60 protein-coding genes, 1 tRNA gene and 1 CRISPR repeat array are annotated in these 54815 nt (G+C 58.4%); of the genes, 29 read left to right on the forward strand and 32 right to left on the reverse strand.

The features are described from left to right. Window positions 1-23: 23 nt before the first annotated feature. A tRNA-Tyr gene (locus EIK79_RS09865) sits at window positions 24-97 on the reverse strand. A 132-nt stretch (window positions 98-229) separates the two neighbouring features. Between EIK79_RS09865 and EIK79_RS09870 the strand changes: the two genes are divergently transcribed. The 3 genes from EIK79_RS09870 (at window position 230) to ftsZ (ending at window position 2393) form a co-directional block, all read left to right on the forward strand. Next, entirely contained in the window at window positions 230-781 is a 552-nt protein-coding gene (locus tag EIK79_RS09870) for a double zinc ribbon domain-containing protein (protein ID WP_124954957.1), read from the forward strand. 266 nt (window positions 782-1047) lie between these two features. Continuing rightward, the gene (locus tag EIK79_RS09875) at window positions 1048-1227 is read left to right on the forward strand and encodes a ribbon-helix-helix domain-containing protein (protein WP_124954958.1); all 180 of its coding nucleotides are present in this window, start codon (window positions 1048-1050) and stop codon (window positions 1225-1227) included. Window positions 1228-1229: 2 nt separating this feature from the next. Next, window positions 1230-2393 (forward strand): cell division protein FtsZ, encoded by a 1164-nt coding sequence (gene ftsZ / locus EIK79_RS09880; RefSeq protein ID WP_124954959.1) that lies wholly within the window; start codon window positions 1230-1232, stop codon window positions 2391-2393. A 115-nt stretch (window positions 2394-2508) separates the two neighbouring features. Here the strand turns inward: ftsZ and ncsA are convergent, their stop codons facing one another. Both ncsA and EIK79_RS09890 read right to left on the reverse strand, forming a co-directional pair. Then, entirely contained in the window at window positions 2509-3498 is a 990-nt protein-coding gene (ncsA, locus tag EIK79_RS09885) for a tRNA 2-thiolation protein NcsA (protein ID WP_124954960.1), read from the reverse strand. 60 nt (window positions 3499-3558) lie between these two features. Then, window positions 3559-4518, reverse strand: coding sequence for a sugar kinase (locus tag EIK79_RS09890; protein WP_124954961.1), 960 nt, complete (start codon window positions 4516-4518; stop codon window positions 3559-3561). A 223-nt stretch (window positions 4519-4741) separates the two neighbouring features. Between EIK79_RS09890 and trmB the strand changes: the two genes are divergently transcribed. After that, window positions 4742-5791: an HTH-type sugar sensing transcriptional regulator TrmB gene (gene trmB / locus EIK79_RS09895; protein ID WP_124954962.1), complete on the forward strand. Its 1050-nt coding sequence runs from the start codon at window positions 4742-4744 to the stop codon at window positions 5789-5791. Window positions 5792-5851: 60 nt separating this feature from the next. Further along, a complete protein-coding gene (locus EIK79_RS09900; RefSeq protein ID WP_124954963.1) occupies window positions 5852-7075 on the forward strand; it encodes an HAD family hydrolase in 1224 nt (407 codons plus the stop codon). On the opposite strand, the gene EIK79_RS09905 is transcribed toward EIK79_RS09900, so the two are convergent. The 3 genes from EIK79_RS09905 to EIK79_RS09915 form a co-directional block, all read right to left on the reverse strand. Continuing rightward, a complete protein-coding gene (locus EIK79_RS09905; RefSeq protein WP_124954964.1) occupies window positions 7072-7824 on the reverse strand; it encodes a VOC family protein in 753 nt (250 codons plus the stop codon). The genes EIK79_RS09900 and EIK79_RS09905 overlap by 4 nt on opposite strands. 95 nt (window positions 7825-7919) lie before the next feature. Then, window positions 7920-8351, reverse strand: a complete 432-nt coding sequence (locus tag EIK79_RS09910) for a TIGR04206 family protein (protein ID WP_124954965.1) — start codon at window positions 8349-8351, stop codon at window positions 7920-7922. Further along, window positions 8348-9457: an OBG GTPase family GTP-binding protein gene (locus EIK79_RS09915; RefSeq protein WP_124954966.1), complete on the reverse strand. Its 1110-nt coding sequence runs from the start codon at window positions 9455-9457 to the stop codon at window positions 8348-8350. The genes EIK79_RS09910 and EIK79_RS09915 overlap by 4 nt, the downstream gene beginning before the upstream one ends. A gap of 192 nt (window positions 9458-9649) precedes the next feature. Here EIK79_RS09915 and EIK79_RS09920 point away from each other — a divergent pair, with 192 nt between their 5' ends. The 7 genes from EIK79_RS09920 to EIK79_RS09950 all read left to right on the forward strand — a co-directional run bounded on the left by EIK79_RS09920 (window position 9650) and on the right by EIK79_RS09950 (window position 15563). Next, window positions 9650-10924, forward strand: a complete 1275-nt coding sequence (locus EIK79_RS09920) for a dicarboxylate/amino acid:cation symporter (RefSeq protein ID WP_124954967.1) — start codon at window positions 9650-9652, stop codon at window positions 10922-10924. A 271-nt stretch (window positions 10925-11195) separates the two neighbouring features. Next, window positions 11196-11396: a VNG_1110C family protein gene (locus EIK79_RS09925; RefSeq protein WP_124954968.1), complete on the forward strand. Its 201-nt coding sequence runs from the start codon at window positions 11196-11198 to the stop codon at window positions 11394-11396. 148 nt (window positions 11397-11544) lie between these two features. Next, on the forward strand, window positions 11545-12030 hold the full coding sequence (locus EIK79_RS09930; RefSeq protein ID WP_124954969.1) for a 50S ribosomal protein L11: 486 nt from the start codon (window positions 11545-11547) through the stop codon (window positions 12028-12030). A gap of 150 nt (window positions 12031-12180) precedes the next feature. Continuing rightward, window positions 12181-12819 (forward strand): 50S ribosomal protein L1, encoded by a 639-nt coding sequence (locus tag EIK79_RS09935; protein WP_124954970.1) that lies wholly within the window; start codon window positions 12181-12183, stop codon window positions 12817-12819. A 1-nt stretch (window position 12820) separates the two neighbouring features. Next, window positions 12821-13867, forward strand: a complete 1047-nt coding sequence (locus EIK79_RS09940) for a 50S ribosomal protein L10 (protein WP_124954971.1) — start codon at window positions 12821-12823, stop codon at window positions 13865-13867. A 41-nt stretch (window positions 13868-13908) separates the two neighbouring features. Beyond that, the gene (rpl12p, locus tag EIK79_RS09945) at window positions 13909-14244 is read left to right on the forward strand and encodes a 50S ribosomal protein P1 (protein WP_124954972.1); all 336 of its coding nucleotides are present in this window, start codon (window positions 13909-13911) and stop codon (window positions 14242-14244) included. Window positions 14245-14327: 83 nt separating this feature from the next. Then, the gene (locus EIK79_RS09950) at window positions 14328-15563 is read left to right on the forward strand and encodes a tripartite tricarboxylate transporter permease (RefSeq protein WP_124954973.1); all 1236 of its coding nucleotides are present in this window, start codon (window positions 14328-14330) and stop codon (window positions 15561-15563) included. Here EIK79_RS09950 and EIK79_RS09955 read toward each other — a convergent pair whose 3' ends face one another. Both EIK79_RS09955 and cysS read right to left on the reverse strand, forming a co-directional pair. Next, window positions 15564-16220: a DUF6517 family protein gene (locus EIK79_RS09955; protein WP_124954974.1), complete on the reverse strand. Its 657-nt coding sequence runs from the start codon at window positions 16218-16220 to the stop codon at window positions 15564-15566. 170 nt (window positions 16221-16390) lie between these two features. After that, complete coding sequence (cysS, locus tag EIK79_RS09960; protein WP_124954975.1) at window positions 16391-17881, reverse strand: cysteine--tRNA ligase; 1491 nt, start codon at window positions 17879-17881, stop codon at window positions 16391-16393. Between the two features lie 115 nt (window positions 17882-17996). Between cysS and EIK79_RS09965 the strand changes: the two genes are divergently transcribed. Together EIK79_RS09965 and EIK79_RS09970 are read left to right on the forward strand one after the other, a co-directional pair. Then, window positions 17997-18914, forward strand: a complete 918-nt coding sequence (locus EIK79_RS09965) for a CbiX/SirB N-terminal domain-containing protein (RefSeq protein WP_124954976.1) — start codon at window positions 17997-17999, stop codon at window positions 18912-18914. A gap of 127 nt (window positions 18915-19041) precedes the next feature. Further along, entirely contained in the window at window positions 19042-20148 is a 1107-nt protein-coding gene (locus tag EIK79_RS09970) for a DR2241 family protein (protein WP_124955120.1), read from the forward strand. 139 nt (window positions 20149-20287) lie between these two features. On the opposite strand, the gene EIK79_RS18070 is transcribed toward EIK79_RS09970, so the two are convergent. The 8 genes from EIK79_RS18070 to EIK79_RS10005 all read right to left on the reverse strand — a co-directional run bounded on the left by EIK79_RS18070 (window position 20288) and on the right by EIK79_RS10005 (window position 29269). Next, window positions 20288-20455 (reverse strand): hypothetical protein, encoded by a 168-nt coding sequence (locus EIK79_RS18070; RefSeq protein ID WP_185715583.1) that lies wholly within the window; start codon window positions 20453-20455, stop codon window positions 20288-20290. Window positions 20456-20900: 445 nt separating this feature from the next. Then, a CRISPR array of direct repeats spans window positions 20901-21303; the repeat unit is 37 nt; unit sequence GTTTCAATGCCTGAGTTGCCGCTGGCACAGTTGAAAG. 133 nt (window positions 21304-21436) lie between these two features. Next, window positions 21437-21676: a hypothetical protein gene (locus EIK79_RS09975; protein ID WP_124954977.1), complete on the reverse strand. Its 240-nt coding sequence runs from the start codon at window positions 21674-21676 to the stop codon at window positions 21437-21439. Between the two features lie 618 nt (window positions 21677-22294). After that, entirely contained in the window at window positions 22295-23428 is a 1134-nt protein-coding gene (gene csm5, locus EIK79_RS09980) for a type III-A CRISPR-associated RAMP protein Csm5 (protein WP_124954978.1), read from the reverse strand. After that, window positions 23425-24495 carry a type III-A CRISPR-associated RAMP protein Csm4 gene (gene csm4 / locus EIK79_RS09985; protein ID WP_124954979.1) on the reverse strand — a complete coding sequence of 357 codons (1071 nt, stop codon included), beginning with the start codon at window positions 24493-24495 and terminating at the stop codon, window positions 23425-23427. The genes csm5 and csm4 overlap by 4 nt, the downstream gene beginning before the upstream one ends. Before the next feature lie 3 nt (window positions 24496-24498). Further along, window positions 24499-25236: a type III-A CRISPR-associated RAMP protein Csm3 gene (gene csm3, locus EIK79_RS09990; protein ID WP_124954980.1), complete on the reverse strand. Its 738-nt coding sequence runs from the start codon at window positions 25234-25236 to the stop codon at window positions 24499-24501. Beyond that, entirely contained in the window at window positions 25236-25610 is a 375-nt protein-coding gene (gene csm2, locus EIK79_RS09995) for a type III-A CRISPR-associated protein Csm2 (RefSeq protein WP_124954981.1), read from the reverse strand. The genes csm3 and csm2 overlap by 1 nt, the downstream gene beginning before the upstream one ends. Before the next feature lie 6 nt (window positions 25611-25616). Continuing rightward, the gene (gene cas10, locus EIK79_RS10000; RefSeq protein WP_124954982.1) at window positions 25617-28052 is read right to left on the reverse strand and encodes a type III-A CRISPR-associated protein Cas10/Csm1; all 2436 of its coding nucleotides are present in this window, start codon (window positions 28050-28052) and stop codon (window positions 25617-25619) included. Next, window positions 28049-29269, reverse strand: a complete 1221-nt coding sequence (locus tag EIK79_RS10005; RefSeq protein WP_124954983.1) for a CRISPR-associated DxTHG motif protein — start codon at window positions 29267-29269, stop codon at window positions 28049-28051. Before EIK79_RS10005 ends, cas10 begins: the two co-directional genes overlap by 4 nt. Before the next feature lie 55 nt (window positions 29270-29324). Between EIK79_RS10005 and cas6 the strand changes: the two genes are divergently transcribed. Further along, window positions 29325-30056: a CRISPR-associated endoribonuclease Cas6 gene (gene cas6, locus EIK79_RS10010; protein ID WP_185715584.1), complete on the forward strand. Its 732-nt coding sequence runs from the start codon at window positions 29325-29327 to the stop codon at window positions 30054-30056. Here the strand turns inward: cas6 and EIK79_RS10015 are convergent, their stop codons facing one another. Then, window positions 30057-32276, reverse strand: a complete 2220-nt coding sequence (locus EIK79_RS10015) for a CDC48 family AAA ATPase (RefSeq protein ID WP_124954985.1) — start codon at window positions 32274-32276, stop codon at window positions 30057-30059. Between the two features lie 176 nt (window positions 32277-32452). Here EIK79_RS10015 and larC point away from each other — a divergent pair, with 176 nt between their 5' ends. Continuing rightward, complete coding sequence (larC, locus tag EIK79_RS10020; RefSeq protein WP_124954986.1) at window positions 32453-33820, forward strand: nickel pincer cofactor biosynthesis protein LarC; 1368 nt, start codon at window positions 32453-32455, stop codon at window positions 33818-33820. A gap of 13 nt (window positions 33821-33833) precedes the next feature. Here larC and EIK79_RS10025 read toward each other — a convergent pair whose 3' ends face one another. Together EIK79_RS10025 and radB are read right to left on the reverse strand one after the other, a co-directional pair. Next, a complete protein-coding gene (locus EIK79_RS10025; RefSeq protein WP_124954987.1) occupies window positions 33834-34559 on the reverse strand; it encodes a hypothetical protein in 726 nt (241 codons plus the stop codon). 60 nt (window positions 34560-34619) lie between these two features. After that, window positions 34620-35396 (reverse strand): DNA repair and recombination protein RadB, encoded by a 777-nt coding sequence (gene radB / locus EIK79_RS10030; RefSeq protein WP_124954988.1) that lies wholly within the window; start codon window positions 35394-35396, stop codon window positions 34620-34622. Window positions 35397-35436: 40 nt separating this feature from the next. Between radB and EIK79_RS10035 the strand changes: the two genes are divergently transcribed. The 3 genes from EIK79_RS10035 to EIK79_RS10045 all read left to right on the forward strand — a co-directional run bounded on the left by EIK79_RS10035 (window position 35437) and on the right by EIK79_RS10045 (window position 37498). Next, entirely contained in the window at window positions 35437-36141 is a 705-nt protein-coding gene (locus EIK79_RS10035; protein WP_124954989.1) for a helix-turn-helix domain-containing protein, read from the forward strand. Window positions 36142-36290: 149 nt separating this feature from the next. Beyond that, entirely contained in the window at window positions 36291-37031 is a 741-nt protein-coding gene (locus EIK79_RS10040; RefSeq protein ID WP_124954990.1) for an HFX_2341 family transcriptional regulator domain-containing protein, read from the forward strand. 230 nt (window positions 37032-37261) lie between these two features. Next, on the forward strand, window positions 37262-37498 hold the full coding sequence (locus EIK79_RS10045; protein ID WP_124954991.1) for a hypothetical protein: 237 nt from the start codon (window positions 37262-37264) through the stop codon (window positions 37496-37498). Between the two features lie 103 nt (window positions 37499-37601). Here the strand turns inward: EIK79_RS10045 and EIK79_RS10050 are convergent, their stop codons facing one another. The 4 genes from EIK79_RS10050 to EIK79_RS10065 form a co-directional block, all read right to left on the reverse strand. After that, window positions 37602-38288, reverse strand: coding sequence for a cytochrome c biogenesis CcdA family protein (locus tag EIK79_RS10050; RefSeq protein ID WP_124954992.1), 687 nt, complete (start codon window positions 38286-38288; stop codon window positions 37602-37604). A gap of 15 nt (window positions 38289-38303) precedes the next feature. Beyond that, a complete protein-coding gene (locus EIK79_RS10055) occupies window positions 38304-38870 on the reverse strand; it encodes a TlpA family protein disulfide reductase (protein WP_124954993.1) in 567 nt (188 codons plus the stop codon). A 5-nt stretch (window positions 38871-38875) separates the two neighbouring features. Beyond that, complete coding sequence (locus tag EIK79_RS10060) at window positions 38876-39541, reverse strand: SCO family protein (RefSeq protein WP_124954994.1); 666 nt, start codon at window positions 39539-39541, stop codon at window positions 38876-38878. A 76-nt stretch (window positions 39542-39617) separates the two neighbouring features. After that, complete coding sequence (locus EIK79_RS10065) at window positions 39618-39965, reverse strand: helix-turn-helix transcriptional regulator (protein WP_124954995.1); 348 nt, start codon at window positions 39963-39965, stop codon at window positions 39618-39620. Window positions 39966-40191: 226 nt separating this feature from the next. Here EIK79_RS10065 and EIK79_RS10070 point away from each other — a divergent pair, with 226 nt between their 5' ends. Next, window positions 40192-41130, forward strand: a complete 939-nt coding sequence (locus EIK79_RS10070; protein WP_124954996.1) for an alpha/beta hydrolase — start codon at window positions 40192-40194, stop codon at window positions 41128-41130. Here EIK79_RS10070 and EIK79_RS10075 read toward each other — a convergent pair. From EIK79_RS10075 to EIK79_RS10095, 5 genes are read right to left on the reverse strand one after another with little or no spacing between them, the layout of a single operon-like run. Beyond that, a complete protein-coding gene (locus EIK79_RS10075; protein WP_124954997.1) occupies window positions 41099-41878 on the reverse strand; it encodes an NRDE family protein in 780 nt (259 codons plus the stop codon). The genes EIK79_RS10070 and EIK79_RS10075 overlap by 32 nt on opposite strands. A 23-nt stretch (window positions 41879-41901) precedes the next feature. Then, window positions 41902-43368, reverse strand: a complete 1467-nt coding sequence (locus EIK79_RS10080) for a class I adenylate-forming enzyme family protein (protein ID WP_124954998.1) — start codon at window positions 43366-43368, stop codon at window positions 41902-41904. Next, complete coding sequence (locus EIK79_RS10085; RefSeq protein ID WP_124955121.1) at window positions 43361-44455, reverse strand: mandelate racemase/muconate lactonizing enzyme family protein; 1095 nt, start codon at window positions 44453-44455, stop codon at window positions 43361-43363. The genes EIK79_RS10080 and EIK79_RS10085 overlap by 8 nt, the downstream gene beginning before the upstream one ends. Before the next feature lie 16 nt (window positions 44456-44471). Beyond that, window positions 44472-45401, reverse strand: a complete 930-nt coding sequence (locus EIK79_RS10090; protein ID WP_124954999.1) for a 1,4-dihydroxy-2-naphthoate polyprenyltransferase — start codon at window positions 45399-45401, stop codon at window positions 44472-44474. 1 nt (window position 45402) lies between these two features. Beyond that, window positions 45403-46290, reverse strand: a complete 888-nt coding sequence (locus tag EIK79_RS10095) for a 1,4-dihydroxy-2-naphthoyl-CoA synthase (RefSeq protein ID WP_124955000.1) — start codon at window positions 46288-46290, stop codon at window positions 45403-45405. Window positions 46291-46411: 121 nt separating this feature from the next. On the opposite strand from EIK79_RS10095, the gene EIK79_RS10100 reads away from it, so the two are divergent. From EIK79_RS10100 to EIK79_RS10110, 3 genes are all read left to right on the forward strand, one after another. After that, on the forward strand, window positions 46412-46687 hold the full coding sequence (locus EIK79_RS10100) for a ribbon-helix-helix domain-containing protein (RefSeq protein ID WP_124955001.1): 276 nt from the start codon (window positions 46412-46414) through the stop codon (window positions 46685-46687). Then, a complete protein-coding gene (locus tag EIK79_RS10105) occupies window positions 46680-46943 on the forward strand; it encodes a type II toxin-antitoxin system RelE family toxin (RefSeq protein WP_124955002.1) in 264 nt (87 codons plus the stop codon). Before EIK79_RS10100 ends, EIK79_RS10105 begins: the two co-directional genes overlap by 8 nt. Before the next feature lie 153 nt (window positions 46944-47096). Next, on the forward strand, window positions 47097-47336 hold the full coding sequence (locus EIK79_RS10110; RefSeq protein WP_124955003.1) for a hypothetical protein: 240 nt from the start codon (window positions 47097-47099) through the stop codon (window positions 47334-47336). A 12-nt stretch (window positions 47337-47348) separates the two neighbouring features. Here the strand turns inward: EIK79_RS10110 and menD are convergent, their stop codons facing one another. Genes menD through EIK79_RS10125 form a run of 3 tightly spaced genes read right to left on the reverse strand, consistent with a single transcriptional unit; the run spans window position 47349 to window position 51114 of the window. Continuing rightward, the gene (gene menD / locus EIK79_RS10115; protein WP_124955004.1) at window positions 47349-49088 is read right to left on the reverse strand and encodes a 2-succinyl-5-enolpyruvyl-6-hydroxy-3-cyclohexene-1-carboxylic-acid synthase; all 1740 of its coding nucleotides are present in this window, start codon (window positions 49086-49088) and stop codon (window positions 47349-47351) included. 15 nt (window positions 49089-49103) lie between these two features. Next, window positions 49104-50465 (reverse strand): isochorismate synthase, encoded by a 1362-nt coding sequence (locus tag EIK79_RS10120; RefSeq protein WP_124955005.1) that lies wholly within the window; start codon window positions 50463-50465, stop codon window positions 49104-49106. 52 nt (window positions 50466-50517) lie between these two features. Next, window positions 50518-51114 (reverse strand): sulfite oxidase-like oxidoreductase, encoded by a 597-nt coding sequence (locus EIK79_RS10125; protein ID WP_124955006.1) that lies wholly within the window; start codon window positions 51112-51114, stop codon window positions 50518-50520. A 199-nt stretch (window positions 51115-51313) separates the two neighbouring features. Here EIK79_RS10125 and EIK79_RS10130 point away from each other — a divergent pair, with 199 nt between their 5' ends. The 5 genes from EIK79_RS10130 to pyrF all read left to right on the forward strand — a co-directional run bounded on the left by EIK79_RS10130 (window position 51314) and on the right by pyrF (window position 53929). Next, complete coding sequence (locus EIK79_RS10130; RefSeq protein WP_124955007.1) at window positions 51314-51526, forward strand: ribbon-helix-helix domain-containing protein; 213 nt, start codon at window positions 51314-51316, stop codon at window positions 51524-51526. A gap of 96 nt (window positions 51527-51622) precedes the next feature. After that, window positions 51623-51901 carry a UPF0058 family protein gene (locus EIK79_RS10135; protein ID WP_124955008.1) on the forward strand — a complete coding sequence of 93 codons (279 nt, stop codon included), beginning with the start codon at window positions 51623-51625 and terminating at the stop codon, window positions 51899-51901. A 63-nt stretch (window positions 51902-51964) separates the two neighbouring features. Further along, entirely contained in the window at window positions 51965-52657 is a 693-nt protein-coding gene (locus EIK79_RS10140) for a hypothetical protein (protein ID WP_124955009.1), read from the forward strand. 52 nt (window positions 52658-52709) lie between these two features. Next, window positions 52710-53117 carry a hypothetical protein gene (locus tag EIK79_RS10145; protein ID WP_124955010.1) on the forward strand — a complete coding sequence of 136 codons (408 nt, stop codon included), beginning with the start codon at window positions 52710-52712 and terminating at the stop codon, window positions 53115-53117. A gap of 23 nt (window positions 53118-53140) precedes the next feature. Then, on the forward strand, window positions 53141-53929 hold the full coding sequence (gene pyrF, locus EIK79_RS10150; protein WP_124955011.1) for an orotidine-5'-phosphate decarboxylase: 789 nt from the start codon (window positions 53141-53143) through the stop codon (window positions 53927-53929). 10 nt (window positions 53930-53939) lie between these two features. On the opposite strand, the gene EIK79_RS10155 is transcribed toward pyrF, so the two are convergent. After that, the gene (locus EIK79_RS10155; protein WP_124955012.1) at window positions 53940-54131 is read right to left on the reverse strand and encodes a hypothetical protein; all 192 of its coding nucleotides are present in this window, start codon (window positions 54129-54131) and stop codon (window positions 53940-53942) included. Between the two features lie 116 nt (window positions 54132-54247). On the opposite strand from EIK79_RS10155, the gene EIK79_RS10160 reads away from it, so the two are divergent. Next, window positions 54248-54787 (forward strand): J domain-containing protein, encoded by a 540-nt coding sequence (locus tag EIK79_RS10160; RefSeq protein ID WP_124955013.1) that lies wholly within the window; start codon window positions 54248-54250, stop codon window positions 54785-54787. Window positions 54788-54815: the final 28 nt, after the last annotated feature.

Raw genomic sequence — 54815 nt, forward strand, 5'->3', positions numbered from 1 at the left:
TCTGTTCACGACGCTGTAGAAAATCCGCTCTCCCCGATTTGAACGGGGGGCAAGTCGATCTACAGTCGACTGCTCTGCCAGACTGAGCTAAGAGCGGTCACTCTTTCGTATGGGCATTCATCATTTAACGCTTTCTGTTCAGAACAGCAGTTTCCTCATATCTCGCGTCTTCGGTGGTTGTCTGACGCTGCACGAACGTTGATATGGGTTGGCAATCAACCCCTACCCGATGAGCAAGATCACGTTTCGCGCTGACGACGAATTGATCGCGCAACTGGAGGAATTCGAAGCCTCCAAAAGCGCGATCATGCGCGAAGCGCTTCGCACCTATCTCAACACGCATATGAGCGGCTCCGAACCGTCGGATCTCCCATCGGAATTTGAAGATGAACGCTGGGTGGACCACGTAATCCGAGATCGCGTCGACGAACTCATCGGTGAACGAGGAGATGAAGCGTTTACGCGGTCCAAACCCAAGGATATCAACGTGAACATCTCCGTCGAAGGGGAGCCACAGACGGCTGTTACCGACGAATCCTCTGCTGATCCCGAGCAGTGTAAGACGCCCACCTCAACGACGACGGACTCTGCGACGGAACGAACCCAGTGTTCCAACTGTGGCGAAACACACCCCGAAACACACGTGTACTGTCCGAATTGCGGCGAAAAATCCACGCAGAACCACGTGTGTGAGTGCGGTGCCGATATCGACACAAAATGGTCGTTCTGTCCCGCTTGTGGCCGTCGTACACCGACTGAGACCGACCTTGAACGATCGTAGCCACTGTCTGACGATCACTGGCGACTGTATACGCCATGAATTCCCCTGACACGCCCCGAACGGTCCATTCATGGTGATTGTATCCACTAGTGTCATACACGGGGCAAAGATTTATTACACCGGCGGGTATGAACACACCTGCGTAAGACGACCGTCTTACACGGTTGCGAATGCGCGATGATGCGGCCGCATTCATGCGGTTTTGCTGTGTAAGACGCAAGGCGGACCGCCGCCCATTCTCGTCTTACCGGACAAAGGGGAAAACCATGGAGCGTGTGACACTACGGATTCCAAAACAACAGATCGAAGCGGTCGAACAACTGGTTGAGACGGGTGAGTTTCCCAATCGGAGCGAAGCGATTCGATCGGCTGTTCGAGACATGATCAACGAAGAGAACACAGAGCGTCAGCGACGGGAGAGCAAGCGTCAGTGGGCGCGTGTCTGACGATGCAAGATCTCGTCAACGACGCGCTTGAACACGCCGAAGACGAACAACGCAAGGCAGCTAACGCGGACAACATTGACGAATTCGGCGATCCTCGTATCGTGGTCGTCGGTGCTGGTGGTGCCGGCAATAACACTGTCAATCGTCTTTACAATATCGGCGTCGATGGCGCTGACACGGTCGCGGTCAACACGGACAAACAACATCTCCAGATGATCGAGGCCGACACGAAAGTGCTCGTCGGGAAAACGCTTACACAGGGTCTCGGTGCCGGTGGTGATCCTTCGATGGGGGAGCGAGCAACCGAGATGGCCCGGGGAACAATCAAGGACGTGCTCTCGGGTGCTGATCTCGTGTTCGTTACGGCTGGCATGGGTGGCGGAACGGGCACGGGTGCCGCACCTGTCATCTCGAAGATCGCAAAGGAGCTTGGGGCGATCGTTGTCGGTATGGTTTCGACCCCGTTCAACGTCGAACGGGCGCGTACTGTGAAAGCTGAAGAGGGACTTGAACAACTCCGCAACGAAGCGGATTCGATCATTGTTTTAGACAACAATCGATTGCTCGATTACGTCCCAAACCTTCCAATCGGCAAAGCGTTTTCCGTAATGGATCAGATCATCGCTGAGACGGTTAAGGGGATCTCCGAAACGATCACCCAACCGTCGCTCATCAACCTCGATTACGCGGACATGACCGCCATCATGGGGCAAGGTGGGGTCGCGGTCATGCTCGTTGGGGAGACCCAAGACAAAAACAAAACTGAGGAAGTCGTTCGAGACGCGATGAGCCATCCTCTTCTCGATGTCGATTACCGAGGAGCGACGGGCGGATTGGTCCATATCACTGGCGGTCCTGATCTCACACTCAAAGAGGCCGAAGGGATCGCCCAGCGGATCACGGAACGACTTGAGGCCGATGCAAACGTCATTTGGGGTGCACGAATCCAACAGGAGTACAAGGGCAAAGTTCGCGTGATGGCGATCATGACGGGTGTACAGAGCGCACAGATTCTCGGTCCGACGACCCAAAAGCAGGCAGACGCTTCTCGCCGTGCAGCACTTGACCGGGTGGACACCGATTCGGAGACTAACTACGGGAGTGCACAGTCCGATGGTGGACAAGATTCTGTCGAAACTAACAACGGTCTCGACGTTATTCGATAAACGATGAAATAATAACGAGTGAGACCGCCGTTTCCAACATTAATTTTCAACATACTCTAGATATATACTATATCCGAGACGGTATCATGGTATAAGACGCGTCGATTCCACCGCCTCAGGCAGCGTGAATCGATTCGACAAGCTGGCATTTTCGGCAGAGTCGGTTCGTTGTCGCCGCGCCACACCGCTCGCACTCAGTGATGTCGGGGAGCGAATCCTGCCGAGACTGTTCCGCAGCAATCCCGGCGAGATCTTCGTAGCCTGCCATGATGGAGTGGCGCGTGCCCGGATGATTCTCTTCGAGTTTGAGGAGGAGTTGCTGTATCTCCCCGCGATACGCCTCGCTCGCGTGAGGACACTCAGCCATGTGAACAGGGAGATCCGTGAGGTGTGCGAACAGTGCGATCTCCTTTTCAGGAATGTCTCGAAGCGGTTTCGCGCGCGGAACGAACGTCTCGCTTTCAGTGCGCGTCTGCCGGTCGTCGCCACTCGTTTCCTCGAACGGTCCGAGACTGGCGTCGAAATGTTTCGCTATCTGCGTGACATCACCTTCAAGGATGTTCATGAGCGCTGTTTGGGCCTCGTCATCAAGATTGTGCCCTGTGAGGAGTTTGTCCGCGTCGTATTCTTTCGCATACCGAGTGAGGATGTCCCGACGGAACACCCCACAGTACGCACACGGAGCCATGTTTTCCGGATCAGTGTCAGCTACCTCGTCCATTCTGAGATCGAACTCTTCCTCGTAGGCGACGACTTCGTGTCGGATGTCCATGTTCTCGGTCAACTCAAGACACGCGTCGACCGACGCGTCTCGGTATCCCTCGATGCCTTCGTGGATCGTGAGCGCGAGGAGTTCAATCCGTGGATCGTGAGCGAACGTTTCATAGAGCAGTTGTGTGAGAACGACGCTGTCTTTCCCGCCGGAGAGACCGATCACCCACGTTTCGGGAGCGTCGGGAGACGCATCCGAACTGACGAGCGCGTCCTCTCGGATCCGCCGTTTGACGCGCTTTTCGACCGAGCGAATGAAATGATCCTCACAGAGATGCAGCCCGGAGTACTCGGCGTGTAGGACCGCCGGCTCTCCGCATTTATCGCACTCCATGCGCGGACTTACGGGTTCGGAAAAATAACGCTGTTGTGACTGTCGCTCGGGCGGTAGAGATCACCGTAGTCGGTCCGTTTGGTCGTTCGTGAACTGCGCCAGCTCGGAGCGGGTCGGCAGCCCTTCGATATCCCCGGTAACGGTGGTCGCAAGCGCTCCGACCGCAGCGGCGCGATCGGTCGCACGAGTCGGGGACAACTCATCGAGCCGTCCGGAAAGATAGCCCGCGGCGAACCCATCGCCGGCACCGATAGGATCGATAACGCGGTCGACTTTGTAGGATTCAACCCGCTGTGCGACGGAATCCGACGCGACGAACGCCCCATCAGCACCGAGTTTAACGACCACTTCCGTCGCACCCAATGCCCGGAACTCTTCAGCGATGGTCTCCGGGTCGTCGGTATCGAGCAACACTTCTCCTTCTTCGATGCCCGGAAGAACAATATCACACTTCTCAACGAGTGGGAGAAGCGTCTCGCGCATCTCTGCTGGATCCCACAGTTTGAACCGGAGGTTCGGATCGAACGAGACCGTCAGATCGTGCTGATTAGCTCGGTGGATGGCGTCCTGGACGAGCTTCCGACAGGAATCACTCAACGCTGGTGTGATCCCTGTCAGATGGAGGTATTTCGCATTGGCGAGGGCTTCGTCCGGTAAATCGTCCGGTGTCATCCGGCTCGCCGCGGAGCCGTCCCGGTAGTAGAAAACGCCGCTTTCGCCCAGCTCACGGCGTTCTTTGAACATGATTCCGGTTGGGGCGTCCGCGTCAAACGCGACGTACTGGGTGTCGACGCCTGCGCCCCGGATCGTATCACGGACGTACTGCCCGTGAGGATCCGCCCCGAGCCGGCTCACCCACGCCGTCTGATGCCCCAAGCGAGCGAGTCCGATCGCCATGTTGCTTTCTGCCCCACCGATCCGCTTTCTGAAATCCATGATGTGGCGCAGTGGACCGGATTCGTGTGGGTTTAACAGCACCATCGTCTCCCCGAGAGTAAGCACGTCTGTTTGGGTCTCCATCGTGTTTCAGTCCGTTCCCTGAGATACCATTCATACAACAGTAAATATTTTCGTTTCAGCTGGCCACCGAACACGTTCGGATTCGGTATCCACCAGTAGAGTAATGTTTCTACCCACGAACGATGTGATAGGCTCGGCCGATCTTCACAATTGACTTCCGAATTGTGATAGATTACTTCATTATTCAGTAAATATTTTATTCGTTGGTCGAAAACAGCCGGTAATGGATTCGGACGACCTCCGTCACCGTATGGAGCGCGTCGGTGACCGGTTCGATTTCGGGGAATACGAGATCGAGGCGTATCTGGCGGTACTCGATCACGGTGAACTGACGGCGAGTGAGATCGCAGAACACACGTCGATTCCCCAGCCGCGGGTGTACGATACAGTGCGGAAACTGAGTGACAGGGGAATGGTCGAGTTGCGCGAGTCCCGTCCGATGCGGGTCGTGGCGCTCGATCCCGGCGAGGTATTTCCGACGATTCAGGCGTCGCTTGAGGAGATGGTTGAGGGGTTGGCTGACCGTTACACCACGCCGTCGCGCGAGACCGAAGCGGTATCACTAGTGAAGTCACGTCCGAGCATTCTCCGGTATTTAGAGACGGTGATCGAAAGCGCGGAGTACGAACTCGTGCTTTCGCTCACGCCGGAACTGCTGTCCCGGTACGAAGAGCTGTTGTCTGAGGTGTGTGAGACAGGCGTCACTGTAGAGTTGCTCGTAACGCCTGCGGCGTCAGCACCGTCGCCTGAGGAGTACGATTACACGCAGGTTTCAACGAGTGCGCGGGCACGACGAGGGATAACGACGCCAGTCATGGCTGTCGCGGACGGAACACGGTCGGTGTACGCAACCCAGAGCGCGCTCACGAGCGACACCGAACATTACGGCGTCATCTTCAATCGATCAGCGCTGGGCTTTCTCGTCACTGGCTTTTACAACACGGTGTTGTGGACGACAGCCACGCCCCTCACCGAGGATGGTCATGAACGGCCGTTTCCGCGGCGGTACGCGTCTATTCGCCGCTGCCTGAAGGACCTCCGCGATTTAGACCGGGAGTTCTACGCTCACGTCGAGGGCCGAGACGTAGAAACCGGCGACAGTCGGACCGTGTACGGCACTATTGCCGACGTTGCTGTCGAACCGACCGGCGAGGTCGCTACGCTCACCCTCGACACCGACGACGGTTCGGTAACGGTGGGTGGGCGTGTCGCTGCGCTCGAAGACATCGAAGCCCACGAGATTCATATCGACACCAAACCGATTACGCGGTGACACCGTCCACACCGTCACCACGGCCCACATGCTTTACGTGCGCCAGCCAAGAAATCCATCATGAATCGCTATAACAGCCTATACAAGCTGTATGACGAGTTCGATACTGCAACGCTTCGAGAGTATCAGACGCTCGTGGACCTTTTCCCGGCACTCGGGTCGCGTGTCGCGTTGGAACTCTGGCAGGAGACCAACGACGAACTCGACCAAAACCGCAATGCGATTCGTCGAATGTTCCCGGCTGGAGAGACGTTCGCTGACATCGCTGCTCACGCCTCGCGGGATGAGGCGTTTACGGCGTTGGATCTCAACACCAAGTACGGCCGGGCGGTGAACGTTCTCGTGTTAGATGTCGATGAAACGCTCCGGTCGGCTGGCCGCACTGACAACGAGATTCCCCGTGAAACACTGTCTCTACTCACCCAACTCCACGAGGACGGACTTCCGATCGTCATCTGTACCGGCCAAACCTTAGAGAACGTCAAGGGGTTCATCACTCAGGGATTGGGTAACGAGCTCGTTCATTCAGGACGGCTGAGCGTTGTTTATGAAGCCGGTAACGGTGTGTTCTCCCCTGGTCATGGTGAAGACACGAAAACGTTGCTGTACGAAGGGTTAGACGAAGAGATAAGAACCGTGTTCGACAGGGTGCGGTCACGCGTGGTTTCGGACGCCCCTGAACCGATCAAGCGCGGGTGTCACCTCCAGGGCAACGAGTTCAACATCACGCTCAAGCCGAACTTTCAGACAGGGAGTGACCGCGCGGTGTCGGTGATCGACGACGCGCTGTGTCACCTCCTTGATCTGCTCGCTGCCGCGGTTGATGGCGTCGATGCGGCGACAACGCGTGCGTACTACGCTGCCCGTGATCCCGAGATCCGTGGCGTGCTTGAACGCCATGGCGGTGTTCCGGAGGTCGATCTTGCGGACCTTCCCGAAACGGCCGAATCGCTCTTCGAACGGATCGATATCGCCTACTACAAGGGTGACGCCGCCGAAATGGGGAGCCTAGAGTTGGACAAGCCGACCGGTGTTCAAACGGCGTTCGACGTGCTCGGTCTCGATGATCCGTTCGCGCTCGTGATGGGAGATTCGAAAAGTGACCTCCGCGTCATGGAGTGGGTCGACGCCAACGACTGTGGGATCGCCGCCGCGCCGGATCATGCCTCTCGGGTCGTCTCCGAACACGTCTTCAACACTGATGAACTCGTCTTCGAGCGCAACGACAGCGCCTCCATGTTGCGGATCGTCTACGCTCTCAACCGGATCGCAGGGATCGATTAAGGCTCCAAAATTTCGATTTCATGGTCGTCGTTCGTTTTCGTGAACGCGTACCGGTTGTCACAGCTTTCGGGATCTCGGTAGTCCTCGGCGTGACGCTCCATGAGTGTCTCCCACTCGTCTTGGAGATCGTCAGTACGGACGGCGAGATGCCCCCACGCGTCGCCCAACTCGTAGCTGTCTCCGTCGTAGTTGTACGTGAGTTCGACCGACATCGCTTGTTCGGCGGCGTCGGGCTTCATGAAATACAGTGCGAAATCCTCGTTCTCCGAGCGACGAACCAGATCGTAATCGAGCTTTCGTGCATACCACCCGATTGCGGCGTCAGCGTCCTCAACGCGCACCATCGTGTGGTCTAATCCCCAGCGAGCGCCATGGTCGCGCTGGACGATCTCGATCTCGTGGCCGTCAGGATCTTTCACGAACGCGTACCGCCCGCCACAGGAGTCGGGATCCCGGTAGTCCTCGACGCCTTCGTCCAGCAACTGCTCGTAGGCGTCGTACACGTCATCAACGCGCACCGCAATGTGCCCCCACGCGTCGCCCATCTCATACGTTCGGTCGTCGTGGTTGTACGTGAGTTCCAGTTTCGCATCCTCTTCGTGGCGGTCGGGCGGTGCGAGATACACGTTGGTGAACGTATCGGCCTCCCACCGGCTCGTTTCTTCGTACCCGAAGTGGGTAGTGTACCAGTCGAGGGAACTGTCCAGATCTTCGACGCGCAGCATCACATGATCGAGTACGCCGGTCATGGTTGGGAGAACTCGTGGGAGGAGTAAAAGCGTTATCAGCTAAGTAGTCCATGACGAATAGCAGGTGAATCTACTGGTACACGTTTCGGTCGGACTCATCGATCTTCTGCTGCCCGCACGAGCGGCCAGTACGCCCACCACGCTACAGCACCCATGAGCACGATTCCAACGGGCAGCGCCAGATACCCCATTCGTCGGGAAAAGCCCGCGAGTACCGGAAGGTGGCTCACGGCCGTTGCGACCAACAATCCACCGGTCAACCGGGCGTCCTTGACTCCCAACGCACCACCGATGGCACTGCACAGTGATCCTGCGTACAGCACCGCGCCGATCGGCCACGCACGGAGAAACGGCGCGACCTGCCCGCCCGTGAACCGCAGATACTCGTGGATCAAAACCAGCTGTCCAGACTCCACTCCGACCAATCCGAACGGGAACAGGAGCGTGATGGTAGTGGGCGAAGTGATCACTGTCCACGGAATCACACCCAGCGCCACCACCACGGCCAGCCGCCGGCGTGGGTTCATCGCCGGACGATGAGCCGCAACACGTCCTCGTCTTCGAGTTCGTGGTCCAGTCCGACCTGTTGCTCGTCGTGTTTTGCGCTCGGGCCGGACACGCGCGCGAACCGGAACCGTTCGCGGAAGTCGCCACCGAGTTTATTACACGCGTCCTCGATGGTGTCGCCCGATCGGAGGACGAGTGGCTCCTCATAATCGATACCGCGTCCGGGCTTGTCCATGTACACGCGGATCAGTCCGATCGTCTCGTAAATAGACTCCTTCAAGCTCTCAAGTCCTTTCTCTTCTTGTGCACTGATGAAAATGGTCTCCTCGGGATCGAGTCCGTGCTCGCGTAGTTCCTCGTTCACAGTATCGAGGTAGCCACGATCGATGAGGTCAGCTTTGTTGACCGCGACGAGCGATGGGAGGTAGATCCGGTTGTCCAGCAACCCGTCGATGAGTTGGTCCACGGAAATCTCCTCGCGTAGCGTCACATCAGCGTTAACGTAGCCGTGTTCACGGAGCATCTCCGCAATTGTCGACTCGTCGAGTCCGACATCACCGCTCGTAGTCACGTTGATACCGCCTTTGTGCTTTTTCGTGATACTCATGCTCGGTGGCTGCTGATCGAGACGGATCTTGTTCGCGTATAGCTCCTCGCTCAGACGAGCGTACTGTTCGATCTCGAACACCGACAGCACGTACAACACCAGATCAGCGGTCCGAACGACTGACAACACCTCTTTGCCACCACCCCGACCGCCGGCTGCCCCTTCTATTAGCCCGGGAACATCGAGCAGTTGGATGTTAGCCCCCTTGTATTCGAGCATTCCGGGGTTCACGTTGAGCGTGGTGAATTCGTACGAGCCAGTCTCGCTGTCCGCGTTCGTGAGCGCGTTGAGCAGCGTTGATTTCCCCACGCTCGGAAACCCGACGAGTGCAACCGTTGCGTCGCCGGTTTTCTCGACGGCGTATCCGTCGCCACCACCGGCTGACGACCGGTTTTCGAGCGTCTCCTTTTTTTGGGCGAGTTTCGATTTCAGACGGCCGATGTGGGCCTCGGTAGATTTGTTGTACGGAGTGTTGGCTATTTCTGCTTCAAGCTCCTCGATCTCCTCCTCAAGACCCATCAGCTACCGCTCCGAGATGAACGGCGAAAAAACTGTTCGTTGGCCCTGGTGTCGATCCGAACAACGAGTAGCTCCTGACCCCCTGTGATGATTGGTCCCACTATTCACGTTCACACGTTACGATCGACAAATAATTACACTAATATATAGTTTGGCAAGCTATATATTTCGGATACTGTAATTATGGTGTGTATGGCAACTACTATCTCACAGGCGTGGCAGCGGTATCGATCAGTGCAGCTCGTTTACCGGATCGCAGTCGCGTTCGTGTTGGGTTCGATCGTCGGGCTTCTCGTTGGCCAGCGAGCCACAGTATTACAACCGCTCGGTGACCTGTTCGTTCGACTGTTGAAGATGATCATCGTTCCGATCGTCGTGTTCACGATCGTGATGGCCTCTCGCCAGCTTTCGCCGTCGAACCTCGGAAAGATCGGGAGCCAAGTCGTCGTCGTGTATCTGTTGACGACAGCGATCGCCATCGGCGTGGGACTCCTCGTCAGCAATCTCTTGGATCCAGGCGTCGGATTGCAGCTCACCGATGGGTCCGTGTCTCCCGAGGATGCACCTCCATTGCTAGATGTGTTGTTGGGTGTCGTTCCTGAGAACCCCATCGGCGCGATGGCTGAAGGGAATATCCTCGGCGTGATCACCTTCTCGTTGGTGTTCGGCATCGGGATGACGACCGTCCGTGAGGAAGTTGAGGAAGGATCCGATGTCTACAACGGGATCGAGACGCTGTTCAACGTCATCGAAGCGGGAGCTGAAGTCATGTTCAAAGTCGTGTGGGGTGTCATGGAGTACGGCGTCATCGGCGTATTCGCGCTGATGGCAGCGCTGTTCGGACAGACTGGAGCGGGGGCGATCGTGGACCTGCTCATGCTCGTGGTGACGCTCACAGCGGCAGTCGGGATACAGATCGGAGTGGTGTACCTGCTGTTTATCGTGACCCTGTTGCTTGGTCAGTCGCCGCTCGCCTTCCTCCGTGGTTGTAAGGACGCGATGGTCACCGCGCTCAGCATCCGTTCATCAACGGGCACACTTCCGGTAACGATGTCTAACGCTGACGACAATCTGCAGATCAATGAAGGCATCTACAGCTTCTCGCTCCCGCTCGGAGCAACGATCAACATGGACGGAACGGCGATGTACCTCGGTATCGCGGCCATCTTCACCGCCAATATTGTCGATGTGCATTTGACGATCGCGCAACAGCTGAGCATCCTGCTCACGGCCCTGTTGGCGAGCGTCGGAACGGCCGGCGTCCCTGGTGCGAGCCTTGTCATGATGTCTGTGGTGTTCTCCCAAGTCGGTCTCCCGCTGTCGGCGGTCGCAATGATCGCTGGAATCGATCCGCTGCTTGACCGACTCCGGACGATGAACAACATTACCGGCGATCTCGCCGTCACGGCGCTTGTGGCAAAGTGGAACGACGCGATCGATCTGTCGAGTGGGGCGTGGGATTCCTGATTCCTGTCACGAGCTAATGACGACACGGCGAACTATCGTACTCTGTCTCGAAGTGCTTTTATCGTGTGAACCTATACCACCGATATTACATGATCTCATGCCGGCCGGAATATACACAGTAGGATTACCCACAAGATTAGTACCCGTAGCATTCGAAAGATTCACCTTAATGGATCCAGAAACGTCCTGATAGTGATTGCACCTCCCACAACCGACGACCGACCGAACGCTGTACGGATAGCCGTTCAACCAACGAGGATAGACCGGAACGATGATCGATATAGATAGCTTTCGTGACAGTACACAGATTATTCTTCCGACGGAGACGCTCGCGGGACTCCGTTCGGAACTCAATCGACGGTTCGTGCTTTCGTTCGTTGAGGAAGAGACGAAAACCCGGATCATCGGTAGCCCGGTAGAGATCCGGGAGGCGAGCAACTGGCTTACTCGGCAGGGCGTCGCGGTTGCGTGAACAATCCGTCGAGCAGACGCTGTCTTCGTGTTCGGTTCGCGTGCTTCGCTCGGTTCACAACTCGTTGTACCGTTGTCTGTCGACGCATCGATGGGCTGGAGAATCCTCCTTGGCAAAGTTTAAACCGACCAAGGCGGTGATTCAGGGTATGGCTGGAACGATCGAAGTACTCGTCGCCGGTGGGCAGGCAACGCCTGGTCAACCGCTTGGCCCGGAGCTTGGCCCGACGCCGGTCGACGTACAAGCAGTCGTCAACGACATCAACGACCAGACCGAGGCGTTCGACGGAACGGAAGTCCCCGTTACTATCTCATATGAGGACGACGGGAGCTTCGAGATCGATGTCGGTGTCCCGCCCACGGCGGCGCTGATCAAAGACGAACTCGACTTCGAGACCGGGAGCGGCCGGCCACAAGCGGAGTTCGTCGCCGACATCTCTGTCGAGCAACTCACACAGATCGCAGAGCAAAAGCAGTCGGATCTGCTGGCATACGACACGAAAGGCGCAGCCAAGGAGATCGCAGGGACCTGCGTTTCACTCGGTGTTACCGTCGATGGAGAGAACGCTCGAACGTTCAAACAGCGACTCGATGACGGTGAGTACGACGATCACTTCGAGACGGCCAGCGCGTAGTCGGATTCTTCTATCACTCCGCTTTGGTGGTCTGCGTCGTGGACATCCACTTCGACGTGCTTAAGTTCGTGATCGTAGTGGATTGAGGTGAGGCAGGTTACGCGCCTGTTTCACGCCGTAGCAGCCACTGGCGGACTACGGAGGTGAACAATGGCAAATCAGGAATTAGAGGACGCAGTTTCTCGCGCGATCGAGGAAGCGCCACCGCGGAATTTCCGTGAGTCGGTAGACCTCGCTATTAATCTGCGCGATCTGGATCTCAATAACCCGAACAACCGCGTCGATGAAGGCATCGTTCTTCCGCGCGGAACGGGACAGGAGACTCGTATCGTCGTGTTCGCTGAGGGCGAGACAGCCCTTCGTGCCGAAGACGTTGCCGATGAAGTACTCGACAACGACGCGTTGTCGGATCTCGGTGACGACACTGACGCCGCGAAGGACCTCGCCAGCGAGACGGATTTCTTCGTCGCAGAGGCGAGCATGATGCAGGATATCGGTCGGTATCTCGGGACCGTGCTCGGTCCACGAGGGAAGATGCCGACGCCGCTTCAACCCGACGACGATGTCGTTGAAGTTGTGAACAGAATGAAAAATACTGTTCAGCTTCGCAGCGGCGAGCGGCGGACGTTCCACACCCTCGTCGGATCGGCAGAGATGGATCCCGAGGACATCGCTGACAACATTGACGTGATCATCCGTCGGTTGGAGGCTGACTTGGAGAAAGGACCCCTCAACATCGACTCGATCTACGTGAAAACAACGATGGGACCTTCGATGGAGGTGGCCTGAGATGTCCGCTGAACCCGAACACCAGACGGACGTCATCCCGGAGTGGAAACGCGAAGAAGTCGACGCGCTCGCGGCGCTCATCGAGCGGTATGAGAGCGTCGGCATCGTGAACATCGCGGGCATTCCGAGCAAGCAGCTCCAACAGATGCGCCGTGATCTCCACGGCAGTGCCGAACTCCGCGTTAGTCGGAACACGCTGATCAGTCGCGCGCTCGATGAGAGTGGGGATGGTTTCGATGAGCTGACCGAACTCGTGAGCGGACAAGTCGGTCTCATCGGTACCAACGATAACCCGTTTGGACTGTACAAAGAACTTGAAGCGTCGAAAACGCCCGCACCGATCAATCCGGGCGAAGTCGCGCCCAATGACATCGTGATCCCCGAAGGGGATACGGGCATCGACCCGGGTCCGTTCGTGGGCGAGTTACAGCAAGTGGGTGCCAACGCGCGCATCGACAGCGGTTCCATTCAGGTACTCGAAGATTCGACGGTTCTCGATGCCGGCGACGAAGTGAGCGCCCAGCTCGCAAACGTACTGAACGAACTCGGCATCGAGCCCAAAGAGGTCGGTCTCGACCTGCAGGGCGTCTATTCTGAGGGCGTCTTCTTCGAGCCCGACGAATTGGCGATCGATATTGAGGAGTACCGCGCCGACGTGCAGTCGGCCGTCGCTGCCGGGCGCAACCTTTCGGTCAATGCCGTCTATCCGACGGCCAGAACCGCAGACGCGCTGGTCTCGAAAGCGAGCAACGAGGCGCGCAGCCTCGGCCTGTTCGCTGCGATCGAAAGCCCGGACATCGCGGACGATCTCGTCTCGAAGGCCGACGCACAGATGCGTGCGCTTGCCGCAGCCATCGACGACGAGGAGGCGCTCCCAGAGGAGCTACGCGGTGTCGATGCGCCGACGGCTACCGAGCCGGAGGCGGCTGAATCCGACGAGGAATCCCAAGAGGAGACCGACGCTGACGCCGAGGACGAGAGCGATGCCGACGACACCGACGACGATGACGACGGCGGTGCCGAAGGTCTCGGCGCGATGTTTGGATAGTAAATCGAACCACGACCAACCAACTCATCAACCAACACACAATGGAGTACATTTACGCAGCACTCATCTTGAACGAATCGGACGAAGAGATCACCGAAGACAACGTCACTGACGTACTCGAAGCCGCGAACGTGGATGTCGAAGAGTCCCGTGTCAAGGCGCTCATCGCCGCGCTTGAGGATGTCGACATCGAGGAGGCTGTCGAGCAGGCGGCCGCCGTCCCGGCAGGCGGTGCCGGTGCAACCGGTGGAGCCGAGGCGGAAGCCGAGGCAGCCGAAGAAGAGGAAGAAGAAGAGGAAGCTGAAGCAGCCGAAGAAGAGGAAGAAGAAGAGGACGACGAGGCCAGCGGTGAGGGTCTCGGGCAACTGTTCGGCTGAATCAGCTCGACGACGCAGCGATCTTTTCATCACACTCGTGTAATACCGAACGTTTAGGTCCGAAACCGCACCGAGCGATCCTAATGGTGGTAGAGACCGTAGTGGTCGCTCCGGAGCGAACGGTTGCGGTGCTCGCGTTCGTGGCAGCGGGGTGTCTGTTCGGAACAGTAAGTGGTCTTGTACCGGGATTACACGCGAACAACATGGCGTTTCTGTTGGCAGCGCTCGCGCCGTCGATACCTGGCTCTCCTCCACTCGTCGGGGCGGCGATGTTGGCAGCGGGCGTCGTTCACTCGTTTCTCGACATTGCACCGATGCTTGCACTCGGAGTACCGGATCCGGCAATGGCCGTGAGTGCGCTTCCGGGGCACCGGCTCGTACTGGAGGGTCGAGGAAGAGAGGCTCTGTGCCTATCGGCGCTAGGAAGCGGACTCGCTGTTGTGCTTTCGGTTCCGTTGGCGGTCCCGCTCACGGTCGTGATGGTGGGTGCAGAGCCGGTTATCAGCACCCATCAGCCGCTCGTTCTCGGAGCGATCGTGCTGGCGCTGCTTGGAACCGAACCAACGCGCCGAGGGATCGGCGGTGGTGTGCTTGCGTTCGCTGCGAGCGCCGGTTTGGGGATTGTCGCGCTTGATCTGCCGACGAATCCGGCGTTGGCTGTCGGAAGCGTCCTCACTCCCCTGTTCACCGGCCTGTTTGGTGCGCCAGTGCTGATCGACGCCATGGAGGGAAACGGGATCCCCGAGCAACGCGGTGGGACCGTCACTCTCTCGGCACGATCGGTTTGTGGACTCGGCGGCGTTGGGTCGTTGTGTGGCGCGATCGTGGGATACATCCCCGGCGTCTCAAGCGCTATCGCGGCAACGCTCGCGTTGGTAACTGTTCCTGGTCGGTACGGCGCGCGGGGGTTCGTCGTTGCCACGAGCGGTGTTAACACTGCCAATACGATTTTCGCCTTATTTGCCCTCGTTTCGCTGGGCGCGCCGAGAACCGGCGTATTGGTCGCACTCAAACGGGCGAACGTCCCGATCGATCTGCCGCTCTTGCTCGCCGCCGTCGTGATCGCGGCCGTTGTCGGATTTTGCGCCGTGCTCTCGTTGGGCGACCCGTACCTCCGACTCGTTGGGGCGATCGATTACACCACGCTCTCGATCGGTGTGCTCGGACTGTTGTGTCTCGTCTCGTATCTGTTCGCTGGTCTCATCGGAATCGGAGTGTTCGCCGCGAGTACCGTCGTCGGTCTCCTTCCGGTGCGACTCGACGTTCAACGCGCGCACCTGATGGGTGTACTGCTGGGACCGCTGATACTCGGCCAGTAGTCACGCCGGGTGTTCGAGTCCCGTGAAAAGCCGATCGATCCGCTGCCGTTCTTCGAGATCGTCCGGGTGAACAGCGATCACGGTGATGTAATCGTCTCCGTGAGCGAACGACGCAACGTGGATGGTTACCGGCACCGAGACATCTTCGACGACTTGCACGGTCGCCGTGTAGGTCGAAACCGTGCGCTTCTTGCCGAGTACCGACGCAGTGCGATTACTGTCGAATTCGGGCGTGTCGACGCCGTCGTAGGTCCCGATCAGCTCCTCAATGAGTTGTCTGTTGGACCACTCTCCGATCGGGTTCATGGACTGACCACCGATCTCCGCTTTCGGTGTCGACAGTGCTACGAACCGGGTGATCGCGACTTCTGTCGCAACGAGATCGGTGTTTCGCTCGTATCCACGCATGTGACTCGTGGCTTCGACCGACCGTTCCTGATCAGCGATGCTCACCGAACTGTTGAACGTGGGTGACTCGTTGTGAGTCATCTCGTATCCGGTCGAACTCAATGCCTCATCGCTCACGTTGATCGGCTCTGATTCGACTGAATACGGCTCTTCACCGGTAAGAACATTGAGACAGCCGCTCGTTGCGAGTAGGCAAACGAGGAGAATCGTGATCGTGGTTTTTGACCTCGGTATCGAATCTCGTATCATAATATGAATCAGGTTTCGATCATCCCTGACAGCTCGCTGTTGCGTGAGTCGCACGGAGCCACGACCGGGACGATCGAGACGTTAGTCGGGGCTCATCTGGTGGTGAGTGTTATACTGATGTCGTTGAGCTGGCTAATAACTTGTGGCCGAACGATCCCATTCACAACGCATCACGCATCCGGGAGCCGATACTCCGGGCCGTCGTCGGTGTCCTCGACTTCAACACCGAACTCCGTGAGCGAATCGCGGAGTGCATCAGCGCGTTCGTAGTTACCGTTGGCGCGTTCTTCCTCTCGGAGTTCGAGAACCAACTCGATCGCTTCGGTAGCGACGGTGACGGTTCCGCCGGTGTCGGTGTCGAACGCGAGTCCGAGCACGTCGCCTCCGAGGCGCTCGAACGCGTCGACTGCAGCTTTGAGACCCGTGTAGTCGTACTCGCTGTCTTCGGTGTGACGGTTGACGGCAGTGGCGATGTCGAGCAGCGCAGTCAGTGCTTCCCGAGTGTTGAAATCGTCGTCCATCGCCGCTTCGAACTCCGCGATCGCGTCAGCAACGGCAGTCCGGAGTCGCTCGTCGGTGACAGTTGCTATGGCATCGGCGCTGTCGAGCGCGCCGACTGCACGGTTGTAGGATCGTTCGAGCCGATCCCACCGCTCGGTTGCTTCGTGCAACGTTGCGTCAGAAAACGTCTGTCGGCTGTTGTACGCCGTCGACAGGAGGAACGTACGAACGCTGTTCGTGCCGACCGATTCGATCGCTTCCTGAACAGTCGAGAAGTTTCCGAGGCTCGAACTCATCTTCTCCTCACCGGTGTCTAACAGCCGAACGTGGAGCCAGTAGCGCGCAAACTGCTCGCCGGTCGCCGCCTCGCTCTGGGCGATCTCGTTTTCGTGGTGTGGGAACACGAGGTCCTGTCCGCCCATGTGAATATCGATGGTCTCATCGAGATGGGCCATCGACATCGCTGAGCACTCGATGTGCCACCCCGGTCGACCTTCCCCCCACGGTGACTCCCACGTGCAACTGGTTTGTGCCGCCGTTTCGGCGTCATGCGCGTCCTCGTGGCGGTGTGATTCAACCTCCTCGGGCGTGACACCCCCTGCCTTCCAGAGCGCGAAGTCCGTGGGATGGCGCTTTTCCGCTCGTTCGTCTTCAGGCCCTTGTGCTTGTAGCTCCTCGATCGACTGGTTCGAGAGCGCTCCGTACGACTCAAACCGTGTCGTGTCGAAGTACACCGACCCGTTGGATTCGTAGGCGTACCCCCGCTCGATCAGCGTTTCGATCAGTTCGATGATCTCGGGAATATGCTCGCTCACCCGTGGATACACCTCTGCCCGCTTGAGATTGAGCGCCCGCATGTCTTCGATCGTGCGCTCGGTGTAGGTTTGGGCGACCGCTTGCTCTGTCTCACCGAGATCGTCAGCACCGACGCGGGCGACGATCTTCTCGTTCACGTCGGTGACGTTCTCAACGTGGCGCACGTCGTACCCCCGGTGGGACAGCCACCGATCTATCACATCGGCGTGGACCCATAATCGCGCGTGTCCGAGATGGGCAGGGTCGGACGTGGTAAGCCCACAGACGTACAGGAGCACGCTGTCGTCTTCCGGCTCGAACGCCTCTTGCTCGCCCGTCAGTGTGTTCGACACACGTATCGTCATTACATGCCGGTACCACAGGGTGGCCTTTCAAGTCGTCGGAGCCGTGGGACTGATTCGTATTCTCCGTACCGCCCAGAACGAAGGCGATAACCTTACTCCACTCATAGCCGGGTGTATGTCTCGCGCCCACGCCCAATCCGGCACCGACACCAAGCAGGCGTTGGTCATCGTCGCCCACGGCTCGCATCTGAACCCGGATTCGAGCGCGCCGACGTTCGATCACGCTGACACCATCCGGGAATCCGGTGCGTTCGACGTGGTTCGGGAGGCGTTCTGGAAGGAAGAGCCGTCGATTCGGGAGGTGCTCCGCATTGTTGAGGCAGATGAGGTCTTCGTGGTCCCGTTGTTCATCAGCGAAGGGTATTTCACTGAACAGGTGATCCCGCGTGAACTCCGCCTTGATGGCTGGGATGTCTCGACGTGGGAGTCAGACGGCACCAGTGCCGACTACGCCACCTACGAGGCGGCGGACATCGGTTCAACGGTGCACTACTGTGGTCCCGTCGGTACGCACGATTCGATGGCTGATGTCATCATTCAGCGTGCCCGGAGTGTGACGGACGATCCGGCCGTCGGACCGGGCTTTGGGCTGGCTGTGGTTGGACACGGCACAGAACGTAACGAGAATAGCGCGAAAGCGATCCACTACCACGCCGATCGCATCCGCGAACAACACGATTTCGATGAAGTCAAGGCGTTGTTCATGGACGAGTCCCCAGAAGTCGACGATATCGCTGAACACTTCGACAGCGACGATGTCGTGGTCGTCCCCCTGTTCGTCGCTGACGGCTTTCACACACAGGAGGACATCCCGGCGGATATGGGTCTCCCGACTGATGGGCCCGGTGAGTACCCCGTTCCAGGGACGGTCGAGGACACCCGCATTTGGTACTCCGGTGCCGTCGGGACAGAACCGCTGTTGGCCGACGCGATTCTCGAACGAGCGAGCGACGCCGGAGCGGAGATCAGCGACGCGATCGAGCGGGTACGGCGATCGACCCGTGACCGGGATGTCGTCGTCGGAAAGCCGTGACCGGTCCGGACCGTGGCTATTTACCCCGCTTCGGACGGAGTAAACGTATGGAACGATATCTGCGACGACGATCACGATGGGTGTGTCGAACGTGCCCTGACACCCCGAGGAGGTGGGCGCTGTGACGATCCCTCAGTCCCACGTCGCGGCACTCCGGGACGCGGCCGAGTCCGGCGTCTCCTTCGACGGTCTCTCGGTCACTGTCGATGACGAAACCTACACGTTTGCCACTCCTGACGAGCGTCATACCGGATTGAGTGCTGCCGACCTTGCCGACATCGCAGCGGCCAACGACGCGTACGTCACCAACTGGCATTACTGGACGCGGATCGATCGCACGGACAGCGAACAGGAGTTTCTTCGATGGCTCGAACACGCCGACGAGCTGGCTGTCCCAGAGCGGTACGACAGCTTATCAGAGGACGGACTCACCCGCCTGTGGGGAGAGCTTTCCATCACGACGACGCTCGATGCGGGTAAGAACGAGGATGGGGATGGAGACCAGCGCCGGTATTCGATCCGTCACGAGGACGATATAGGGGCGGATCACGCGGAGCTCGCGGTGTACCACGACCCGCTTGACGCGCGTGAGGTCGCAAAACACGACGACGATGGACGTTATCGGCCGCTCAAAACCGCACCCACGCTCCAGACAGGCTGGGCGTTCACTGACCTGAATGGCCGTGCGTTGCTCCGAACGATCGATTTCCTCTATCCGGCGACGGTTCACAACTGGTATCTCGAACGACACGAGAACCTCGACGTGTCGCACTGGCGAGAGACGGCACAGCGACAGACAGGGATCTACGATCTCATCGAGGAACTCGACGGTGAACAGCTCGAATGGCTTACCGAAGCGTGTTGTGTGGATTCACAGTGTCTCAAGCGCCGCCAGTGGGACGAATCCGCTGACGAACCGCTTGACACACCCCGTGGTGATGGCGTGTTCCCGTGTCGGGAGCCGTGTTCGCTCGTCATTGCTGTCGCTCGAAAGCTGACGCTGCTCGAACGGGAACAGACGCACGAATACACGTTCGAACTCACCCCGAGCGAGAAAGAACAGCTCGAAACGCTCATCGACACCGTTGCGGACGGCCACACCGAGGAGATCCGGGAAGCCGACGCCGACAACGGTGCGAACAGATACCGCGCCAGATATCTCCGCGCAAAACGCTTCGACGAACACGGACAGCTCTCGGGAGCACCGACACCGGACGCCGACACTGAAAACTGAGACGCCTCGCTGCTACTTTCCTCCTCGCCGCGCTTCAATCGTTATTCATGCATCACGGTGCCACAGTCGGCGCACATCCAGATGCCATCTGCGTGTGTTTCCTTTATGAGGCTGCTGCCACACTCCGCGCATTCGTGTATCATTGTTCGTAGAGGTGCCGCTTTCGGAGCGGGTGAGGACTCCGAACTGTCTGTTTGAGGAGATCGTACTCCTCCTCTTTGATCTCTGTCAATAACGTTACGTCTCCAGTGTGAACGTGGATAAATAGCCGTTCATCTGGTCCTTGCAAGACCTCGGCGGTCGTCATCTCTCCCCCTCGATTGTCGATTCGTTGCTGTTGTGTTGTAAACTGGACTCACTGTCCATCATTGGTGTCTCGGTCACATCAGCAGTACTTTGGGTGACATGATCTGATCGGTTATCCAAACACATTGCTGATGTGATCTGCAACGATGTGGTCTAATATCTTAAATCATACAGAAACAGCAATCTCTTCCGCAAAAACGTGTTCGTACCGGTGTTTTCGTCCCGATTGCACCATCGACTGTGGTGTCCTATCGTGGGAACTCCGTCTTTCACGCGTTGTTTGTTAGTGTTTTGTTACTAGTGGTTGGGTGTTTTTGTTTGTTTTGCTACTTGATCGGTGGTATTGGTTGAGTGTCGATCCCTGTTGGTAGATCGTTTGGATGCCTTGGTGGGTGTTGGCGCAGTTGAAAGCACTGCTCAAACCCTATGAACGGAGAAACGAACGAGTTTCAATGCCTGAGTTGCCGCTGGCACAGTTGAAAGAACGCTTCATCCGACCCAAGCAGATAATCACGAATCGTTTCAATGCCTTCGTCGCCGCTGGCACAGTTGAAAGGCGCGATCCGCCAGATAATGACGGCGTCCGGCCAATGTTTCAATGCCTTCGTCGCTGCTGGCACAGTTGAAAGAGAGTATTGCCTCGCGGTTCACCGAGACACCGACAAAGTTTCAATGCCTGAGTTGCCGCTGGCACAGTTGAAAGCCCTTCACAAGATTCGTGACATGAGGCAGGAGTCTCGGTTTCAATGCCTGAGTTGCCGCTGGCACAGTTGAAAGGAAATTGAATGCCCCACCAATAGCATCTTGGAAGGTTTCAATGCCTGAGTTGCCGCTGGCACAGTTGAAAGAGGGGGTGAAAATCCGTGGAGCGATCCAATAAAGCTTTCTCCATCGGTCTCAGCGCCACCTCTCTTCGTGGACCCCCCCTGTACACGGACTTTATAAAGGTCCACGAAGGACCAGCAATACTGTCCGGATCCGGTCAGACGAGATCGAACTCGACGCCGTCGGTGACTGCTGTGACTACGGCATCGCACAGCTGGCAGTCCGGAGCACTCACGATCTCCTCGCCTGCCGTCTCGACGCCGATGCGAAGCGAGGTCTCACAGCCACACGCCGGACATTCGTCGGTTTTGGCCCAGCAGTAGCGCAGGATCGTCTCTTCGATGTCATTCTTGAGCACGTCGGTACCTTCAAGGTCGTTTGGATCAGAATCGAACATGGTCTTCTGGTTGCTATGGAGACCATTGTCGGGTGGTTCCAGCACCCGGCACCCACACAATCCGTGTGGGGCTTATCTCGTGTTCGGCCTCCGATCTCATCGTTGCCCCGTTATGATATAAAACTCTAGGCCATCGTGTCGATCGTGTCGTTGTATTGGTTCGTGTGCTCTGTGTGGGTGTGTCGGCTTTCGGTGGCGATGGATACGTGAGCGGTCAGGTCTCCGGTCGGGTGATGGTCGTGACCGCGTGTTGATGGAACTAACGGCTGTCGGGGTGGTGTGATGCTGTTAGGTTTGACTCAGTAGAATACGGAGTTCGTTCGCCAACGCGAGGATCCCGTTCTCATGTTTCAATGCCTTCGTCGCCGCTGGCACAGTTGAAAGATCCCGCTCATCGGGTGGTACTTCCGCGAAGAAGGGTTTCAATGCCTTCGTCACCGCTGGCACAGTTGAAAGCCACGAGTTGATGGCTCCTAACGGACTACATATCCGTTTCAATGCCTTCGTCACCGCTGGCACAGTTGAAAGAGGGGGTGAAAATCCGTGGAGCGATCCAATAAAGCTTTCTCCATCGGTCTCATCGACCGTCCTCTTCGTGGACCCCCCTGTACACGGACTTTATAAAGGTCCACGAAGCGAGGCCTCGATCCAGCCGAGGGGAGCGTAGGGTGAACCATTACGGAGAACGAATTCCCGCGTTTTCGGGAATCGAACGACATTCTCAAAATTCGGTACGATATCACCTTCAGAGCAACGTGAGCAGAACAGACGACTGGTAGATCGCCTATCCTTTCGCAGCGATCCTCCACAGTCAGCGTGTTTTAATCCGGCCTCAATGTTCGCGTTGATCCGCTTCGTTTCCGAAAGCGCCAGTGAGACGGTTTTCGAGTGGTGGCCGGTCCCGAAGCCGATTCGGAAGAACGGGCCAGTGGTGGGAAGCGTCGAATAAAACTCTACGATACCCTCCGTGTCGATCAACCGCTGGTCTTCGCGTCTGACCACCGCCTGAAACTGTTCGAGAGCAGCCGAGATTGTCGCTAACATTCCCTCCTCCGAGAGGTCATCCCCGAACACTGCTCGGGCCGTGGCTGTTGCCGATTCCCTATCGACCAACCGGTTCAGCAGCGGGGCATCCACGAGGATTTCGGTCGTGAGTTCCGTACCATCAACGAGACACTCCGCGTAGTTCGACCAGTGTTTCTTTCGTAACGTTCCAGATCGCTGTAACGAGTACGTTTTGGTCTCACAGAGGGCCAGTCGGTCGGTTGAGACAGGCTCCGTGTCTCGAACGGTCACACACCGCAATAGATCGTGTCGTGGGCCTTCGTCACCCACTCGAAAGTGCTCCTCAACTGAATTCCCATCGGTCCGGTTGAGGTGACTTCCATTGGTGAGCAGCCGGTAGGCGAGCGCTGTTCTAATCCATCCCTTGAGACTCGTGCCGGGAATGTACGGTGAACCAGTTCCATCTTTGATTGCGACTGAGACCTGACTGTTTCCGATTGAACCAGAGGAAACCCACGAGGAGAGTGTATACCGCGAATATTGACCCGTATGATCGAAAAACTCGCCTACTGGAGCGCCCCGCTCCATTGCGGCGACGAACGCCTGAATCTCGTCTGGATGCTCCCTGAAGTACGCATCTAGGTCCGGAACAGATGCTTGATCCTCATCGAACAGATATTCGTGCTTGTTTAGGGTTGTACCGGATCCGATGTGTGTCGGGGACCGTATCTTCAGATCCACCTTCATTTCGTCTCACCGGCGGAAGGAGACGCTGTTTGTGGAGTGATTCCAACGGGGAGCGAGTACCCGTACTGTTGGACTCCATGCTCGAAATGATCGGCAACGATGGGGTTGTAGCCATACGGTTCCTCGCGGTGTTCCCCGTCCGTTTTCTCGAATCTCCGGTCGACGGCCGTTTGTCGAGGTAAGATGGATCCCTCAGAAAGAGCAAGCACGCGCTTTTTCCAAATTGTGTCGGGGGATGCAAGTGAATTCTCGATGACGCCTTTCCGTGGCTCGATCTCATAATAACCGTTCGTCAAAAACGGTTCCAACTCCTCTGGGTGGGGTATACAGAGTGACAATGTACAAAAGAAGTCACCGTCCGGCTGTGGAAGATCAAACGATCTGACCCCGTCGAGACGGAACTGACCGTGTCCCACCGACCGATCGCCACCAATCCCACGATCTTGGGCCACGGAGAGACCATCGAGGACGAGATCGATATCACCCTCGACACAGACATGCAGCCCAGCAACATCCGAGAAGAACACGGCGTCTCGGTGATAAAGGGAACTGTCCGTTGCCATTGTCAACCGGTTGACAGCGTTACGCGTCCGTTCTGTTCTCCAGATTGGTTTTCGGTCCGATTCAGCTGGCAGCAGAAAGCGCCGATCGTGGACGTACTGACGCCCTCCGACTGTGATAGTTCCATTCTCATCAAAACCGGCCAGCAGCTCACTATCTGAGACCGTTCCAGCAGCGATCATCGAAAAGACCGATGCAGGAACGTATTCGATCTGTTGCCACACGTCCAGCGCTTCGAGACGCTCATCGGTCATCTCCCCAACTCCGGCGGACAGCATGGGGAGTCGCGGTGTCGCCAGCAGATACTCACGGTCATCCCTATCGAGCAGCGGAAACGCGGACGAGATACGAAACGGCGGACGATCCGCTTGGAACTGCGCCAGAACGTCTTCGAGACACTCAGTCCCCCGTACATCGCGGATCCCCCAGCAGATCGCCCCGAACAGCGTATCAGAGCGCGGTATCTCGCTGAATGGTCCGTCTGGTGAGAGCAATACCGATTCCATTGTTCACTTGATCTCGAGGATCTCTCTCACTTCGTCGAGCGTGTCGACCGATCTACCTTCCTGGTTCCCTGTGCGGTACCCGTCGGTGGTCCGGACCACGTACTCATCGTGGTGAAATGTGACCTTCCCGTAGCCACGCGAGCCGTTCCCCCCGAGTGATGAGCCTTCTAACAGGAACAATGCCCGCTCGATCGCGTTGAGATTGTCTGAATCATGGCGGCCACCATCATCGAGATCGTAGACGCCATAGACGAGCTCGTAGCTGAACTCGGACCCCCTTGGAACCCGCTCGTTGCTTCGAGGCTTCGCCTCTGTAGTCACTCGATTGATTGTGTTCTCCGTCTTAACTTCCGTGTACGGAAGTGCTGTATCCAACTGCCGCCATCGTTCGATCGTTTCCTCCGTGGGAAACGCGTCTCGAACCGAGAGACGACTCGGACCGGTTAGTGCCTCCGTCTCTGCAGTAGTACCAAATATTCGACAAATAGGGCATGTAACGGCATCTTCTCCCTCACAGACGTGTGGTTCGCCGTCATCCTCAATCATCCCTGCATCCCACTCCAACAGCGAACGCAGTTTTCCTTTGATCGACGATCCAGGTATGTAGGGATGTCCCGTGGTGGGACTTTTAACGATCGGTCCGTCAACCCCACCGATCTCCAAGGATCCTTCATCACCGATATGCAGTCCAGTCTGGCACTCAAGAACGCCATTGAATACCACGTGACCGAGCAGTTCCATCAGTTCTCCACCCCGACCTCAGTATAATACGAGTGATACGCGACTGTTGCTTCCATGATTCGAAAGAATATCTCCATATCTTCGTCACTACAATCTCCAACAACCAAATCCATGAATCTAGATATTTCATCCTTTACGTCTTGCATTTCTTCCTTCCGTGCAGCTGCATACGCTAGGTGTGGTTTGATGAGAAACAGTGTTTGCTTAGCCTGTTCTGTATCATCCTCAAACTTGAACTCGTTTTCTGCTCGTTTGATCTCTCCAAACACTTTTCGTAATTGGCTCGTGCTGACGTCGTTTTCAGCGAATCTTTTTCCGAGTCGCTCTCCTGTATTGTCTATCTTCCTGACTTGTTCTGGTGTTAGTGTTGTCATAATGAATCACCGTGTTGCAAGTGCTGTCCATGTCACTGGTACTGAAATCCACGGAAGCGCTGGTGGGATCTTCTCGTCCAACTCATTCATCGCTTTTTTAGAAGCATTTCTAGATAGAAGATATTTTATCTCCCATTCCTTCTCTACGCCAATATGTGTCCTGTTTGACTCCGTGTTTTTGGCTCGTTGTTCGACACTATCGGCAATATTGATGAGGGAATACACGAAGGAATTTGATATTTGTTCGATATGAATAAGATATTCGAATTGACAACCGAGATCGATCAGATCTAACATACTGGGATCGCCATCGCTGACCCAGCTCTGTGTCTCTCCGAACAGCCACGCGGCGTTTTTCTCCTGTGCGCCTTCCGAGAACGCCTTGGCGGCGTCGAGTCGCTCTTCTGCGTGTTCGATCGCCCGTCCGATCGGATATTTCGGTTTCATTCGGTAGAACCCCCCACTGATGGTGAGCGTCTCCGAGCAGTACGCCGCTAACTGCGCTCGGATCTCGCGCCCGAAATCGACTGCCTCGTCCCACGGTCCGACGAAAAACAGATCGTCACCACCCGAGAAGCCGATGTAGATCGGTGGAATGCGCTCGACACACTCCTCGTGAGGCAACTTTTGTTTGTCGATCAATCGATAGTAGGACGCCTCATCTGGTTCGCATTCATGCCGGTGTTCGACCGTCCGCTCGTCCAGCTCTTCGAGTTGTTCTTGACACGCCGAACACGCGTCATCAGCGTGCACGTAGGAACATTCCTTGGCGAGTGTATTGAGGTATCCCTCGAAGAACAGCGACAGCGTTCGCCCGATCGCACCGAGCCGGGCCGGGCCGTGATCCATCGCTGACGAGATCGTCCGCCCGAGATCGTCGATATCCATCTTCACTACGTGGTTGAACGCCTCCTCACCCCTGGCGAGTTGGGCTTGTTCAGGGAACGACCAGACGCGACTGATGCCACCATCATAGGGCACGGTCTTCCCGGTGAGGACGAACCCCCAAGGGTCGATTGAGTCAGGGCGCTCGGCCAAGTTCACCGAATACACCCGATCGGCCGTCCCGGCTGTAGAGGCGAACTGCCAGCAGACGGGACCATCAGACAGCTCCCGGCCGAACTGGAACTGATCGTCGTCCGTATCGTCCGGATCGGACTCGAATTCGAGTCGGAGAAACTTTGATTCGGGGAGCTTCTTGCCGATCGCTTCCTGTGTTTCACACTCCTGACACCGGTCTTCGCCGGGAGGTTTGTCGCCGCCACAGATCTGACACGGTTCGAATCGGGGTTCGTCGTTCCACTCGTCGATAATGGGTGTTTCATACTCCGACGCGATCGATTTCCCCTTTCTGAGCTTTCGCCTGTCGCTGTCGCGTGCCACGTGCTCGAACAGTCTCGAAAACGAGTCTGCCGAGCCGTCCGCGTGGGCGCAACCCACAACGAAGCTGAGTTCTCCTGCGAACCGTTCGAACAGTTCGGTATTGATTCCTCGCTCAAACTCTGCCAACCGCTCTGAGACGGTGCTGGTCCCTTCCGTCTCGATGGGTGGCACGACCGCGTAGAACTGCCCGCCGCCGCTCCAGACCACGCTCGTGCTCGGAAGTCCCATCTGCTCCAGAAACAGCGTGCTGAGGCTCTCAGTGAGCAGCCACAGCTGGGTGCTCCGGCCGCGCATTCGCTTGGCGATGTTGTCCTGAGCGTCATCGGCGTTTTTCACCCGGTGGAGGAATGACTGGATTCCTGAGAGATCGCCTTTCACAAGCGTGAAACACGATCTCTTCTCGTCTCTGTTCGTACTCTCCGTTTCGTTCGCAATCGCTCGGATATCGCCGGTTTCGAGATCGGATCGGTGGAGTGCAACGCCGATAGCGGCCGTCGTGCGCAGGTGATCGTACAGCGGGAGTGTGGGCGTATCGGGAAACGCCGGGACACACCATGTGTACTTTTCGAGGAGGTGTACGAGCGTCTCGTAGCTGTCCCCTTTCTCGACCGCATCGGTGAGTCCGTTCCACAGCTGTTCGTACCCAGATTCGGCCGTCTGGGAGTGATCTCCAGCGTTTTTCGGAAACAGCGTCTCCCGATCGATGGCCAGCCCCGAGAGTGGATACGTGTCCCTGATCTCATCCTCAGAAACGGCGTTGAACACGCTCTGAAGCCGGATCGGCTCCTCGTCCGTGGCGGCTCTCCCATGATCCGACGCGAGCTGACTCGCTGCCCGTACTACAAGCGCCTTCCGCCGAACCTCTGCAGAGATGTTCTGTGGGATCGAATCGGTGTGGTGCAGTTCAACCAGCTCAGCTGCTCGTTCGTCACCGATCCGTTCTCGGAGGAACGTCACCGTCTGCTCAACGTGATCGAGACCGGGGGTAGTCCGGCTTCGAAGCCGCCCGATCTCACTGAACAAACACGCCAGCTGGTAGGAGGGTACCGACTCCGTCATATGATCTCCGACCAGTATTCGTCGTCATCGATCTTTTCGCAGAGTTCGAGAACAGTGTTGTAGATCATGTCCTCCGAACGAATATCATCCGCCTTAAATCCGGAATGCGCATACCAATTTCGATAATCCTTAATTTCTTGCCATAGATTAATGGCGGCTATGTCGTCTATATTTTTCTCTTCTTGTTTCTTTGCCTTTGCATTGATCATCCTCGATGCGCACTCTCTGTTATTTCGATCAATCCACTCATCGAGACCGATCCCTACTGTGAGCATGAAGCGGTTGATGAACAATTCCCTCGCGCAGCCGAGTGCGAGCCGGTACCGATCGTACTCTGCGTAAAACTCGACGAGCTCCCGCTGTCGATCGATCTCGTCCATATCGAGTGCGATATCAGTATAATCATCGACAGCATCAACGGAAAATCGGTTAAGCCGCTCTGAAAGTGGATGCAAAAATCGTTCTTCAGGTCCGATAAGATCACTGTTGTCGATCTCTTGTATTGTGGCAAGAGCATCCTGAGCGGCTTTTCCTGCTCTGAGTGGTATCCCAGAGTCAAAATATCGGCTCGTTCCGTTGAGCTTTTTTACTAACTCTTCGAGAGCCTTAGAATTATCTGCATCTTCATCACGACACAACGCCACCTTTCGCTCCTTGAGAAGTCCGTGGACTGATCGAAGCTCTCCCGTTCGTTCGAACGTATTGATTGCGTGATACCACTCCATGAGTGTATGCAGATGGGTCATATCAATGACTGGCGTCACCTCACTTTCTGACTGAAATTCGCTGTAGTAGATTCCACCAATTTCAACGTTAGAAAGCGCATTCAGGTGGAGCACGGCGGCGAAAAATACCATCGGAAGCGAGCGAAAGCCGAATGTGATATCCAAAACAACCTGTTCATGATCGTGTTCCCGAATGAGTTCAATCAGTTCTCCAACTCGGGCATCGATTTCGGTTCGATTTTCCGCGACTGCGATCGTCTCGAATTCACACGGAACATCGATTTTCTCAAATGCCTCATTGAGTGCGTCGTCGTTTTTGGACGCTTTCTCAGTCCTCGCGATGAGTGCACGATCGATCTCCACCAGTTCAGCGAGTGCGACCGGACTGAACTTCGTTTCATAACTCTCACCATCGAGCACGTAACTCGTCTTCTTGTACCTGCTTTGATCTCCCGTCCCCATACTAGAGACGAGGAGTGTTTCTTCACGCATGAGTGACCGATCAAAGGTCGATACAGTTAATAAATCCTGTGACTCACGTTACGTCATGCGTTGTCTCGTGAAGCTCCGATCGACCCAACGACAATCGTACACCTCTGCCTACCACATCAAGCTTCAAGGCCTTCTCTACCAGATTCTCGCTGAAGCGGGATACGAATTCGTCCACGAAGAGAATCCATTCAAATTCGTAACCTTTTCGAATATCTTCCCACCGACAGACATGAACGAAGGTGATCGACGAACATGGCTTGTCGCCAGCCCCCATGAGCATCTCATCCAGAAGTTCTCGGAGACCATCGCGGACTACGACACCGTTTCGGTCGGTGAGCACCGGTACGCCGTCGAGTACACGTCGGAGTTCGAGCTCACGCCCGAGGAACACGCTGCCGTCGAAACCGGTACGCCGATCGTGGTACGGATCCCGGCAGCCCGGTGTGAATCGTACGGGATTGACGCGGAATACGACGACGTGTACTGGCGGTTGGAACATCCCACGGAGGCGTTCCAAGAAGAGATCGAGCAAAATCTCGCAACGAAATACCGACAGTACTACGACCGTGATCCTCCCGAGCGCCCGTACTTCACCGATCTAGCCCCGAAAAAGGAGGTGGCGATTCCGTTACACTACGATGATGGGGTGGTGCAGACGATCGGTACGACGTGGGAGCTACAGTACGACTGTCACACCCGCGCCGAACACCGACTGATGCGTTTGGCGTACAGCGCCGGACTCGGTGAGTTGAACACGACCGGATTCGGATTCATCAACAACGCGTGATCACTGGAAGCCGATCCGCTCGCCCTGTTGTTCGACCACGTCCTGACCGCCCCGGAACCGGTCTTCGATCTGTTCGTAATACCCGCGGATGTCGTCGGTGATCGTCGGCCGCACCGACTCCATCGCTTTGCGGAAGTGGCGCATCTCGACTTCTTCAGTTTCCGGATCGTCCCGAAGCGCTTCGATGGCAGCCTCCCGACAGATACTTTCGATGTCGCTGCCGACGTACCCGTTTGTGAGTTCTGCGAGTTCTCTGAGGCTCACGTCGGGAGCGAGCGGCGTCTCTTCCGTGTGGATCTGGAAGATCTGTTTCCGGCCTTCGAGTTCTGGCTCACCGATGTAGACCAGTCGATCGAACCGGCCCGAGCGGATGAGCGCGGGATCGATCATATCTGGTCGGTTGGTCGCAGCGATGACCATCACTTCTTCCATCTGTTCGAGTCCGTCGAGTTCGGTCAGCAGTTGGTTGACCACGCGCTCAGAGACGTTGGTGCCGACTTCTCCCCCGCGGTTGGGCGCGAGGCTGTCGAGTTCGTCGAAGAAGATGACCGTTGGTGAGACCTGCCGTCCTTTCCGGAACGTTTGGCGGATCGCCTTCTCCGATTCACCGACCCACTTCGAGAGCAACTGTGGCCCACGAACGCTGATGAAGTTGGCGTTCGTCTCGTTTGCCACTGCCTTGGCCATGAGCGTTTTGCCGGTGCCGGGTGGCCCGTACAGCAACACCCCCGACGGCGGGGAAATACCCAGCCGTTCGAACCGTTCGGGGCTGTTCATGGGCCATTCGATCGACTCTTGGACCTGACTTTTCGGATCGTTCAGTCCGCCCACGTCGTCCCACGTGATTTTCGGGAGTTCCACGAGCACCTCCCGCATCGCACTGGGATCGACTTCGTTGAGCGCGCCTTGGAAATCGCCGCGCTTGATGATCATCCGATCGATGAGACTCGGTGGGATGTCCTCCTCGTCAAGATCGATCTCGGGGAGATACCGCCGGAGCGCTTTCATCGCGGCCTCCTTGGTGAGCGATTCGATATCAGCACCGACGAACCCGTGGGTCTCGTCGGCGAGCGTGCTGAGGTTCACGTCGTCCGAAAGCGGCATCCCACGGGTGTGGATCTGTAGGATCTCCTCCCGTCCGGATTCGTCGGGAACGCCGATTTCGATCTCCCGATCGAACCGACCGGGGCGGCGAAGCGCCGGATCAACGCTGTCGACGCGGTTGGTCGCACCGATGACGATGACCTGACCACGCGATTCCAGTCCGTCCATCATCGTCAGCAGTTGGGCGACGACGCGGCGCTCGACTTCACCAGTAACGTCTTCCCGTTTAGGAGCGATCGAGTCGAGCTCGTCGATGAAGATGATTGCCGGAGACTCCTCGCTTGCGTCCTCGAAGATCTCTCGGAGTTGCTGTTCGGACTCGCCGTAATATTTCGAGATGATCTCCGGGCCGGCGATGGAGAAGAAACTCGCGGAGGTCTCGTTCGCTACGGCCTTTGCAAGCAGCGTTTTCCCCGTTCCGGGCGGTCCGTGGAGAAGGACGCCCTGTGGTGGCTCGATGCCGAGCTTCTTGAATATCTGGGGATGCTTCATCGGCAGTTCGACCATCTCTCGAACCCGCTGGATCTCGTTTTGGAGACCGCCGATGTCCTCGTACGTGATGCCAGCGCCACGGCTCTCGAACCCTGAAATCGGCTCCTCACGGAGTTCCACATCCGTATCTTCGGTGATGAGCACGACGCCCTCAGGCTCGGTTTCGACGGCAATCAACGGAATGGCCTGCCCCGGTGAGCGCATGAACGGATGATTCGTACTCGACATCACGGGTACGATGTCTCGTTGGGCGACCGGTCGCTTCATGATCTGGCGTTTCACCATCCCGGCCGCGTCGCTTCCGAACTGTACGCTCGCTTCCTCTGGGGGTGCGAGCACGAGCTGCTCGGCTTTGTTCGCTTCTGCTTTCCGGATCTTGACCCGCTCACCGATCCCAACATCAGCGTTCTGTCGGGTGAACCCGTCAATGCGAACCGTATCGGTGTTCCAGTCCTGCCGGTCTGCCCGCCATACCTTCGCGGCGGTCGTATCGCTGCCCTCTATTTCGATGATGTCGCCCGGACTCAGCTTCAAATGAAGCAGTGTGTCTGGGTCGAGACGAGCGATCCCACGTCCCGAATCGTTCGGGTACGCCTTTGCCACCTCCAGTTGGACTTCATTCATGGTACTGCGCGGTTAGTAGAAATCGGCCCCCCTGAGTGATAGCCCTTTTGCTCGCGGTACGGACATGAATCGGATTAATGTCACGTTCGATTGGGATGAATCACGTCACGAGGACGGGTCATACGAGATTGCGCGGCGATCATACGGCTTTTCGTAGCGGGTCACGATCGATCCGTATGCAGACGCTCGCGTTCGACGGTCGGATGGGTGCCAGCGGCGATATGATCTTGGGTGCTCTGTTGGCCGCAGGAGCCGATCCTGACCCGCTCACACGCATTGAACACGCGCTTGCGATCGAATACGACGTCGAATCGGTGACGAAAAACGGGATCCGATCGACGCGCGTCGTCGTCCGACAGACGGACGCAAACACCGACCACGACGCTGGAGACGATCACAGCCATGACCATGATAACAGCCATGACCATGACCACAGCCATGACCATGATCACAGCCATGACCATGATCACAGCCATGACCATGATCACAGCCATGACCATGATCACAGCCATGACCATGATCACGATCACGCGGAGGGGAGCGGCCCATTGCGGACGTATCCGGAGGTGATCGAAATCGTCGAGTCGATGGGATTGTCGTCGTCGGTCGAGACGACTGCGACAGCGATCTTCCGGCGGCTTGGCGAAGCGGAGGCGTCGGTTCACGGCACATCGCTCGACGAGACGCATTTCCACGAAGTCGGTGCTGACGACGCAATCGCTGACATCGTGGGTGGGGCCATCTTGCTCGACGATCTCGGCGCTGAGCGCGTCGTAACCACACCGCTGTCGACCGGCGGGGGTGATGTCTCGATGAGCCACGGCACATATCCCGTTCCGACACCCGCAGTCGCAACCATCGCTGAACACGCCGACTGGGCGATTCGCGGCGGGCCTGTCGACAGCGAACTGCTCACGCCGACAGGGGCTGCCATCCTCGCGGAGATCGCTGACGGCGTCGAAACGCTTCCAACGCTTCAGGTCGAACGCTCAGGATACGGCGCGGGAAGCCACACGTTTTCCGAATATCCAAACGTGCTTCGTGCGCTCGTCGGCCACTCACAAGGGGGACTGCTCCGAGACGACATCCGAGTGCTCGAAACGAACCTCGATGACGCCACGCCCGAACTGCTCGGCGGGCTCCAGGACGCGCTTGTGGACGCTGGCGCTCGGGACGTTTCGATCATCCCTGCCACGATGAAGAAATCCCGGCCCGGCCATCTCGTGAAAGTCATCACCAAGCCCGAAGACGCTGAGCGCGTCGCTCGACGGCTGGCCGAAGAGACGGGAACGCTCGGCGTTCGAGAAACGGGCGTCGATCACCGGTTTATCGCGGATCGGTCGTTCGAAACAGCGACTGTGGAGATCGAGGACGCGACGTACGACGTGTCGGTTAAGATCGCGCGCGACAGCGCCGGAATGGTGTACGACGTGAGCGCGGAGTACGACGACGCGGCGGCGGTTGCGTCGGAGACGGCCCATCCCACGCGGGAAATACTGCGCCGGGCGGAGAACGCGATCGAGACGGATCTTCTCGACGAGTGAGTGGCAATAGCGGTCAGTCACGGTGTCGTTCGAGCGCTTGCTCGATGCTTAGCTCTCCGAGCGCTACCCGTCGTGCGAGTGTTTTGTCGATGGTTCGATCTCCGTCGCTCTGCTCGCGTGAGCGCTGTTTGATCGCTTGAAGCTCCCCCGGCGTCGGTTCGACTTCCCGGCTGTGGATTGGCTCGCCAGCTATCTGAGCGATGTTCGCAGCCGCAAGCACGTCACCCATTCCCCGCGCACCGGTGCCGAGCGATGGTGTCGTGCCTGTTTCGTCGACCAGTTCGATCGGCACATCCGGAAGCTCGTCGATGATCCGTGTGCCCTTCAACCGCGCGCCATCACCGATGCGAACGACCGGATCGGCCGTCCCCTCGATCTCCGTGGCGACCGTTTCTGCCACGTCAGAGATCGGTACGTGAAACGCCGCCACGATCATCTCGCCAGAGAACACGGCAATGCCTGGCCGATCGCCGGGATCGATACCAACGATCGTTCGTCCACTTCCTCGAAGCGCGGCCAGCGCGCGCTCGACGGCTGCTCGTGGCTCTACAGCGTCGGCGCGGACGATCTCGATCTCGGGATCGTCAGACCAGTCGTCTTCGTTACCGGTGATGAGCACCTCAGCCGCGTCCGGAAGTGGGTCATCCGGTTCCCGAGTGGTAAACTGCACGCCGCGATCCCGGAGTTCGTTCACCACCCCGTGGTACACCTCGAAGTCCGATGTGGCGACGACGATCACACGTCGGGTAGACTCTCGTTTGATTAAACCGTTACTGGCCTCCGGTTTCAGACATCTGCCTCATGGTGTGTCGGTAGTACTGATTCCCGTGTCAGTGATCTGAAACCGTGCGCGCTCGCCAGTGGGTTTCGATCGATGCTTTTCGAGCTGTGCTCGTCTGTTGCCTCCCCGAAACCGTTCGAGACGGAGGACGGTACCAGACCAATGCATGAGTGTGTGCCCGCCGAGCGGCTGTGCCCGCTCTGTATCGGGATCGGTGAACACCTGATTGGTGATGAGGACGGCGAGATCGTACCGACGAGCGAGCGACAACAGATGTGTGACCTGTCGGGCGACCGCCCGAAGCGCGTCGCCGTCGTCGCGCTCAGTGCGTTCTAAGCGGTAGTAGCCGGTAGCACTGTCGAGTACGATGAGATCGACCGTTTGGGCGATCTCTGCGGCGTCCTTGACGGCTTCCTCCTGTTCTTGAAAATCGAGTGCTTCGCTGATGATCACGCGTGACGTGAGATCGTTGATATCGGTCCGGTCCGCTTCCGTCTCCGCGTCCGTTTTGATTGGAGAGCGGTCCAGTTGTGCGTACGCCAACTGTTCGAACCGATCGATCGAAAGATCCTCAGTGTCGATGTACAGCACGCGTTCCCCCGCCGCTGCCGTTTCGATCGCCGCCGAAAGCGCGAGATTCGTCTTTCCCGAGGCAGGCGGTCCGTACAGCTGCGTGATCGCACCACGGTCGAAGCCGCCACCGAGCAGGTCGTCGATGGCCGAGCAGCCGGTCGTGATGGGGGTAGAACTCACACGCCGGGTACGGGAGGACGGATAAAAACGTCCACGGTCCATCGGTCGTCATCCTTTTGGCTACTCGTTGCCCCGATTCACCATGACTGATTCGCGTGCGGATCTGGCCCGCCGGATGGCCGGAGAGGTCGTCCTAAGCGACGATCCCGGAACCACGCTTCGCAAGTGGCGCGATGACTTCGGCGTCTCTCAAACCGCGCTTGCACAGCAGCTTGATGTCTCGCCGTCCGTCGTTTCCGATTACGAGAGCGGCCGTCGACAGAGCCCTGGCATCGCGGTGGTCCGACGCATTGTCGAGGCGTTGCTCGACATCGACGAGGCGAACGGCGGCGAACATATCCACCGGTACACGCGCGTGCTCTCGGCCGGCTTCGAAAGCGACGTGGTCCACGACCTGCGGGAGTATCCGACACCGACATCGATCGAGGAGTTTCACGACACCGTCGAGGCCACGGAACTGGTTGAAGGTGACAGAACGACGATCGCTGGTCACACTGTTATCGACTCCATCGAAGCCATTACGCGACTTTCTAGCGAGGGATTCTACCGCCTGTACGGCCAATCAACTAATCGCGTACTCGTGTTTACTAACGTTACACGGGGTGAATCCCCACTCGTTGCGCTGCGCGTCGTCTCACCGACGCCGACTGCCGTCGTTCTCCACGGACTCACCCCTGACAAGCTATGGGATCACGCGACCGCGCTGGCTGCTGTCGACGGCTACTCGCTCGCAGTGACAGCACTCGAATTAGACGAAATGCTCGAACGACTCCGACTATCGCCGTAGCTACGAAAATACACAAACAACAACAGAAAACACACAGAAGATTGAATCGATATATGTAGGAGTATTGGTGTGTAATGGACGGTCCCCCGTCTATCCCCCCGTCGTGAAACAGTAATGGATTTAATACCACGTGCTCATTTCACCACAGTATGAACACTATCGATGAAGTACACATTGCACCGTTAGGATACGAGTACGATCGGGTGTTGGGACCTGCGTGTCAGTACGATATCGACGTTATCTATCTGCTCGAACACGACGAGCCGACGGCAGAGAAGCCGGATTACCACGAGGCACTCAAAACGGAACTCGTCGAGACGGGCATCGAGACCCGTTCCCGGACGGTCGATCTCATGGATGTGTACGACGTGTTGGGCGAAGTCACGACGCTAGTCTCCGAACACGTAGACGATATCGTTCGCGTCAACGTCTCAAGCGGGTCAAAACTCTCAGCGGTCGGTGCGACAATCGCGTGTATGGCGACGGACGCAACGGCGTACTACGTTCACCCCGAAGGCTACGCCCACGCCGACCGTGCTGAACGCCAGAGCTACGGCTACGTCGACGACGAAGTGCTCCCAACCTACCCGATCGAGTCACCGACGAGGGATCAGGTGGCAGCGATGGATTTTCTCGCGTTAGAGACGACCGAGATGTACACACCGAAAAAGAAGGACATCATCGAATACGCAGAGGAGAACGAACTCTCATTCATTTCTGAAAACCAACCCGCGAACGATAAAGCGAAGTTCGCGTTGCTCAACGCTAACATCATCGATCCACTCAAAGAAAACCACTACATCGAGGTGAACACGGTTGGGCGTCAAAAACAGGTCACGCTCACTGATACCGGTCGGAATGCGCTGCGAGCGTTCCGACACAAGATATGATTGCCCTCTGGAATGACTATGGCGCGCTTATAGCTGCTGTTCTCCATTGCTCGGCCTGTGTCCGCGTCTGGTCGCCTGAATCGACAGCCGAATCACGGCAGTCCTGAGCCTGATCGACGATAATGCAGATAGTATTGATAGTGTTCATGCTACCAATACCATTGATAGGATGAATACATGTTCATGTCATACGATAGAATTGAATTAGTACTAGCTCTATCGGTTAGTTGATGGTGCCTCAGTCAACCACCGACCGATCGAACGCCCCGTTGTGGGGATCGGCTCGTGGTTTCACGAACATCCGTGCGATCGGATCGGTTGCGATCCCCGCTGCTCGCTTTGGCCTTCCATTCGTGCAATCACCGATCCCTCGTGCTCGGATCAGACTTGGGCATCATCGTCACCGGTCGTTCAGGAACGGTGTCACGTTCGATCGTGACGCCGAACGCGTGAAACTGAGCGTGTGAGACAGAGCGCGTGAGCGATCGGCGGTCACCGTGCGCCGCCGTGCACGCCGGCTTTTTCAATAGAGTTCTGCCGTGATACTGTCGGCTCACCGATGAAAGTGCTTTACGAGAGAAATGGGATGGGTCCAAGAACATCGAGAACGACCACTGAGAGGTACAGCTGTCCGAGACCGGCAAGAACCATCGTCGCTGCCGCGATCGTTTGGAAATGGTCGGTGAAATGACCGAGCTGTCGCCACACGTCGGTTCCGACCGTGGCCAGCAGCGTTACCCCCACGAGCGGGAGCGCGACGGATAGCGCGTACGCTCCAAAGATGATTGCGGCCTGGAAGGGCGGGAACGCGAGCGCTTGGGTCAGGACGCCAAGGAGGACGGGAACGACACACCCCGCTGCGGCGGCGGCGTACGCCGCGCCGAACAGACCGAATCCGAGTACGGACCCGGAGCGTTCGGGCAGCGGAATCCGGAGTTCAGGTGCGTGGCCACTGAGCAACAGCACACCGAACGCGATCAGCGCGAACCCAACGATCGGTTCGAGCAGTGGCAGATGTTGGAGCACCGCCCGCCCAAGCGTGAAGCCGACGGCACCGACCGCTCCAAGAACAGCGAGCGCGCTCGTGGCGGCGAGACTGGCTGGAAGAACGATCCCTGTCCGTCCGGTGTCCTCGTGGTGGATGAAATAACCGACGTACCCCGGCAAAAGCGGGAACGCACACGGTGCGAAGAAGGTAGCCACGCCCCCTGTCACCGCGAACACGAATGCACCGGCAAATGTCGATGATCCGATCATTGCAACCGGTTGGGATCACCCATCGTTTCCGAGCGCGGTTTCGATGTTCGACCGGAGCGTTTCCGCCGTCGCCACCCCGTCGTGTCGCCACGTGATCGTTCCGCTGGCGTCGCTGATAGCGACGTACGGCAATCGACTGGCATTGAGTGCTGTCATGAGGTCGCTGTTCGGATCGAGTCCGACTGTCCAGTCGCCGCCGTGTCGCTGCCACCATTGACGGATGTCTGCCCGTGTGAGCGTCTCACCGATGTGCTCGTTCGTCACTGAGACGAACGTGACGGCCGGATCGTCACCATACTCCGTGGTGAGGGGTGTCAACGACTCCATCTGCTCGACGCAGGGCGTACACCACGTTGCGAACAGATCAATCACCGTCACGGTGTCGGTAGCCGGCAGTCGGGCTGTTCCCGACGTGGAGCCACGGGCGTCGATCGTCTCGATCTCAAGCGGTAGTCCGTTGTCGGCGTCGGACGGCGTTCGGGTACTGAGCCACGCACTGGCTGAGAGGATTCCCACGCCACCGAGTCCGGCCAACAACTGCCGACGACTGACGGCTACTCCTGAGTCCGAATCCGAGTCCATCCGTGTTACCGTACCTTTTTCAGATCGTTGATGATCTGCTCTGGATCCGGAGACTTTTCACTGTACGCCCGCTCGACGTAGCCATCAGCGTTGGCGAGCACGACTACCATCGTATGCGTGAACATGTAATTGTCGCTGTTTTTCATCGGATCCTTCACGAATCTCACGCCGAATTTCTTTTGGATGACTTCAGTGGCACGTTGTTCGGATTTCGGCCGAAGAAACTGCCAGTTATCCACGTCGGTGGCGATGTTCATTTTCTCGGTGTACGCTTTGAGCCGTTTGGCGTCATCGCGCGCCGGATCGAACGTCATTGGTACGAAGGTGACCGAATCGGTGTATCCGTTCTCGATCGAGTCCATTTGCACCTTCTGTAGCGCACCGATAAGCAACGGGCAGACGGTTCGACAGTGGCTGAAAAAGAACGTCGTGAGAACTGGCGTATCGATATTTCTGATCGACACCGACTTTCCGTCGATCGGTGCCGGAACCGTCACATCCGGAAGCTTATCGTTCCAATTCGGATATGAATATTCATCGGAGTATTTTTCTGGCTGATTGAGCGTCACGTTCGGATTGGAATCCAACGCGCCGCCCAGACAACCAGCAAGCGCTCCCAACGTCCCTGTTCCGGTGACTGCGAGCGATTTGAGAACCCTCCGCCGCTTCATATCTCCCTAAGCGGGACCGAGGGATAAGGCCTGTTTGGTTCGATTCACGAACAAGCGAGCAGTTCTTCGTCAACGATCACTGGTAGGCCAAGCTCATGATCCACTGGGAGAAGGCGTCGCTGTTGGGTTCGACTTCGTCGTCAGCAACGAACGGCGACAGCATATCACCCGCCATGAGCAACGAGAAATCCAGATCTCGCGTTGCGGGCGTGAGATAGTAGGTGTTGTGTCCGTTGTACACCGCGTCTTCGCGCTGAATGAGTCCTTGTTCGGCTAGCGATTCGACGATCCGGCTGCCGGTTCGAGAGGAGACATCGAGTTCCTTCCAGAAATCGCTCTGATGGATCCCGCCCGTCTCGCGGATGAGCGCAAGGCCCGCGCGTTCGTCATCCGAAAGGTCGTCCTCATCGGCTGCAACGCTCATGGTGTACATTCGGGCTGTGGACGGTTTAACCGTTTTGTCAACTACCGCTTTGGAGATGGCAACAAGCATTCCCAATCGATCATCTCCGTGTCACTGGTGTTCTCCGTTGGAGACGTTCACCGTGTAGGAATCGATGGCTTCATGATATGTGACTGTCTCGTCGGTGTATGGTATCTATCGGTGCGAGATACATCACAGTCCGATCCACCACGATCAGTGAACCGTTGTGAGAGGCGAGCTAGATCCACAAGTTGACGTTATCCTCGAACTCGTAAACGACTACGACATCACGCTCTCGGGGGCAGACGTTTCCGAATCGAGACAGGAGCTCGAAACGATGATCGACCTTGCTGGTGACGATCCGGTTTCGGTAGGCGAGGTGGCGGATTTCACCATCGACGCTGAAGACCGGGATCTACCGGCCCGAGCGTACGTCCCTGAGGGAGAGGGTCCGTTTCCCGTCGTCGCCTTTTTCCACGGCGGGGGGTTCGTTCTTGGAAGCGTCGATGCCTATGATAACCTGTGTCGCCTCCTCGCACGGGAATCGTCGTGTCTTGTGGTCTCGGTCGAGTACCGTCTCGCGCCGGAACATCCGTGGCCGGCAGCGCTCGAAGACTGTTATGCTGCGACTCGGTGGCTCTCACGCAACGCCGACCGGTTCGGAGGTGACAGCACGCGGCTCGCAGTTGCCGGCGATAGCGCGGGCGGGAACCTCTCAGCCACAGTGTCGCTGCTCGCCCGCGAGCGTGGTATGATCGATATCAATTGCCAGATCCTTCTCTACCCGTCGACCGCTTCGTTCGAACCCATGGATTCACGCGCTGCGAACGCGTCGGGATATTTCCTCACGGCCGAGGATCTCGTTTGGTTCGTCGGGCATTACATCGAAGACTCGTTCGACGCACACAATCCGCTCGCGTTCCCGCTTCAGGCGCGCGATCTCTCGGAACTGCCCCCCGCGTTCGTCCTCACGTGTGGATTCGATCCGCTCCGCGACGAGGGAATCGCGTACGCTGACCGACTCCGCGATGCTGGTGTCGATGTCGAGCACACCAACTACGAATCGATGATCCACGGCTTTCTCACCATGGAAGGAATCGTTGACCGCGCCCGCGAGGGTATCGACGAGGTCGCTACCTACCTCCAGCGCGAGTTGCACCCATGAGCTGTTCGTCGATCTGTTCGAAGTCGGTTCGACACGGGGGACCGTCTGCGAACGCGTACTGGTCTGAGAAGCGTTGCTCCTCGTTATCGACGCGGATGAGCGAAGACGACCGGGTGCCGAAGTCGTCGCCGTGGATGCAAACGCCGCATTCGTGATCTGACAGCGCGTTGGCGGCGCGCTCGTGCCATCCCTGTGCCGACTCGCTGGGTCGGGGCTGGAGATGTTCGTAGAGTCGGCGTCCGTTTTCGGCCTGCTGGCGGCTCGCCTCGGGACGGGCCGAGAGGATATCGTACTCCGTGTTGTATCCGGCGTTCATGATCACGTGGACGCCCGGTGATAGGGTGGACACTGATGGGTGTCCGTCGTATTCAATGAGGAGGGCACTGTTTTCGTCAGCGACGAGCAGGTTGAAAGCGTTGTACGACCGAGCGTCGAGCTCGCGCTCGATGGTGCGACAGGCAGCAGTCGCTTCCTGTTGTTCGAGCGCGTCACGGACGAGTAGCCCTCTGGACCGATCATCGTCGAGATCGGCGTCAACCCAGCCGTTGGTGATGGCGGCCACCACGCCAGCTTCGTTGTACCCGATCCATGTGCCACCGCTTTCGTCGTCGATCGGTGCGAGCACCTGCGGGTCACGGTCGATGATCCGCGGTGGGTGTGACGGACGGTCGTACAGTTCGTCTCGGTTCGCTCCGAGGAGGATCGGCGTCCCCTCGAAGACTTGCCACGCAATGATGAGGGTGCACACGCCTTGACAGAGGTGACGCGGCGTTAAGTCGTACTCGCCGTCAAACGTTCACGGACCGCCTCACGGTCGATGGTTCCCGACGCGGTTCGCGGGATCGATCCGAACGCGACGATCCGAGGCCGCTTGTGGCTCGATAGCCGGGAACGACAGTGTGCGTCGATCGCCTGCTTCTCGACAGCGTCCGATCGTTCGAGCAACACGCCGATCCGTTCGCCCCACTCCTCGTCAGGGACGCCGACGACCGCCGCGTCGGTGATCGCGGGATGTTCACACACCACCTCGACGATTTCCGTGGGATCGACGGTTTCCCCGCCAGTGACGATGCGGTCGTCCGCGCGTCCCTCGATCCAGAGCCGGTTGTCAGCGTCGAGATAACCGATGTCCCCGGTTCGAAATCCAAACTCACAGAACGCCGCCGCTGTCGCTTGCGGATCCTCGTAGTAGCCGGGCGTGACAGTTGGACCGGAGACGATGATCTCGCCGCGCTCACCGGCAGAAACCGGAGTGCCGCTGGAATCAACAACGGTGACGGTCGTTAGAAATAGCGGTCGACCGACGGTTCCGGGGGTCGCCGTCGCCTCGCTCGGCCGGGCGGTGGCAATCTGCGAGGCGGCTTCAGTCATCCCGTACGTCGGATAGACCGGGATCCCTCGGTCGTCACACCGTTCGATCAGTGCTTCAGACGCCGGTGCGCCACCGAGGAGAACGCTCCGGAGCGAGTCGGGAAGCGTCCCCGCATCGAGGAGTCGATCGAGCACGACGGGCACGAGCGAGACGCCCGTGGCTTCGTATTCCGTCAGCGCGTCGAGCAACGGTTTAGGATCCGTCGAGGCGAGCAAGAGAGTAGTTCCATCGATCACTGCTCGGTAGATCGGTGCGAGTCCACCCATGTGATGAATCCCGAGCGGAGAACACCACCGATCCGTCGGAAGCACACCGAGCCGGTCAGCCGAGGCGACGGCGCTCATACAGACGTTGCCGACCGTCAGTACGACGAGTTTGGGGTGGCCGGTTGTCCCCGAGGTGAACAGCATGACGAGCGGATCGTCGAACTGCCACTCAGGGGTGTCAACCGGTGCCCGTGGTTCCCCGGTAAGCGCCCTGACCTGACCGCCCGAATCGACCGATCGGACGGGAACCGATGGATCGACGGCAGTGACGAGTCGCTCGGTCGCCTGCTCGCAGATGAGACAGTCGGGATCGGCGTGTTTGAGTTGCTCTGTGAACTCCGATTCGGTTCCATCTGGACCGAACGGGATCACGACGGCACCGACGCGCATCGCGGCATGAACGACCCGAACCGCGGCTGGTCGGGAGTGGAGCACGATCCCGAGAGTCCCGTTTGTGACACCCAGCGCTGTCAGCCGAGCAGCCAGATCTTCGACAGCCGCATCGAGCGCGGCGTACGTCTCGCTCGCGCCGGTCGTCGACGCGGTGAGCGCCGTCGTGTCTGGCGATACGACAGCCCGGTGGGAGAGCCAATCACGCATCAGTTGTTTTTGAACGTCCAACGGGGTTGCCGGTTGCGGTTTCGCCACAGACGCCGACGCCAGCCGTCTGTGGAACGGCGATCTCTCCCCGTGTAACCGATGGGCCACAGGCGAGATCAGTGTCGAGCAACTCGCCGGTGGCTAGCCCACACGCGATCACAGTCGGAACAGAAGCCCCGACGTGGATCGCCCCCGCACGGGCGTACGCAGCGTCGATGGTTGTCGTCACGACGGGAGTAACGTCGGTTTGCGCCGCGTGTGCCAGCCGGGCGGTGGCGCGTGCCCGATCGACGCCGCCCAGCACCATCGGTTTAATTATCAGTACGTCCGCCGCCTGATCAGCAAGCACCCGCGTGATCGGTGTGGTCCGCACGGTTTCATCCAGCGCCACGCCGATTTCGGTGTCCGCTCGCAGGGCGGCGTGGCCCTCGATGTCAGTGGGTGAAAGTGGCTGTTCGACGTAGCTCACGCCCGCGTCTTCGAACGCCTCGAACGCAGCGGTGGCTTGCTCGCGGCCCCACGCTCCGTTCGCGTCACAGCGAAGCTCGACCGCCGAACCGACAGCTGAGCGGACGGCGCGCAGTCGGGCCGCGTCCTCCTCAACCGATCGCGCGCCGACCTTGCACTTCAGGCAGGAGTACCCCTGTTCAACCGCGTTTTCGGCGGCCGTCACCGTTTCGGCCACCGATCCGTCTCCGATCGTCGCGTTCACGGGCACCGATGTGACGCGTTCCCGTCCTCCGAGATACCGATACAGCGGCTGTCGCGCCCGCTTTGCTCGGAGATCCAGACACGCGAGCGTGAGTCCGTGACGCGCTGCCGGAGCCGAGCGGAGCACGTCCCCGAACGCCGCGTCGATGTCCTGTCCGGATGGACACGTCTCGAACGCCCAGCCGTCTTCGATCCGAGAAAGCGCGTCCCGACAGTCCGCAATCGATTCAGTCCAGCCGGCAAGCGGCGTCGACTCCCCGATCCCACACCGCGTTTCGGTTTCGATCCAGACCAGAAATCCCTCGCGGCGTGTGATTGTCGTGCTCGCGGTCGTGAGTGGGTCGGACAGCGCCACCGAGAACCGTTCGAACCGCATTGTGCACGTCATGGTCTCACGCGAGCGCAAGCCCAATAGCGAACAGCACGGAATGGCTTGCGAGCAACTTTCCTGTCGTTTCGAGCGCGCGGTTGAGCGCGGGTCCACTCGTTTCGGTGAGCACCGTCGAGGAGAGTGATACGCCCAGTGGGACAGTAAGCAGCGGCAACAACACCACTGGATCAGTGCCAGAGAGGCCGAATCCGATCGGTACGGCGTAGGCCAATCCCGTCATCGCCAGAAATTCTACGCGGCTCCACCGGTAGCCAAGCATGACGGCGAGCGTTCGCTTTCCAGTGGCGGCGTCGGTCTCACGGTCTCGGATGTTGTTCACCACGAGGATCGTGGTCGACAGTCCAGCGGCTGGGAGGCTTGCGGCGACCGCGACGGGCGGAACGGTGCCCTGTGGCACCCCGAGCGACAGCGGTGTGGCGAGCGTCGCGGCAGCCTGTACGTAGTACGTTCCGGTGACGGCTACCAGTCCGAAGAAGACGAACACGAAGAGATCACCCAGTCCACGGTAGCCGTATGGGTACGGCCCGCCGGTGTAGAGGATCCCTGCCACGATCGAGGACAGCCCCACAATGACGATCGGAACCCCACCGACGTAAACGAGATACACGCCGACGAGGATCGCGGCGACAAACGTGAGATACATCGCACGCTTGACCGATCCCGGCTCGATGAGTCCCGATTGGGTGACTCGTGTGAACCCCTCGCGGTTGTCGGTGTCAGCGCCCTTCACCGCGTCGTAGTAGTCGTTTGCGAAGTTCGTACCGATCTGTATGAGCAGCGCGCCGAGTAGCGCCATACACGCCGGCAGCGGGCTGAACACGTCGCGCTGGAGCGCCAGACCAGTTCCCACGATCACGGGTGACGCACCCGCGGGAAGCGTCTGGGGCCGTGCAGCCATCAACCACGCCTTCGTGTTCGACACCTCTGTCATCTTAGTAATGCCACGGCACGTCAGAGAAGTCCGGTTCCCGCCCGTCGACGAAGGCGTCCCGCCCTTCCTGTGCTTCATCAGTCATGTAGGCGAGGCGAGTCGCCTCACCGGCAAACACCTGTTGACCGACCATTCCATCGGTGTCGAGATTGAACGCGTATTTCAGCATCCGTATGGCCGTCGGTGATTTGTCGTTGATGGTGTTCCCCCATTCAAGGGCGGTGTCTTCCAGTTGCTCGTGAGCGACGACTTCGTTAACCATCCCCATCTCGGCTGCGTCCTGTGCTGCGTACTCCTTCCCGAGGAAGAAGATCTCGCGGGCCTTTTTCTGCCCGACCTGATTCGCGAGATACGCAGAGCCAAAGCCGCCATCGAAGCTCGCTACGTCGGGATCGGTCTGCTTGAACCGTGCGTGCTCGTCGCTTGCGATCGTCAGGTCACAAACCACGTGGAGACTGTGGCCGCCACCGACCGCCCACCCCGGCACGACGGCGATCACCGGCTTCGGAATGTGGCGGATGAGTCGTTGCACCTCCAGAATGTGGAGCCGTCCTGTCGATTCTCCCGCGTCCGCGTCGTCCGTGTACTGGTAGCCGTCCTCGCCCCTGATCGTCTGATCGCCGCCGGAACAGAACGCCCAGCCACCGTCTTTCGGTGATGGGCCGTTGCCCGTGAGCAACACACAACCCACGTCAGTCTGGCGCTTGGCGTGGTCGAGTGCCGTGTACAACTCATCGACCGTCCCTGGGCGGAACGCGTTGCGAACCGCAGGCCGATCGAACGCGATCCGAACCGTCCCCTGATCGAGTGCCCGATGATACGTGATGTCCCGAAAGTCGAAGGCGGTGATCTCTTCCCATACCTCCGGATCAAACAGCTCCGAAACCATGGCGGAACTGGGACCGGACCGCGCAAAAAGATTCCTCGTTGCGGCTAGATACCCATGAACGAGCCCTGAAATCATCTGCCGGAGCGCAACATCTATTTGTGATACAGCCGTATCACAACTCATGAGTACTGACGCAGATCGTTCCACGAACGAGATGGAGAAGATCAACGTCCGCGTCCCGAAGGCGCTCCTCGCTCAGATCGATGAGGCATGGGAGAAACGAGGCTACACAAGCAAATCAGAGTTCATCCGCGACGCCCTCCGTGATGCAGTCACTCCCTCGGTCACCCTTTCAGAGGAGGCACTAGGACACCTCGCAGAGAGCCGTGAGCAGCGTGAACGCGGTGATACTATGTCCCACGACGAGTTGTTGGACCAACTGGATAGCGATGACTGATATTCAGTGGACTGGGAAAGCAATCGATCTTCTCAACGGGCTCGAACATGAGGACCGACAACGCCTTATCTCGAAACTGGAGGAGGCACAAGACTGGACCGCACACCGGCTTGATAAGCTCTCTGGCTATCCTTATTACAAACTCCGAGCTGGCGATTACCGCGCGATCATTACTTGGGACCGAGAGCAAGATGTCTTGATCATCGAAGCGGTGGGTCATCGGCGCAACGTCTACGACCGCCATTTTCCCCCGTGATCTCTTCCCATACCTCCGGATCAAACAGCTCCGAAACCATGGCGGATCTCGGACCGGACCGCGCAAAAAGATTCCTCGTTGCGGATGGTGTCACTCAACCACGACCAATAATTGTTTATTTGCTAACTTCTATCGATATCATATAGATACACAATGACAGACGAATGGATGTACATCGTGGCTGTCGTCGGCATTGGCGTCGCATTCCTCGTCGGATTGTTCCTCAATCAGGCGTTGTCGACACTCATCGTACTCGTATCGCTGATAAGTTCGTTGGGCGCTCTGTATCTCGGATTGCGGTTCGTTCAAGCTGTCGAACGGATTGCTGATTCGCTGGAACGAGGGGAGCTGTCGACCGATCGTTCAGAACCGTCACCGGAGAACCGTTCATGAAATCTCCGTGGATCAATCACCGATCTGTGCTTTCACACGTTCGTGGAGTCGCTCGCGGTGGCGGTGGCTCTGTTCGCCGTCGATGGCGACTTCGATCACTTGCGTGCCATCACTGTTGAGCGATCGCTGGTACGCCGTTCGGAACGCCTCGCGCGAATCGACGCGCTCGAATTCCAGTCCGTACAGCTCACCGGTCGGCTCGAAATCCAACCCATGAGGTGTGTTGAAGAAGTCGGTGAACGGCGGATCGTACTCCTCGATCGGGAGGAGGTGGAAGATCCCGCCACCGTCGTTGTTCACGAGCACAATTGTCGCGTTCACGCCGCACCGATCGACCGCAAGCAGGCCGTTCATGTCGTGGTAGTACGCGAGATCGCCGGTGACGAGCACGAGCGGTTCGGTGCCGGCGCTTGCCGCGCCGAGTGCGCTGCTTGTGACGCCGTCGATCCCGCTGGCTCCACGGTTGCCGAGCGCCGCGATCGACGCCGACCGTGGTTTTCCGAATCGGTCGAGATCCCGAACCGGCATACTGTTCGAGACGAACAGTGTGCTCGGATCGGGCGCGAGCGCCGCAACGTCGTACAGCACACCGCCCTCGAAGTCGGTCGTTTCCGCACCGACAAACGACCAGTAGCGCGCTTCCATGTCGGTGAACCGATCGCGCCACGACTGACTGCTGGTCGTCCGGTCGAGTCGGTCGGTGATCGCGTCGACGAAGCGTGTGGGATCGGCAGTGAGGAGATCAGTCGCGGTAAACGTGGCTTCCGGCCACTCACCTGCTGAATCCACGACGATCTGTCTGGCCGGCGCGTCCCGAAGATACTGGCGCAGCGTTTTCGAGGTGGGTGACGCGCCGAACCGAACGACAACGTCCGGAGCTGTTTCGAATGCGTCGAGATACGAGTCATACCCCCCATACACCGGGACACGATCGACGTGCGCACCGAATCGATGTCCCGACAGCGGATCGGCCAGCACGGGAAAGCCGGTCGCTTCCGTGAGTTGGGCTAGCTTCGCTCCGGACAGCGGGCTATCGGGTCCAGTGACGATCAGGCCGCGCAGGGCGGTTTCGATCGCGTCCGTGAGCGCGTCGATCTTCTCAGGATTGGGGTCTGGTGTAGCGGTCGACACGTCGATGAACGGTCCGTCTCGTCCGGACACCGCGAGCGGATGCTCTTCGATGAACGCCTCTGAAACGTCGTCAGTCGGAACGGGTTCGAGCGGTTTCTCGAACGGGACATTGAGATGCACCGGGCCTGGATCCGGCCCCATCGATGTGGCTACTGCCCGCGCAATGGTCGTTCGAAGCGATCTGAGCTTTCGGTCGTCAACAGCTGGTTCTGGCAGCGTTCGATCGGTCCGTACCGCGTCCCCGTACAGTCGCTCCTGATCGACGGTCTGATTCGCCCCGCTGTCTTGAAGCACTCGCGGGCGATCGGCCGTCAGCACTACCATCGGAACGCGGGCCTCGTCGGCCTCGATCACAGCGGGGTGGAAGTTCGCCGCTGCCGTGCCCGAGGTACACACCACCGGCATCGGAACGCCCGTCTGTTTTGCTCGACCAAGTGCGAAAAAGGCCGCTGAGCGCTCATCGAGGTGTGAGTACGGGTCTATCCGCTCGTGGTCAGCGAACGCGACTGTCAGCGGCGTACACCGGCTGCCCGGCGCGAGCGACACGGCTCGCACCCCGGCATTATGAAGCTCATCTGCGATGACGGTCCCCCACAGCGTGTTTCGGTTTGCAAAGCGCATACTAGATATGTCTACTCACTGCAACGCATCGAGCACAGGACGGTATTTCAGTTGGACTTCATCCCACTCATCGTCGGGATCGCTGTCCGAGACGATACCGACCCCTGCAAACAACGTCGCCACGTCCTGTGTGGCGACGGCCGATCTGAGGGCGACCGCGAACGATCCGTTTCCTTCGGTGTCGAACCATCCGACAGGCGCGGCGTACCATCCTCGATCGAACGGCTCAGTCGTCCGGATGGTGGTGAGCGCCCGATCGGGCGGCAATCCACCGACAGCGGGCGTCGGATGGAGCGCCTCCACAAGTGACAGCACGTGTTCCTCGCGCGCGAGTTTGGCAGACATCGGGGTTTCGAGGTGTTGCACCGTCGCAAACCGTCGCACTCGACGGTCGTCGGTCGTGATCTGCCTCGTGAACGGAGCGAGTTGTTCCCTGATGGCGTTCACGACGAGATCGTGCTCGTGGGCGTTTTTCTCACTCTCCTGTAACTCACGGGCCAGCCGTTCGTCCTCCTCGGGGGTGTTGCCCCGTCCGATTGTTCCGGCGAGCGCACCGGTGTGGATAGATTGCCCTCGAAGGGAAACGAGACGTTCCGGTGTCGCTCCGAGGAAGTGTCGACCCTCTGTGGCGTCCACGAGAAACCCGAAACAGTCCGGATACGATTCACGAAGCCGACAGAGGGTATCGGCAGTCGATAGCTTTCCGTCCACGGTGGCTCGAAGCGCCTGAGCGAGAACGACTTTCCGGAGTTCCCCGGCACGGATCCGGTCGATCGATCGTGTAACCGCCGTTCGCCACGTCGCTCGATCGGTCAACCGCTCGCGGTGGTGTATCCCTGGCGGATCGGCTGTCGGCCCGGTTGCAGACAGTGATTCGACCCACCGGTGTGCCCGTTCGATCCTCGTTTCGAGTGCCGGGGAATCCCCGATAGCGTTGGTGGTGAGCCACGCCGTGTCGTCCTTCCACGTGATCTGAATCCGTGGGAGGACGAACTGCGCCCCCGAAAAGCCTGTCCATGGGGGTGTAGGATCGTGATCGTCGTGGAACGCAAATCCCCCGAACAGCCGTGGACGGGCCGGCCACGCGGTGTCCGTGTCAGCGTCAGTGACTAATGCGTCTGCTTGGCTACGAATACGCTCGAATCGGGCCGGCCCATCAGCGCGTAACACAACTGCCGCGCCGCTCCCGATGACCGTCGGGTCTCGGTCGTTCTCAGTGGATTCGGTGTCGGTGTCGTCCGGTGCAGCCCACACCGTTCGTGGCGCGGGTGCCGCTTGAAGCACAGCCTGAAACGACGGCGGATCGATCGGTATTGAGCGGCTCACTAAGGATCCTTCGAACGAAGCCACCGACTCTCCACCACGGAGTCGACTCATTGGGCAAAATATACCCCCCGGAACAGTAATTGTACCGTTGTCAGTTCCATCCCTAACTGTACCTGTTCTCATGCCACGGATTTGCGGCGTCCGAATACCCCCGTTTCTCCCAGTAGCCGCGTTCGTGATCGGTCAGAAATTCGACGCCGGTAACCCACTTTGCGCCTTTGTACGCGTACTTGTGTGGCGTCACCACCCGCAGTGGCCCACCGTGTTCCTCGGGAAGTGCTTTCCCATCGAGCGCCCACGCGAACAACACATCGTCTCGCAAACAGTCGGACAACGGTAGCGATGTTGTATACCCATCGAGCGCGGTGAACATGACAGATTCGGCGGCGTCGGTGACACCGGCCTGTTCGGCAATCGTCGGGAACGTGACCCCCGTGAACGCACAGTCGAGTCGACTCCAACCGGTTACGCAGTGAAAGTCCTGCCGCTGGGTTTCGTGGGGAAGCGATCGAAATGCCGAGAGTGACAGCGATAGCTCGCGTTCGACCGCGCCGTCCGCGTGAAACTGCCACGTTTCAGGATCCCAGTCGGGAACGCCGTCCTTCGAAAGCACCGGAAACGCCTCCGTCTCGCGCTGCCCCGGAGGCAATCGGTCCCCACCGAACTCCTTATGAACCTCCGTCATATCCGTACACTCCATACCCTCGATACGTCTCGAACACGGGTAGCTGTACCGGATCTACGACAGTCCGGATAAAATATCCTCAAGCTATTATTATTTAATAAAATTATAAGCAAATAATAAAAATATATTTTTTCGAACTGCAGATGAGTTTTTGCAGTAGGAGGAATATTCCCCGTCAGAGTTATATAGTCGACTATCAAACCGTCGAATATCTATGCCAAAGATGGAGATCACGATACCGGAACATCTCGAAATGCAGATCACGCAGTTGGTTGATCAGGGTGAGTTCATCAACCGTGAAGAGGCGATCGAGGATCTGTTGGCAGCGGGCGTGCGGGCGTACAAGACGAGCGGTCCGATGGACGAAGACGATCAAGGCTTCGAAGATGACGGGATGATGGGACACGACGACGAATACGTGTTCTGAAGCGGGATTTGCGGGACGGATCGATCGTTTCGACGGGTGATATCCCGGAGAAAATTCGAGGTAACGTTTAAGCCCACAACGCGATTTATTTCACCTATGCATAAGGACGAGCTTCTCGAATTACACCAGCAGATGGTAATTATCATGGAGTATTTCCGGGGTCAGGAGGGCATCAACAGCGCGCTGTTCGATCCGTACGACGGTCTTGACGTGTCGCCCGATGACGTTCACAAATCGAAAAGCGAGCACAAACACGCTGTTTTCGTCCTCGGGAACGCGCTCGCGACTGCGATGAGCGAAGACGAGTTTTCGAGCGCAGGGCGGATCGGTAAGCGGATGCAGGAACTCGCTGACGACGCCGAGCGGAAACTGTAGTCCAGCGCGTTTGATCACGATCGGCCGACAGGACTTTGGTAGCGTCAGGTGAGTGTTCCACTGATGTATCACCGATATGACTCAGGGTTCTATCGAGAGATCGATCGGTGGAAGCGAGGCGTGGGCTGGGTCGCTCATCCCGAGGAGGGCGGTGCACGAGCGAGTCACGCGGTTGTCGGAAACGACGGTGACGTATGGGTGGTCGATCCTCTCGACGCGCCGGGTGTAGACGCGTTGCTCAGTGAGTTCGGGACGGTCGCGGGCGTGGCTGTGTTGTCGAACTACCACGCTCGGGACGCCGGTGTCGTTGCCACTCGCCACGACGTACCGGTGTATCTCCCCCAATGGATGGACCGCGTGGCGGAGCGAGTTGACGCGCCCACCGAACGGTACGCCCAGACGCTCGGCGGGTCGGGCTTTGTCGTCCACCGGTGCAGTCCGCTACCAGGGTGGCAGGAGGGGATCGCCTACCGCCAGTCCGACCGGACGCTGTACGTCCCCGACGTACTCGGAACGGGTGCTGACTGGACGGTAGGCAGTGAACGGATCGCGTTGTTTCTTCTCGCCCGGCTGTTTCCGCCGAGCGTGTTGGGGCAGTTCGCTCCTGATCGGATACTCGTCGGCCACGGCGAAGGGGTCTTCGAGAACGCGTCGGCTGCGCTGGACGCGGCGCTCACTGGGGCACGCCGTCGGTTCCCGGCTGCGCTTCGGTCCTCGGGCGTCGACCAACTCCGGGCGCTGGTCAGGGCGTTGTGATATCCGATGGTTTGAGTGCGTGTAGCGAGTACGTCCGCTAAGAACGATCGGTATGGTTACAGAACGCATCACGGACGGTCGACGGATTGGAGAGCTGTTGTCGAGCGAACTGAGCGCCCGGAGTGACGGTCCGCTGTCGGCGCTATCCGTTACGGACGCTGACACGGACGCCGAGGCAAGCGAGGCAGGGACGTACGCCTACGCCGTCACCCGTGAAGACGACGCGACACGGCTCGCGGAAGCGTTCGTGCATCCCGACCGGCTTCGGCTCGAATTCCGAACCGAACTTGACGCCGTCTCGTCGGCCATCGCATCAACACCACTTCGCGCACGCCCGAAAGACGATCCGCCACGGCTGCTCGTGTTCGTTCCCGACGGTGCTGGGGTCAAACACGTCCTCCCAGCCATGACCGCGACCGTACAACCGACAGCAGTGCCGTCCAAGACAGAAAGCCCCTAACCACCACCGACGAAAGTTGGTGTATGTTCTTCGACCGTCTCCGCAAGCGAATCGACACGATCGACAGTGTGGTCTGTGTCGGGTTGGATCCAGATCCCGGACGGCTCCCTGAGCAGTTGCGCGACCACGAGCTACCCCGGTGGGCGTTCAACCGCCGGATTATCGACGCTACCCACGAACACGCAGCCGCCTACAAGCCGAACGCGGCCTTCTATGAGGATTCCACGGGATGGCGAGCACTCCGTGAGACGATCGCATACGCCCACGGAAAGGGTGTTCCGGTCGTACTCGACGCCAAACGGGCGGATATCGGCAACACTGCGCGGCAGTACGCCACGCTGCTCGACCACGCCGACGCCATCACGGCGAACCCCTACATGGGCCGAGACTCCGTTGAGCCGTTCCTTTCACGGGCCGACAAAGGGGTATTCCTCCTCTGTCGGACGTCTAATACAGGTGGCGCGGATCTCCAAGCGCTGGAACTCGACGGTGGTGAAACGGTGTATGAGCGGGTTGCAACGCTCGCAAGCGAGTGGAACGAACACGACAACGTTGGCTTGGTCGTCGGGGCGACCGCACCAGAAGAGTTAGCGGAGTTGCGCGCCCGCGTCCCGGCGCTTCCATTTCTCGTGCCCGGCGTCGGAGCGCAAGGCGGCGACGCACAAGCGGCCGTAGAATACGGACTGGCTGACGGCGCAGGACTCGTCAACTCCTCGCGGGGCATCATCTTCGCCGGTGAGGGTGAAACGTTCGCAGACGCTGCCGGTGCGGCCGCGAAACGACTCAAGCGTCGGCTGAATCAACACCGGTGAGAACGCCGTCTCACACCCGGTACGTGTCAACGCCGTCAGGGCGGCGTGTGTCGTCACCGGTTGGCTCGACCTCTGTGAGACAGTCCGTACAGAGTCCTGACGCCTCGTCGTAATGGCGCTCGCAAACGAGCCGACCACACCGATCACAGCCGTCGACGATCTCGTTTTGGGTGCACAGCTCACACAGCCCGGACACGCTCATGCGACTAGGTAGCTGTTAGCACGATAAATACTCACCGCTGCCAGTTCGCTGTGCACCTGTCATGAAACTTGGAAAAACCGAAAGTGAGAACGGGTATCAGCGAATACGGAGCGGTAGTGGAGCGCAATCAGCTCGTCATGGGGCTTGCAATCGTGTTCGCGGGGCTAGCCGCGGTCGTAGCGGTGGCTGCGATCGCCCACGCACCGTTCGTCGTTATTCTCGCGTTGCTGTTCGGCGCGGTCGCGTATTTCATGTGGTATCAGGCGTCCGGGCGACTCACGCGGCGACTCTATCAGATGGTCGAGAACCGGGCGCGCTCTAACGACGGACGTGCAGAACGCGGGGGGTTCGGTGCTGGGCCGAGGGACACCCGACGCGGACGAACTCGCAGGGGCGGTCGTCGAGGACGGCGACAGGCGTCAAACACCAATCGCAGACGCGACCCGTCGGGTGGGAACCGTGGCGACATCGTGGATCAGTCGGGCCTGACGAACGCCCAAGCCTACGAAATCCTCGACATCGATCCCAACGTTGGAGAAACGGCGGTCAAGGAGGCTTACCGCGAGAAGGTGAAAGACGTTCATCCGGACACGGAAAACGGGTGTGAAGAAGCGTTTAAGCAGGTGAACGAAGCTTACGAACAACTCACGAACTGACCCGTCTCACAACAGGCGACCGGTTTCA

It is taken from the genome of Halocatena pleomorpha (genome assembly GCF_003862495.1).
In the GTDB taxonomy this organism is placed as follows: Archaea; Halobacteriota; Halobacteria; order Halobacteriales; family Haloarculaceae; genus Halocatena; species Halocatena pleomorpha.

What these genes read in the sequence shown, in the direction of transcription:
- csm5 (WP_124954978.1), bottom strand. Translation starts at nt 23,428, where the DNA reads ATGAAGGTGGATCTGAAGATACGGTCCCCGACACACATCGGATCCGGT.
- csm2 (WP_124954981.1), bottom strand. Translation starts at nt 25,610, where the DNA reads ATGACAACACTAACACCAGAACAAGTCAGGAAGATAGACAATACAGGA.
- radB (WP_124954988.1), bottom strand. Translation starts at nt 35,396, where the DNA reads ATGGACCGTGGACGTTTTTATCCGTCCTCCCGTACCCGGCGTGTGAGT.
- menD (WP_124955004.1), bottom strand. Translation starts at nt 49,088, where the DNA reads ATGCGCTTTGCAAACCGAAACACGCTGTGGGGGACCGTCATCGCAGAT.
- EIK79_RS09975 (WP_124954977.1), bottom strand. Translation starts at nt 21,676, where the DNA reads ATGTTCGATTCTGATCCAAACGACCTTGAAGGTACCGACGTGCTCAAG.
- EIK79_RS10110 (WP_124955003.1), top strand. Translation starts at nt 47,097, where the DNA reads ATGACAGACGAATGGATGTACATCGTGGCTGTCGTCGGCATTGGCGTC.
- EIK79_RS10015 (WP_124954985.1), bottom strand. Translation starts at nt 32,276, where the DNA reads ATGAATGAAGTCCAACTGGAGGTGGCAAAGGCGTACCCGAACGATTCG.
- EIK79_RS10080 (WP_124954998.1), bottom strand. Translation starts at nt 43,368, where the DNA reads ATGCGTGATTGGCTCTCCCACCGGGCTGTCGTATCGCCAGACACGACG.
- EIK79_RS10040 (WP_124954990.1), top strand. Translation starts at nt 36,291, where the DNA reads ATGAACACTATCGATGAAGTACACATTGCACCGTTAGGATACGAGTAC.
- EIK79_RS09875 (WP_124954958.1), top strand. Translation starts at nt 1,048, where the DNA reads ATGGAGCGTGTGACACTACGGATTCCAAAACAACAGATCGAAGCGGTC.
- EIK79_RS09890 (WP_124954961.1), bottom strand. Translation starts at nt 4,518, where the DNA reads ATGGAGACCCAAACAGACGTGCTTACTCTCGGGGAGACGATGGTGCTG.
- EIK79_RS10065 (WP_124954995.1), bottom strand. Translation starts at nt 39,965, where the DNA reads ATGAGCGTTGCAGCCGATGAGGACGACCTTTCGGATGACGAACGCGCG.
- EIK79_RS09955 (WP_124954974.1), bottom strand. Translation starts at nt 16,220, where the DNA reads ATGATACGAGATTCGATACCGAGGTCAAAAACCACGATCACGATTCTC.
- EIK79_RS09940 (WP_124954971.1), top strand. Translation starts at nt 12,821, where the DNA reads ATGTCCGCTGAACCCGAACACCAGACGGACGTCATCCCGGAGTGGAAA.
- EIK79_RS10125 (WP_124955006.1), bottom strand. Translation starts at nt 51,114, where the DNA reads ATGGAGTGTACGGATATGACGGAGGTTCATAAGGAGTTCGGTGGGGAC.
- EIK79_RS09935 (WP_124954970.1), top strand. Translation starts at nt 12,181, where the DNA reads ATGGCAAATCAGGAATTAGAGGACGCAGTTTCTCGCGCGATCGAGGAA.
- EIK79_RS10100 (WP_124955001.1), top strand. Translation starts at nt 46,412, where the DNA reads ATGAGTACTGACGCAGATCGTTCCACGAACGAGATGGAGAAGATCAAC.
- EIK79_RS10130 (WP_124955007.1), top strand. Translation starts at nt 51,314, where the DNA reads ATGCCAAAGATGGAGATCACGATACCGGAACATCTCGAAATGCAGATC.
- EIK79_RS09925 (WP_124954968.1), top strand. Translation starts at nt 11,196, where the DNA reads ATGATCGATATAGATAGCTTTCGTGACAGTACACAGATTATTCTTCCG.
- ftsZ (WP_124954959.1), top strand. Translation starts at nt 1,230, where the DNA reads ATGCAAGATCTCGTCAACGACGCGCTTGAACACGCCGAAGACGAACAA.
- EIK79_RS09920 (WP_124954967.1), top strand. Translation starts at nt 9,650, where the DNA reads ATGGCAACTACTATCTCACAGGCGTGGCAGCGGTATCGATCAGTGCAG.
- EIK79_RS10155 (WP_124955012.1), bottom strand. Translation starts at nt 54,131, where the DNA reads ATGAGCGTGTCCGGGCTGTGTGAGCTGTGCACCCAAAACGAGATCGTC.
- rpl12p (WP_124954972.1), top strand. Translation starts at nt 13,909, where the DNA reads ATGGAGTACATTTACGCAGCACTCATCTTGAACGAATCGGACGAAGAG.
- EIK79_RS10135 (WP_124955008.1), top strand. Translation starts at nt 51,623, where the DNA reads ATGCATAAGGACGAGCTTCTCGAATTACACCAGCAGATGGTAATTATC.
- EIK79_RS10060 (WP_124954994.1), bottom strand. Translation starts at nt 39,541, where the DNA reads ATGAAGCGGCGGAGGGTTCTCAAATCGCTCGCAGTCACCGGAACAGGG.
- EIK79_RS10120 (WP_124955005.1), bottom strand. Translation starts at nt 50,465, where the DNA reads ATGAGTCGACTCCGTGGTGGAGAGTCGGTGGCTTCGTTCGAAGGATCC.
- EIK79_RS10140 (WP_124955009.1), top strand. Translation starts at nt 51,965, where the DNA reads ATGTATCACCGATATGACTCAGGGTTCTATCGAGAGATCGATCGGTGG.
- EIK79_RS09900 (WP_124954963.1), top strand. Translation starts at nt 5,852, where the DNA reads ATGAATCGCTATAACAGCCTATACAAGCTGTATGACGAGTTCGATACT.
- EIK79_RS09905 (WP_124954964.1), bottom strand. Translation starts at nt 7,824, where the DNA reads ATGACCGGCGTACTCGATCATGTGATGCTGCGCGTCGAAGATCTGGAC.
- pyrF (WP_124955011.1), top strand. Translation starts at nt 53,141, where the DNA reads ATGTTCTTCGACCGTCTCCGCAAGCGAATCGACACGATCGACAGTGTG.
- ncsA (WP_124954960.1), bottom strand. Translation starts at nt 3,498, where the DNA reads ATGGAGTGCGATAAATGCGGAGAGCCGGCGGTCCTACACGCCGAGTAC.
- EIK79_RS18070 (WP_185715583.1), bottom strand. Translation starts at nt 20,455, where the DNA reads ATGACGACCGCCGAGGTCTTGCAAGGACCAGATGAACGGCTATTTATC.
- EIK79_RS09930 (WP_124954969.1), top strand. Translation starts at nt 11,545, where the DNA reads ATGGCTGGAACGATCGAAGTACTCGTCGCCGGTGGGCAGGCAACGCCT.
- EIK79_RS10085 (WP_124955121.1), bottom strand. Translation starts at nt 44,455, where the DNA reads ATGCGGTTCGAACGGTTCTCGGTGGCGCTGTCCGACCCACTCACGACC.
- EIK79_RS09950 (WP_124954973.1), top strand. Translation starts at nt 14,328, where the DNA reads ATGGTGGTAGAGACCGTAGTGGTCGCTCCGGAGCGAACGGTTGCGGTG.
- cas6 (WP_185715584.1), top strand. Translation starts at nt 29,325, where the DNA reads ATGCGTTGTCTCGTGAAGCTCCGATCGACCCAACGACAATCGTACACC.
- EIK79_RS09870 (WP_124954957.1), top strand. Translation starts at nt 230, where the DNA reads ATGAGCAAGATCACGTTTCGCGCTGACGACGAATTGATCGCGCAACTG.
- trmB (WP_124954962.1), top strand. Translation starts at nt 4,742, where the DNA reads ATGGATTCGGACGACCTCCGTCACCGTATGGAGCGCGTCGGTGACCGG.
- EIK79_RS10050 (WP_124954992.1), bottom strand. Translation starts at nt 38,288, where the DNA reads ATGATCGGATCATCGACATTTGCCGGTGCATTCGTGTTCGCGGTGACA.
- EIK79_RS10145 (WP_124955010.1), top strand. Translation starts at nt 52,710, where the DNA reads ATGGTTACAGAACGCATCACGGACGGTCGACGGATTGGAGAGCTGTTG.
- EIK79_RS10095 (WP_124955000.1), bottom strand. Translation starts at nt 46,290, where the DNA reads ATGGTTTCGGAGCTGTTTGATCCGGAGGTATGGGAAGAGATCACCGCC.
- EIK79_RS09915 (WP_124954966.1), bottom strand. Translation starts at nt 9,457, where the DNA reads ATGGGTCTTGAGGAGGAGATCGAGGAGCTTGAAGCAGAAATAGCCAAC.
- EIK79_RS10055 (WP_124954993.1), bottom strand. Translation starts at nt 38,870, where the DNA reads ATGGACTCGGATTCGGACTCAGGAGTAGCCGTCAGTCGTCGGCAGTTG.
- EIK79_RS10045 (WP_124954991.1), top strand. Translation starts at nt 37,262, where the DNA reads ATGGTGCCTCAGTCAACCACCGACCGATCGAACGCCCCGTTGTGGGGA.
- csm3 (WP_124954980.1), bottom strand. Translation starts at nt 25,236, where the DNA reads ATGGAACTGCTCGGTCACGTGGTATTCAATGGCGTTCTTGAGTGCCAG.
- EIK79_RS10105 (WP_124955002.1), top strand. Translation starts at nt 46,680, where the DNA reads ATGACTGATATTCAGTGGACTGGGAAAGCAATCGATCTTCTCAACGGG.
- EIK79_RS09910 (WP_124954965.1), bottom strand. Translation starts at nt 8,351, where the DNA reads ATGAACCCACGCCGGCGGCTGGCCGTGGTGGTGGCGCTGGGTGTGATT.
- EIK79_RS10035 (WP_124954989.1), top strand. Translation starts at nt 35,437, where the DNA reads ATGACTGATTCGCGTGCGGATCTGGCCCGCCGGATGGCCGGAGAGGTC.
- EIK79_RS10005 (WP_124954983.1), bottom strand. Translation starts at nt 29,269, where the DNA reads ATGCGTGAAGAAACACTCCTCGTCTCTAGTATGGGGACGGGAGATCAA.
- EIK79_RS10090 (WP_124954999.1), bottom strand. Translation starts at nt 45,401, where the DNA reads ATGACAGAGGTGTCGAACACGAAGGCGTGGTTGATGGCTGCACGGCCC.
- cysS (WP_124954975.1), bottom strand. Translation starts at nt 17,881, where the DNA reads ATGACGATACGTGTGTCGAACACACTGACGGGCGAGCAAGAGGCGTTC.
- csm4 (WP_124954979.1), bottom strand. Translation starts at nt 24,495, where the DNA reads ATGGAATCGGTATTGCTCTCACCAGACGGACCATTCAGCGAGATACCG.
- cas10 (WP_124954982.1), bottom strand. Translation starts at nt 28,052, where the DNA reads ATGACGGAGTCGGTACCCTCCTACCAGCTGGCGTGTTTGTTCAGTGAG.
- larC (WP_124954986.1), top strand. Translation starts at nt 32,453, where the DNA reads ATGCAGACGCTCGCGTTCGACGGTCGGATGGGTGCCAGCGGCGATATG.
- EIK79_RS09965 (WP_124954976.1), top strand. Translation starts at nt 17,997, where the DNA reads ATGTCTCGCGCCCACGCCCAATCCGGCACCGACACCAAGCAGGCGTTG.